This window comes from Thermanaerothrix sp., assembly GCF_056331585.1.
Genome location: NZ_JBWGPQ010000001.1, coordinates 1 through 56,629, shown reverse-complemented (window position 1 = coordinate 56,629; position 56,629 = coordinate 1). Strand labels below are relative to the sequence as shown.

Here is a 56,629-nt window from a genome sequence, read left to right as displayed (position 1 = left end):
TGGTGTGCCACAACGTTCGCAAACACGATCCTCGCCCACGACTTGCTCTCGGGCTAAAGTTGTATTGCAAGACGGACACCAATCTACCATCCCGCCTTTGCGGTAGGCCAAACCATGTTTGTAGAATTGCACAAAGAACCATTGTGTCCAACGGTAATATTCAGGATCCGAACTTATGGCTTCACGCCGCCAGTCAAACATCGCCCCCATACTCTTGAGTTGCTTGCGCATTCGTTCAATGTTGCGGTAAGTCCATTCTTTAGGGTGAATGTTATGTTTGATCGCGGCGTTTTCTGCGGGCAAGCCAAAGGCATCAAACCCCATCGGGAAAAGCACGTTGTAGCCTTGCATACGCATAAAACGCGCCCGCGCATCGGAGGGCGTCATCGCATACCAGTGACCAATGTGTAAATCCCCTGAGGGATACGGCAACATGGTCAATGCGTAATATTTTGGGCGGCTGCAATCAATATCAGCATGATATAAACCATCGGCCTCCCATTTTTCTTGCCATTTGCGTTCAATATCAGTTGGGTTATACGTTGGAACCGAGATATTCATCCTCGATCTCTCCTGAATTAACAATCTTGGTTCAAAACAAAACAACCTTCGCCATGACAGGGACGAAGGTTGTTCTCCGCGGTACCACCCCGATTGCCCGAGCCGATCTACAGCACTCGGACCACTCTTTGATGCGCTAACGGGCATCACCCGTCCCTGGCTACTATTGTTCACCCGGGCGACCTGCCTCGAGAATCGAGGCGGCAGGCGAGTTCGATCTTGTTGGCCCTCCGCAAAGGCCATGCCGGGTTTCCACCCTCCCCGGCTCTCTGGCGGATGATCTACTACTCCTGCCCCGGTCTTACAAAGTGAGCCGGGAGATGGCTCCTGGCTCACATTTCGTGTGGACCCAGGGGGATTCGAACCCCCGACCTTCTCAATGCCATTGAGACGCGCTCCCAACTGCGCTATGGGCCCATATGGTTTTTTAAGGTTCGGCTTGCGCCTGGTGGACCTGAGGGGATTCGAACCCCTGACCTCTTCAGTGCGATTGAAGCGCGCTCCCAACTGCGCTACAGGCCCTCATCAAGGGTAATCAAATTCTAATCGGAAGGCTTTATGCTGTCAAGGAACGCATTCTTCGTGCAAACTTCTCACCTCCCAATCTAAGATTAGTCCATCTAGAAATTGGCACAGTTCTTGCATTTGTATACGGCAATCCCCTTAGACTCTGCGAGTACCATGAGACGATCTGAAACGCACCAATTCCAATCCTCAACCCCCTCACTCTCCCCCAGTCGTTTGGGGTTTCATTATTTTCCTGACACGCTGCATTATACTGCCCGCGATCTTCAAACTTGGTTGCCACTACTCATGCGTCTCAAGGTGGGCTGGCTGGTGTTGGAGTCCTCACCCGCACGAGCCATTCCGGAAGAATTTATCCGTGGCCTGATTCATCAGGGTATTACTCCGCTGATCCAATTCCCATTCTCACCATCTGCCCCACCCGCCTTCAAAGAAGTTGCTCCGATCATGGAAGCCTATATCAAATGGGGTTGCCGCTATATTCAAATTTTTGATCGCCCTAATCTCAAATCCACCTGGGGGATGTCTTACTGGACCCACCCCGACTTGACCGAAGCATTTGTAGATGCCTTTTTGCCCTGGGCACAGTGGATTGTGAAATGTGGAGGCAACCCGATCCTTGCTCCCCTTTATCCTGGAGGCGATTACTGGGATACAGCCTTCCTCCAAAATGTCCTTGTCACTTTAGAACGACGACATCAATATGACGTTGCAGATAATTTACACCTCTCTGCCTATGCCTGGACCCACAATCATCCCCTTGAGTGGGGACAAGGAGGACCATTAGCCTGGCCCGAAGCCCGTCCCTATGATCAAGACGCTCAAACACAAGATCATCGAGGATTCCGTATTTTTGAATGGTATGAAGCCATTGCACAAGCCGTCTTAGAACGTTCACTGCCCATCCACATTTATCAAGTGGGGCTACCCAGTGATCCTTTAGACTTGATCCACCGCCCCAACTCATGCCATCCCACCGAACTTGCTGTCACACAAGAGGTGTTTCTCTCTCTTTCCTCAATCTCGTCGCCTGCATCCAATGACTACCCTCCCTATTTAGCTTCCTGCAACTTCTGGTTGCTAGCCGCATCAGCTGACAGTCCATTCGAAGCCCAGGCTTGGTTTCAAGAGGGAAAACCGCTCACCCCAACACTAACTCTATGGCTAGAACCCGCTTTGGTGCACTCAAGTTTAAAGGGCTCATTAGAAACTTCAGACGTGCTGGAGCGCATAGGGCGCCCTATCCGGCATTACATCCTTTTGCCTCCCACTTGGCGTATTCACCCAGAAACTATTTCTTTTCTACTCACTCAGACTCCAGCCGGAGATCAACCCACTTTTGGTACGTCGTTGTCTGAAGCCATGTTTGCCCAGTGCGTTACCGTGGTAGATCCCGAACAACACCCCCCTGAAATTTTCGTCCAATTAAAAACCAATGGCTGTGAGGTTCAAAGTGTCCAATTGGCCCCTAGTTCCCAATTTTCAGAATAGAGAGGTGCACCATGAACTTGCGTTTGTTTGAAACACCCTCCACCAAAACGACCGAAATAAACGCTCCCAAACCCGTCTTAAAAGTCATTGGGTTGGGCGGAGCAGGATGTAATGCGGTTAATCGCATGATTGAGTTAGGGATTAGCGGCGTCGAGTTTATTGCCGCGAATACTGATGCCCAAATTCTGCAACAATCACTGGCGCCGGTCAAAATTCAACTTGGGCCCCGTCTTACGCGTGGCTTGGGAGCGGGAGGAAATCCCAGCGTTGGCGAAGCCGCGGCAGAGGAAAGTTACCGCGAATTAAATGATGCCCTTAGTGGCGCCGATATGGTATTTCTCACCGCTGGCATGGGCGGCGGAACAGGTACCGGGGCTATTCCCATCGCTGCTCGGGTTGCCCGTTCGTTAGGGGCTGTCACCGTTGCCGTGGTTACATTACCTTTCATGTGGGAAGTAGGCCGCCGCCAAACGAACGCTTCAGAAGGCTTAGCGCACCTTCGCCCCTATACCGACACCCTGATCACCATACCCAACGACCGCTTGCTGGCCATTGCCCCCGAGAACCTTCCCCTAGAACTGGCCTTCCGATTAGCGGATGACGTCTTGCGCCAAGGTATCCAAGGCATCTCGGAATTAATCACCGAACCGGGCTTGATCAACATTGACTTTGCTCATATCCGCCAAGTCATGCAATCCGGAGGTGGTTCAGTACTTTCAATTGGTCTTGGTCAAGGCGAAGGGAAAGCCCAAAAAGCCATTGAACAGGCATTGCATCATCCCTTGTTGGATTCGATCAACCTTGAAAACGCCTCTGCGGTTATTGTCAATTTCACAGCCGGCCCTGATTTGACCTTCATGGAAGTCGTAGAGGCTCTTAATGACCTTCAAGCCCGCACCAATAACCGCATTGAAATCATCCCCGGAGTCGTTACCAATCCCGCCATGGAGGATCGGGTTCAGATCATTATGGTAATTACCGGCCTTGGAGCAACACCTGTCGAAATGCCCAAAAAAGAGAGAATCCCAACCCCGAAAACTGCACAAGCAATAACTACCTCTACGACGGCAATTCCTGTTTCTGTACCCCAAGTAGATGAAGATATTTCACCCGTAAATAACCTTGACATCCCGGCTTTCCTGCGTCGGCGTGCACGCTAAGGGTTGCTTATGGACGCACAAACTCTACATAAGGTCTGTCGTCAGATTTACAATCGTTTTCCTCAAGTAGAGGGGCAAAAACCCAAAATCAAGCCCCAAACCGAGGAGATCTTCCTTCTAATCTTTGAAAGCCGCGCTACCTCTGCTGACAGCAAATCTCACCACCAAATTGTACGGGCTACGGTTACCAAGAACGGAAAAATCCTTAAAACCAGTCTTTCACGCTAGTTAAGGAGGGCATCCATGTTTCACTCTTTTCTCCAACGCATTGAAATTGCATGGTGGGATTTTTTCATCGCAAGCCTTACTCACATCACGCCTCTTCAACAAATACTGCGCTATCTATATCGCTTGTGGAAACGCTACTCATTGGACATATATCTGAAGTTTCTGCTCCTTGCGGCTGTTGGAGGTTTCTTGACTGGTATGATCATGGCACAATTCACCGTACGATGATGAGAGTCCTATGAAACGCTGGATGGTCTTGGCTGGAATCATTGGCCTTGGATTAGGATTGCTACTAACACAGCCTGGATCTGCCGCGCCAGGCACACCGGGTTCGCCTGATCTTGCTATTGGAGTACACTTCTACCCCGATGGACCGCTATCAGACATTGCTCTTCAAAACCTCACGGATTTGAAACCTCATTGGGTTGGCGTTTCTCTATCCTGGCAAGACCTTCAGCCCTCCCCTGATACACGTCTGAACTTTAACTATCTTAACCCCCTTATGCAACTAGCCATGCGCGAAAACATATCCGTGATGGTCAGCCTGACCCAGGCGCCATCTTGGGCGTTATCGCCCTCTGGGCCTAACCCGGCGTTGACAGCTCAATTTATCCTTTCGCTTGCCCAGCGTTACCCCGGTGCTCTTCGCGCAGTGGAACTTTTCCCGGCTGCCAATACTCCAGAGGGTTGGGGAAGTGCCCCCAATCCAGCCCATTACGCCTCTCTATATCGTGAGGTCAAACACCGCGTTCAAGAACAAGTTCCGTCTCTTTACCTGGTGGCTGGTGGTTTACAACCTCCCACACCGAATCAAATTTCCACGGGGGCATTGGATGATGTTTACTTTCTAGAAGGGCTTTACCAACAGGGCATGGCTCAGGACATGCCCATCTTAAGCCTACACCTCAGCCCATTGAGCGGCGACCCTTTAAAGCCCCCTTCCTCAAAGGCTCCGTGGGGTTTACGTCATTATGAGTCCATACGCCCAATGATGCTTTCTTATCACCACGAGAACGGTGTCATTTGGATCACGCGTTTGAGCGTTCCCGATGGTAAAATAAATCCCGATGACAAGGTTTATCTAGCAACTGAGCAAGAGATCAAGTGGTTGCGTCAGGCACTAGCGCAAATTCGTTCTCAATTGTATATTGGCAATGTCTTTATTTATGACCTTAACCCATCCCAAACTTCCCAAACTGGCTTTGAGACAAGAAGTCTAATTCTTGGAAAAAGTGAACGGCACCCACTTTACCCTCTTATCAAATGGGTGCTCCAACAAAACGGCCCTGTCGGAGCACAACTCGGCCGTCCTAAGGACCAAGCCCTAATAAAAAATCGCGACCGACCTTGAAAAATGGGCAAACGAATTGGCATCCTGATTTTTCTCGTTTTTTTCATCTGTGCACTTTTAGGATACCTGACTAATCGCTACATTACTAATGCTTCTAATGCGTCCCAATTGACTGCTACTCCGTTACCGACACTTCCTAACCAACGCAATCTTCTGATCCTTGTCATCAACGATTTTGCCCTTTCTAGCCCAGAGGTAAAAGACCTCTGGGCTCTCATCATTTACTACCCGCAACGCAAACTGATCTTTCAGCCCTTATCACCCGTACCACTAACTGAGCATAAATTTCCCAAGTTCACCCAAATTTGGGATGTAGAGAACAAGCTATCCCCCCTTTTTATCGATCAAGCCACACGGGTTTACCAGATCCCCTGGCAGGACTATTTGGTCTTAGACAGTACCGCGTTGAGGCAATTAAGCCAATGGGCTTTGAACTCTGAGCAAGGAACAGACACTGGCCAAGAACTCGCCGCCAAAGATGTGTTCACCCAGATATGTCAGCGCATCCAAGGCTCGGGAGAGGCTTTATCGAACCTCATCGAGCAACAAATTCACCTTCCCAATCGTTTCCATTCTAGTCTCTCACTTGAAACAGCGTTAGAAATTCGCCATAGACTTGATTTAGAACACAATAACCCCCTAGAATGCGTGGTCTTCCAGCCTTGATAAACCACTTCTAAGCACGGTTTTAATGATCCTCTTATATAACCGTGCTATATTAGGCGCTGGTTTAACCAAACCCGCGTGACCTTTTCGTGGAAAGGAAAACGAAACCCTTACTTAACCTCATACTCTAATCTTTCATGGAGGCGAGATCCGATGAAACGCCATATCGTGAATCTCATCCTTGCTCTCGGGTTAGCCCTCTTGATTACACTTTCTGCCGTTTTTCCTGCCTTAGCTCAAGATCTTTCTCCCAACAGCAACTCATCTAACCTAACCCTTTATACGTCCTATCCAAGTATTGTAGTTGGACCAGGAGAAACCGTCTCGGTTGATGTTCATGTCCGTGTTGCCTCCCAGCCCGAGGTCGTGCGTCTTGAGGTATCCGAAGTGCCCGAAGGCTGGACAGCAACACTCCGTGGGGGTGGTAAAACCGTGCAAGCCGTCTATGTTCAAGCCGATAGTGAAGTAAACCTAGATTTACGTTTAGACCAGCCGAAAACCATCACAGCGGGTACTTATCGGGTTGTGGTCACGGCTCGTACAGCCAATGCCAGCGCCCAACTCCCTATCGAAATCACGATCAAGGAGAAGCAACCCTCACGTCTAACATTTGACGTTGACCTTCCCGTATTGCGCGGTTCACCTAGCACCACCTTCCGTTATAGTGTCACTCTCAAAAATGAGGGAGATGACGAAATCACCGTGAACCTAAGCGCTAACGCCCCACGTGGCTTTCAGGTCAATTTCCGCTATGGTGGACAGGATGTCACCTCATTACCTTTGGGCGCAAAAGAAAGCAAATCCATTACCGTTGAGGCTCAACCCCTGGTAGATATTACTGCCGGGAGTTACCCGATTACGATCATAGCCCAGGGTAATGATGTTCAGGCTTCGCTTGATCTCACCGCCGAGGTGACCGGGCAACCTTCTTTGAGCATCACCACCCCCGATGGTCGTCTTTCGGGTCAGGTCTACACCGGACGCGAAACATCCATTAAATTGGTAGTTCAGAACACGGGAAGTGCCCCTGCCCAAGGTGTAAAACTATCTGCCAGTGCCCCCAGCGGCTGGACAGTCACCTTTGATCCCGAAGTAGTAGAGGAAATCGCTGCTAATGGACAAGCCGAGGTCACCATCAAGATAAAACCCGCCGATAACGCAATTGCGGGTGATTATATGCTCACCCTGCGGGCCACCCCTTCACAGGGAGCTTCCAAGTCGGTAGACTTTCGAATTACCGTGCTGACTTCTACCTTGTGGGGCATTACCGGTGTTATCCTAATTGCGGTTGCTGTTGGTGTTGTGATGCTAGCCGTTACCCGCTTTGGTCGTCGGTGATCTCACAGGAGGCTCAGATATGAGCGAGGTCATCGTAACCAGGGACTTAACCAAGAAATATGGCGACTTCGTTGCTGTTGACCATTTGAATCTAACCGTTCGGAAAGGCGAGGTGTTTGGTCTTCTCGGCCCCAACGGTGCTGGGAAGACCACCACCATTCTAATGATCTTGGGGCTGACTGAACCAACCTCGGGAAGCATCCGAGTGTTAGGTTATGACCCAACTCGCCAGCCGCTAACCGTCAAGGCGCATGTAGGGTATCTCCCCGATCAAGTTGGGTTCTACGATGAACTTACAGCGTATGAGAACCTGATTTATATTGCCAAACTCAACGGTTTATCCCGCGAGGAAGCCAACCGAAGGATAGAAGAAGCGCTAAGGAAAGTTAACCTCAGCGAGATGCGAGATAAGCCCGTCGCCACATTCTCTCGCGGGATGCGCCAGCGATTAGGGGTAGCCGAAATTTTGATCAAACAGCCTCAGATCATCATTATGGACGAGCCAACCCAAGGGCTAGATCCTGAAGGGGCACGAGAATTTCTGGACATCATCCGCAATTTACGTTCAGAAGGCATTACCATTCTGCTTTCTTCACACCTTCTACATCAAGTTCAGGCTGTTTGTGATCGGGTTGGCCTTTTTCACCGAGGCAAAATGATGCTGGTCGGCACCGTGGATGAACTGGGACGCAAAGTGCTTGGAAAAGCCTTCCGCATCTACTTAGAAACACCCGACATAACGCCTGCTATCCTTGAAGCCCTAAAACAGATCCCTGGTTCCGTTAATGTGCGCCCTCTTAATGCAACCATGCTTGAGATTGAAGCGACCTCAGACATCCGTCATGAAGCAGCCAAAGCGCTCATCGCTGCTGGTGGTCAATTACGGGGTTTAAGCATGGAAGCCCAGAGCCTCGATGAGATCTACGCTCAGTACTTCCAGGAGGTGGAACATGTCCGTGCTTGAACGAGTTGAAGCGCAGTCCATGCGTGAGGGTTCTCCCTGGACGGGTCTTTGGGCCGTGGTCGCCAAGGAAATGGCAGACCACTTGACCAGTGCCCGAATGCGCATTCTAGAACTCTTGATTCTGCTCACAGCAGGTGGCACCGTTTACGTGGCTATGCAGCAGATTCGCGCTTCAATTGGCAGCGATCGCTTTATTTACTTGAAACTGTTTACCCTCTCTCAGGACCCACTTCCCTCGCTGATCGGCTTTTTGGGTTTCCTGGTTCCCCTGATTGCTATCGCCTTAGGTTTTGATGCGGTTAATGGTGAATTTAACCGCAAGACCCTATCTCGAATTCTCTCTCAACCGATTTATCGTGATGCCTTACTATTCGGTAAATTCCTAGCAGGACTTTTCACTCTTAGTTTGGTCTTTTCAGCCATTTGGCTGCTTATTTTTGGCATGGGGCTCATTGGGCTGGGAGTGGCTCCCAATGGTGAAGAGGTTGGGCGTTTGCTGTGGTTCTTAGTGGCTACCATTTTCTATGGTGGCATCTGGTTAGTTCTCGCCCAAATGTTCTCGGTCGTATTTCGCCAACCGGCAACCGCTGCTCTTGCGGCCATTGCCACTTGGTTATTCTTCACCGTCTTCTGGAACATCCTGGCCAGTCTGATCGCCCAATCCCTACGCCCTGTACAGTATGGATTGCTTCAAGAAGCCTTGGCTCAAGCTGAGCTAGAACTTGCCCTTACGCGTATCTCTCCTAACACCCTATATGCAGAGATTGCCATTGCACTGTTGAATCCAACCGTACGCTCTTTGGGTTTCGTACTGCCATTCCAACTTGAAGGCGCAATTCTTGGATCACCCCTGCCTCTACACCAAAGTGTGCTGCTCATCTGGCCGCACTTAACCGGCCTGATCGCAGCGACTCTTCTCTTGTTTGCCCTCGCTTATGTTCTATTCCAGCGCCAAGAAATTCGGGCCTAGTCCGGGTCTAGTCTTTGAATAAACCAGGAGGGGCAGACTTTTCCCCTCCTGGTAATAACGGGTGGTTCGCGACAAAAACTTGCCTACTGCCCTCCCCTTGCAGTAGAATAATCACAAAGGGATTATGTTTGGCCCCTGTAGCTCAAAGGACAGAGCAGCGGACTTCTAATCCGTTGGTTGTGCGTTCGAGTCGCACCAGGGGCATTGACCGAAACCAATCTTTTTAGAGGTGCTTATGAACAATCAACTTTGGCCAGAAAGAAAAGGGGTTTTCCAAATCGCCGGTCAGGATGTAACCCTTATTGGTAACGAAGTCCGAATCGGTGACCAAGCCCCTGAATTCATTGCCCAAACCCAGGATTGGCAATCCATTCCGATTTTAGCCTCAACCAAAGGTAAAGTGCGTATTCTGGCAGCCGTACCTTCGCTCAACACTACAGTTTGCGACCGAGAGACTCGTCGTTTCAATGAAGAAGCCTCGGCTTTGAGTGAAGACATTGTTATTATTGTTATTAGCATGGATCTCCCTTATGCCCAAAAACAATGGTGTGGTGCTGCTGGCGTAGATAGGGTTCTGGTGGTATCCGACCATATGGATGCTGACTTCGGCAAGAAATACGGCTGTTTAATCAAAGAACGGCGCATCCTGCGGCGCTCTGTTTTTGTCGTGGATCGAAAAGACAAAATCACCTATGCGGCTTACATGCCCGAACAAGGTCAGGAACCGGATTATCTCGCCGTCATCCAAGCCGCCAAAGATGCGCTAATGGCACAATAGGAGTATGATGCAAGAAAGGATGTGCCCATGATCCCAATCGTATTTCGCCCAGGTTTGCATAAATCCTCTACCGAAAGCGAGACCCTCTTGCTCATTACACGGGGAGTATCCTACCACTTCACCGTTCACTCCCGCGCTTGGCGTCCCCCTACCGACATTTACGAAACAGAAGATAAAATCATCGTGTTGGTCGAAATAGCCGGGATGCATGAAAAAGATTTTATCGTCTCCCTGGATCGCAACCGGCTGAGTATTTCGGGGGTACGTTCTCAACCCTTAGATGAACGTCGAGCTGTTCATCAAATGGAAATTCCTTTTGGCGAATTTGCCCTCGAACTCGACATTTCTGTCCCTATTGACCTTGATAAGGTAACAGCTGCCTATGAAAATGGCTTCCTACGGGTCGAGTTACCTAAGCGTCAACCCAAATCCATCGAGATTTCAACGGAGGGGTAAATCATTATGGGAGCCTATCGCTGGCCTGTTCTCAAGCCGTGGGAATTTCCACTTGATACCAATACCGAAGAAGAACTCCAGGAGGTTCTTTTACCACCTGAAGAAGTCAATCCTATCAATGAAGCCCCCCAAAATCCGGCTGAACCCCAATCCCAAAGCAGTAGCGAAGGATTGATCAAACTCCCTGAAATTCTGCCTATTCTTCCTTTACGCGGCCTTGTCGTTTATCCTCAAACCATGGTGCCGCTGACCATAGGCCAGCCGCGTAGCATTCGTTTGGTGGATGATGTGGTTGCAGGTGAACGACTTTTTGGTCTGGTGGCATCCAAAGTGTTTGAAATTGAAACCCCTGGTCCGGAACATCTCTTTCGTGTTGGTACTGCCGCAGTTATTCATCGCATGTTCCGGGCGCCTGATGGCACTATCCGCCTCTTGGTGCAAGGGCTTGTCCGTTTTCGCATTATTGAGTTCACTGCAACCGAACCCTACCTGATGGCCAGGGTTGAGGTCCTTCCTGAGATCCTGGAAACAGGGCTTCAAGTGGAGGCGTTGGAACGCAACGTCCGCGAGCAATTCATTCACATGGCTGAATTGATTCCATCTATGCCGCGGGAATTAGTTGCCACCATTGCGGCTATACCTGATCCCTTACAACTGGTCTACAACATCGCCAACATCCAGCGCATGGACATCAACGATGCTCAGGAGATCCTAGAACTCAATCGCATTAGCGAAAAACTTCAAAAGCTGGTAACCATCCTGGCCCGTGAAATTGAGGTTCTCGAATTAAGCCAAAAAATTCAGAAAGAAGCCCGCTCCGAAATAGACAAAGTCCAGCGAGAGTACTTTTTACGCGAGCAGCTCAAAGCCATTCAACGCGAATTAGGCGAGGGAGACGAGCAAGCCGCAGAGATCGAGGAATTCCGCAAACGCATTGAAGCCGCCAAAATGCCCGAAGAGGCTGAAAAACAAGCCCGTCGCGAATTGGATCGTTTGGCCAAACTCCCTACAGCCGCTGCCGAATACGGCGTCATTCGCACCTATTTGGATTGGTTAGTCTCGCTCCCTTGGTCCATTACCACACCGGATAACCTGGATATTCAAAACGCCCGGCGTGTTTTAGATGAAGATCACTACGGCCTTGAGGATATCAAAGAACGTATCCTAGAATTTCTGGCCGTGCGCAAATTGCGGCAGGAACGCAAAGAACTTTTACAAACCCAAACTACGAGCGACCGTATTCGACGCGAGCGGGAAGGTGTCATTCTTTGCTTCGTTGGACCGCCTGGGGTAGGGAAAACGTCTCTTGGACAATCTATCGCGCGCGCACTAGGGCGAAAATTTGTGCGCATATCCTTGGGTGGGATGCGCGATGAGGCTGAAATCCGCGGCCATCGTCGCACTTACATTGGAGCAATGCCTGGACGGATTATTCAAGCCTTACGCCGCGTGGAATCGCGCAACCCCGTTTTCATGCTGGATGAAATAGATAAACTTGGGGTTGATTTCCGCGGTGATCCGGCTTCGGCACTACTTGAAGTTCTTGACCCTGAGCAAAACGCAGAGTTCCGTGACAATTACATTGAGGTCGCCTTTGACCTTTCCCAGGTCATGTTCATCACGACAGCCAATACCCTTGAGACCATTCCAGCCCCCCTGCTAGATCGCATGGAGGTGATCCAGTTATCAGGATACACCGAGAACGAAAAACTAAATATCGCCCGGTATTACTTAATCCCGCGCCAGATTCGTGAAAATGGCCTAAAGACTGAGGAAGTTGCATTCACCGATGAAGCCATTTTAAATATAATCCGCCATTACACCCGTGAAGCCGGGGTTCGCAATTTAGAGCGGGAAATCGGGGGCGTCTGCCGCAAGGTTGCCGTACAAATTACTGAAGGCAAAGCCACCCAGGTCCACGTGGATGTCGAAAAGGTGCGCGAGTACTTGGGACGCCCCAAGTACCTGGCTACACAGGAAATTATCCGCCGCACAGAGATTCCCGGCGTTGCCATTGGCTTGGCCTGGACTCCAGTCGGTGGCGAGATTCTATTTGTGGAAGCCACCCGTATGCCGGGCAATAAGGGCTTTATTACGACTGGATCGGTTGGTAAAGTGATGCAAGAATCCGCTCAGGCAGCGCTTTCTTACGTACGTGCCCACGCGGTTGAGTTAGGCATTGACCCCGAGATTTTCGAGAAGTCTGACATCCACCTGCATGTCCCTGCTGGAGCACAACCCAAAGATGGACCATCGGCGGGTGTCACCATCGCTACCGCACTGGTCTCTCTGCTCACCGGTCGGTTAGTCCATCATGATGTAGGAATGACGGGCGAAATCACCTTGCGCGGCCAGGTACTGCCAGTGGGTGGGATTAAAGAGAAAGTTCTCGCTGCCCATCGCGCCGGGCTTAAAACGGTGATTCTACCCAAGGATAACGAAGGCGATCTGGAAGACCTGAGCGACGAGATACGCCAAACCATTAACTTTGTCCTCGTCGAAACTGTGGATGAGGTGCTTCAGAATGCCCTTGAACAACCCGTCTCCGAACCAGCATCATCACCTGCCCCTTAAGAGAGTGTATGATCAAAATTTTCCTCATCGAAGACCATGCGCATACTCAACAGTTGTTGAGAACACTGTTAGAACTAGAGGGGTATCAGGTTGTCACACCTTCAATACCCGACCCACAAAAGATTTTGGAACTCATACATGACCAACATCCCGCCATCGTCATCCTCGACGCTCATCTGCGTGAATTCAGCGGTATAGAAATCCTTGCGTCCTTGCGTAAATCTTCTCTCGAGTTCCAACCCAAGGTAATACTGACCTCAGGTGAAGACCTAGGCGTGGAGTCTTACAGAGCAGGTGCAGATGCTTTTCTGCTAAAACCCTTTGCTCCTGAAAAATTGCTCAACCTCATCAAAAATCTGACTATTTCACAAAGTTCGTAGCCCATGCCTTCTTTACGTGTGGCAATTCTAACCGTATCCGACCGGTCCTTCCGTGGCGAACGACCAGACAGTTCAGGTCCCCTGCTTGAGAAATTTCTCACTGAACAGGGGTGGAAAGTTGTGGCAACGGCAATTGTTCCCGATGAAGAAGAGATGATTCGCCAACAACTTCTCCAATGGTGTGAGGAGGACATCACAGATCTGATTTTGACAACAGGTGGAACTGGTATAAGCCCTCGAGATATCACCCCCGAAGCCACCCAAAGTATTATCGAGCGCCCACTTCCAGGAATACCTGAAGCCATGCGTGCCGCTAGCCTTAAGATCACTCCACACGCCATGCTTTCGCGCGCCACTGCCGGGCTTCGAAAACGCACCCTGATCATTAACCTTCCCGGGAGCCCTAAAGGGGCTATTGAAAGTCTCCAAATCATCCTCCCGGCTCTTCCCCATGCTGTTGCTCTGTTGCGCGAAAGTCCCGAAGCCGAAAAGGGACATCTCTCTCAAACTCGAATACCGGAGGATGGAGGTTAATAAGTATGGCCGAACACACAACTGAAAATCGCGCTGGTCACCTGCGCACCACGGTTCATCTGGAATATGGGGAAGTGGTAGCGCTTTGCCGCTGCTTTAAATCCAAACAATTCCCCTTTTGCGACGGAACCCATAAAACCTTAGAGGGCGAAGTGGGCCCGGTCGTTGTACATGCGCCCAAAGAACCTCAGGCTGATGAAAGAAACAATTAGGATGCTCTCTTGATCCCCAAATTACCCGATAACGCTTGAGTTTCCAGTGCAGTGCGAAGATCTTCATCGCGGCGAAGGGTAAACATAGGCACCCCTAATGCTTGAATTTGCTCCCGTGTAACGGTAACATCACCTCTTCCACCAAATGAACTTCGATCTACCAAAACCAAAATCGGATTAAGGTCACGTCGAAGTAATTCCTCAACTGCCAATACCACCTCTTGATCGTTGACTGCGGTTACCAAAATTACTGTTGTGCCACGTACTAAATAGCCTGCCTGACTTTGAACTAGCCCCATGAGAGGAAGACGACCATTGGGTTGGACAAAGGCCAAGATTTCTAAAAATTTATCCAGTTGCCGCTCACCGCGTTCTGCCGGTAAAATGCTTAAGTGGGGACCAACACAAGCGAATCCCAACGCCCGGCCGTGGCGTAAATAATAATGACCGATAGACGCCGCCGCCGAAACAGCATACTCAAAGGTGCTTGGCGGTAAGATCGGGGCTGATCTCTGCATCCAGACCCAAACGGGCTGTCCGCGTGCGGTCACCGTATCTTCTTGTGAGACATGAGCGCTCATGTATGCGTCTAAAAATAGCCAAACATCGGCATAAGGATCCTGCTCAAATTCCTTAACCATGAACCGGTCATGCTTGGCCGTGCTCCGCCAGTGAATGCGATTAAGTGGATCGCCTGGTAAGTATTCCCGCACCCCTGCCGCATATGGGGTTACTTCCGTACTGCGTCGGTGCAGCACTCGTCCACCAGGCAACCTTCCAAGAGGTGCTGGGAACGAACGTAAATCTACCACATAAGGGAGAACCAACAACATCTTTGTAGCCGGTATTTCACGGCGCACGGCAAAAAGGCCAAAAGGATCCCCCGAGACTAAAATTGTCGGCCCTAACGGGAAAGCCCCACGCCGATGCAACATCGTGCGAGTCACGAAGAACCGCTCTTTGCCTCGACCAATTTCTGAAAGAACGCGTGAGAAGTGTTTCTCAGGTAAAGGGGAAAGATCTCGAACCTCCAACCAAATAACGTCGAGATACCCTGTATTCCGAATCTCAAAACGTTCTTCAAACATCTGCCCAACTTGATAACGCAACCCGCGTGCTTGTCGTTCAACCTGAACATGGCGTAGGATTTGCGACGTCCATAGCCATGAGAAGACTAGGAGCAATCCGATACCATAGGCTAAACGAAGGTAAACACGCGTAGTCGCCCCTCCCCCTAAAAAAAGAGCAACGACAACGAAGGCTAATGCTCCAATAAAAAATAACGAAGTTCGGCGGATAATCATTCGCTTTGTAGTTTCTGTACCACACTTCCCCCCGGCACCGGAAGGGTCATCAAGATTTCGCGCAAAATTTGCTCTGCCGTCAGATCTTTCAATCGTGCTGCCGGCTGGATAATCATTCTATGGGCCAAGACATGCTCAGCTAGCACCTTGATGTCATCTGGGAGAACATAATCGCGTCCTTTGATCGCCGCACGTGCCTGTCCGGCGCGATATAACCCCAAACTCCCACGTGGACTGGCACCAAGATAAACATCGCTATGATCACGTGTTGCACGCACTAATTCTACAATGTACCGTTCCACTGCGGGAGAAACATAGACGGTCTTAACAGCTTCTTGAGCTTCCAGCACCTCTTCTGAGGTAGCAACTGGTTGTAAGTCTGACAACGGGTGTCGCAGTTGTTGCAATTCTAATATGCGGATTTCATCGGCAAGTTCTGGATATCCAATACGTATCCTCATCAAGAAACGATCCAACTGCGCCTCGGGTAGCGGAAAAGTGCCTTCATATTCAATCGGGTTTTGCGTCCCCAACACAATAAATGGTTGAGGTAGGGGGTGCGTAATGCCATCTACGGTGATTTGGCGCTCTTCCATTGCTTCTAGCAAAGCCGATTGTGTCTTAGGGGTCGCCCGATTGATTTCGTCGGCCAATACTACCTGCGCCATGATTGGTCCAGGTCGAAACTCAAACTCTCGTGTTACCTGATTGAAAATTGAGACCCCAGTAACATCACTGGGCAGCATATCTGGGGTGAATTGAATGCGGCTGAATGCACATCCAAGCGATTTGGCCAGACTGCGTGCCAAAATTGTCTTTCCTACCCCCGGAACATCATCAATCAGCAGATGTCCTTGACAAAGCAGTCCTATGACGACTAGTTCCAGCGTTTGACGTTTTCCAACAATAACCTTTTCAAGGTTTGCCAATAATTTATCAGCGAATTGCTGGACTTTGACTGCAACCATGTCCATAATTTAGGTCTCCCTTCTCTCTCACCGCTTAATCCATTCTACCCAAGCAATTCCTAGCCAGGCTAACCATGCCAGAAAGCTGACTGTCACACCAATAGACGTAGAGACTGGCTTATAAACAAACTGAACCATATGTTTTCCTGCTGTAAGAAACACGGCTCGTAAACATCCATCTGCCTGCAGCAATGGTTGCAAATGCCCATCCACTATAACCTTCCAACCAGGATACCATAAATCAGTCATCCGCAACCAGCCCGAGCCGGTGGTTTCCACCTCTAAAATAACCCTGTTGAAATTCTCGCTCACCGACAAAATACTGACGGTTGACAAAGGCATTTCTACTCTCTCTGTTTCACCCTGAGTCCCTATAAGAATCAAACACCGCGATTCAGAGTTTATCACATCCCCTAATCTCATCAACGCCGAAAACAATGAGGGTTGAACTTCAAGGCACGTAAACCATTGCCAACGCTCTTTCGGATTAAGAGGATGAAATTTTATTCCCAGAGAAGATGGCTCATCATGGTATTCGACCACCGCCACATTGAGATTTTCTAGCCAAGCCGCTTTTAGGGATTCGGGTTGGGATTCAACAAAAGTGATTAGCCTGTTATAACAACCGGGCTGAAGAGGATCAAAGTTATTTAGGGAAGACACTGACGCTAGCAGATTGAGATTGGGCAACAATGAAGCCCGTAATGCCCCAACGTACTCTCCACTCTTCTGATAACGGTCAAATCGAAAAAAGCGTTTGAATTTAAGTTCATATTCATCTGGAGGTGGCAAATAAAGACGCCCTTGTTGAATCACTGGTGGTAATTCATAGGGAAGATCCACCGGGCGAAAAATTTCCATGCTTGCAACAGGGATCAATCCTCTAGAGGACACAAGAATATCTACCACCACCCATATCAAAAATAACCAACCCCAACTCAATCGAAGCCTCGTGGATGATGACTCCGCTGGAGTGAGAAGCAATATCACCACAGCCCCTAAGGTAATCCAACCGAACTGAAACGTAGCATTGGCAAAGGACGATTTTAGATCCGAGAGCAGATGAGATGCCCACCACGCCGAGAGCATAACTGCCAGCGAACCAGCAACGCTTAATCGCAGTCCATACACAACCCACCCTTCAGGCTTCCGCCAAGTCTCAATCCCTAAGCCGCTCAAAACGGCAAGGCCGAAAACCGTCCATATCAACCAGCGTGAAGGCGCTTGGAACATATCAAATGTGGGTACATACCGATATAACCAGCTGTAAAGGGGAATGTTTTTACCTAAGGCTAAAAGAATGCCTACAACAACAATTCCCCATAGAAAGACAATTAGCCTTTCAAATGTCGAAACTTCTCCCTTTCTCCAAACCCGAAAGGCCTTTCTTAAAGTGACCAAAGCCATGAACAAAGGAAGGATGCCAATATACACCGCGTCCTCCCAATAATTCGCGTAACCCCAGTAACCATCTAAACCTGGGTTTCCAAATAGGTTTGGAGTTAAAAAGCCAGTTAATCGCCATGGCCATAAGGAATAGGTCATAGCCTGCTCATAATCCACCCGAGTTGCCCGCTGAGAGTTTAACAAATATTCGGCAGTCGGCAATAACTGAGCTAGCGATAAACCCACCGCCCACAAAAGTGCTACAAATCCCCCGACAAACGGACTAATTTTCTTATCTCTCCCCCACAGCCACCAAACGAATCCCCACACCAAAGCCAACTGCCAAGTGTACCAAGTCAATTGAGCATGACCAGCCAGCAACTGTATGGCTAATACCAAGGCCAGTGATAGAACTTTTGCCCTGATTGGTTTTTCCTCGGAAGAGGCCGTGAAAATCTCATCAACACTATTCACCACCCATGGCAGCCATGCCCCGGTCCAAATCATGCTAAAGAAATTAATCCGCGCGATGAAATACTGGCTGAGACTAAAGGCAATCCCAGCCACGACTTGACCTAATACACCGCACCCCAGTCGTTTCATTAAGCGTGTCATCCCCCATCCTGCCCACGTTAGATGTAATGCAGTGAGAAGTGTAAATCCCCAGGCCAATAACGGAGCACCCCCCAACCAATAAAAAAGCCCTAAAACCCAGGAAGGCGGATAAAACCAGGCTAATTGATAATTCGCCAGAAGCGGTGCCCCCATGCCATTCAATGGGTTCCAGAGCGGAAAAAGTTCGCCTCTAAAGACCTGTTCATATGCCAGGGCACGCCAGGGGATAAACTGCAGTACTGGCAGTCCCCAATACAGCACCTTTCCCTGGAGCAACGCCCCTCCAACTAGAAGAAACGGGAGTAACAAGAAAATGATCAAATAAGAAGGTTTGGGAAATCTCATCGTGTTTTATGGGCTATGCGAAATTTTTAATGATGAACCTTTATCACTCACTTATTTATCTAAGGTTTTCTACTCTTACCCCACGCATCACGCATAGAGATACGCTTCACGATTGGAGTCATTAGGACCACACCCCAGGCAAAAACCGCAAACGCTATTCCTAAAATCAGGAGACGAGGTTTATACCTAAGAGAAATCACATGCTCTCCCACGGGAACCTCAATTGCTCGAAAAAGCCCCTGAAGGGATTGCATCGTTCTCGGCTGGCCATCCAGCGAGGCCTCCCAACCAGGATATGCCACCTCGGCTAAAATCAACCATCCTGGCCCTTGTGCCCTGATCTTCCATTCATTGGGTGATCGTCGAATGATCTCAGCCTCCCCCTCAATCCGAGGCGGCCAGAAAAGATCAGACTGAATCCATGCGCGCGGGAAAGCACGCCGGTTCAAATAAATGAATTGACCATCAATTTGGGTGATCAATTCCAATCCAGTTACCTGTAAAGGAAAAGCCGAAACCACATACTTAACATTCCACCACCCCAACCAATCCGCACGGGGAAAGTAAAAACGATTGTCTACCTCAGGGTCACCGCTTAAAAACGGGGGCAAAGTAACCGAGTAACCCTTCTCGGGAACACCGGTAGCCATGCTCATGTACCTTACATAGGGTTTCAACTGTAAGGGATGAACGCCATCTGCCAATTCCAGTTGGTTTCGTACGGCAATATATTGCGGCAATGAAAAAGAGGGTGAATAGATACGGAAAATCCCATTGTCCTGACGGAAAAAGGTGACCAAATTGGATGTTTTCTCCCTAATTTCATCTTCGGGGTGAAAAGCGATCCAAGTCCTGTTTACGATTTCCAAATCTACAAGTAACAGTAAAGCTAATATTGTCCATCCTATGTCTCTCTTTAGCCGCTGACGTTCCCACAGGGCAACAGTCAGTACCGCCGCGGCTAACAGGACTATTCCAAAGAGCATTAAGAGAGGGATCTCCCCAAAGAGAAGACGCCACCCCAGAGTCAAAAATACAATAAATCCCAGTAAACCGCTCAACCAAAGGATAATATCAGGACGTAGCACGCGGGGTGATGCCATGAGCCAATTTACCCCAGCCGCAGTAGAAAGCGAAGCCACAAAACCCACTACAAACCAGAGGCGTGCAGGAACCCGGAGTAAACTTATCCCGGGTAAACGCATTAATATTTCCACCCCTGGAAAATAAGACCCTAGCGCCGCAAGCATGGCCACCCCCCCAAAAATGAGCCAACCTCTGAGTGAGTGTCTTAGAGTGGGCACACCAATTACTAACACCAACATGCTAATTGGGACCATCCCCAAATACGTTACCCATTCATGCGCCCGCCCAAAACCGGGAAACAGCAACCCAATCAAATGATAAGGGGGTAATGAATACGTCAATGCCTCAGAAGGGTGTAATTCACTTCGTGTGGTTAAGGGCAACCATTCTAGCAAGGGTAAAAGCAAAGGTGCCGCAACCATGAATCCCCATATGAGTTGGATAATATAAGTTCCAATCTGGCGGATGTTCTTTCTTTGTAAATGTTCTCGCCCCCCTAAGACTGCATACCCCAACCACAATCCGGCTAACACAACCCCCCACCGCAAGTCGGCCAGCCATCCCAAACCTAAAACCAATCCCGGGAAAAAGAATGCTGGCCATACCTGTTTTGCATAATGCTGACGTAACTTTTCGGCCACCAAAACCCATGGCGTCCACGAAAAAGCGTAGATTAAGGTGTAATGGCCTGCTCCCCAGTGAGCAAAAATTTTGGGAAGCAACATCAAGGTCCATCCCCCTAACATCGAGGCATACCGGTTATACCCTTCCAGCCTTAACCAGCGATACATGCCCAGTCCTAGAAAGAGAAGGTGGAGAACGAGAGTGATGTTAAAACTCCATGGAGAGGGGAACAACAGAGTCAACCAAGCGGGAGGGTACCAAAGACTGCTAAGGGGATCCGCTACCAAGGGATATCCGCCCAAAAACGCGTTCAACCACAGAGGGATTTCACCCCACTTGCGCAACGAATGCGCAATCTCCCACGCGCCCGGATAATGCGCAATTAGAGCATCGGTATAGGTTGACTCGGGAGGAAAAGGCCATTTCCCCAGTTGGGGTAACCAAGGAAGAAGCGGGATCAACAATATTCCACGGATTAGCAGTCCACGTCTAATTTTTGCTCTCATGGTTTAGTCGGCACCCCATACACGTAAATTTCACCAAACTGAGCCACAATAGGCACCGAGGAGAGCGCGTTTAGCTTAGCCACATCACGCTCCCGCGTTCCCCAAAATATGTAATCTACCCCACGTTCCTGTAGGTGCCGAATGAAATCCGAGTCTGAACCCGCGGTCTTGAGTGTAGCAACAACCCAACTCTGCTCTACTTTGGCATCCACCGTCTCAAAAGGATGGCCATATATGACCCGTCTTCCGGTAAAAGCTGGAATAATTAACCCTGTTTCAGGCGCAGCATAGATAAGCGCCTCTTGGGGCGTGTGAGTCTCAATCCACTCTAGAGCACAATATTCATCCTTATCCAGCGTTAATAAAGGATGTCCATTAGCAACTGCCATGAGCCCTGAAAAAATAATGATCACCGTCGTAGGTAAAGATAGTGCAAATACCACCCTCCCCAGTAATCTTCCAACCCTCTTGTTCCATTGCTCAAGCCACACACTCCCACGACCCGCAAGAATCACAATTGGAATGTAAAACCCGACCAAAAGGCGTCGTTGCAGTGCCCATGGGCTGTATGCCATGAGCCATCCGACAGCAAACCACACCACCAGGAAAGGAAAGTTTACTTGGGATTCAAGTTTTGGCTTAACGGCCCCTAATATTGCTAACACAAGAGCCGGAGAAAAGGCAATGAGGTAATCCCATAAAGGGGGAGAGGGGGTAAGGTTTTGAGCATTCCACTCTCGCAGCCATGGATCCTGCAACACCGTTACATATTGATAAAAGAGAAGCATTCCGCCACCCAAACTAAAACCAAGTAGGGAATTTACCCTAATAGGGTGACGGCACAGCCACAACCACACATTATACCCAGCGCTCACAACACCGCCGACAACAACCCCAAAAGGCAAAATAACGCCCAAACTCGCCCCCAATAATAAGGACACAATAAACCCCCATTTACCTGAGGATTGGAGAAAGACTGAAAAATAAAACAAAAGCAATCCTAGACCCATAGGGAAATGGGGATTCGCAAACATAGAGAGAAACGGAAAAGCCTCAGCCAGCCAAAAATCCGGCGTGAAACCTCCCCACAAGGTCGCTAACCACCCCAACCCTGTTCCTAATAAAATCCAGTAATATACCCAAGTTATTCTGGTTGTGTCTTGTAAAACTAAGTTAAGAAATCGCCACAATGCCAGCATGAAAACACATGCTGAGAACAAACGGGCACCGTGAAACGCACCAATTAGAGGAATATTCAGCAATCTGGCTAAATGCCCTAATGCAAGGTAGAAGACAAAAAGATATCCTGAAGGGGGCGCTTCCGCAGTAAACGGCAGACGAAACAACCATTCTCCTTGAAATCCTTGGTACATCTTCGCTAAATAGGAGTAACCATCAATAGGATTAAACAAAAAGCCTGTAAAAATACGTTCTTCGGATGAAATGAGGACTGCTAAAATATAAGGCAGTCCGGTCAAACCCCAAACAAGCAAACTGCCTATCCATGGGAAACGACGTACGCCCATGTTATGAAGTATACTAAAATGAACTTGGCGAAGCAAACGCTTCATCATGATCACCCTAAAGGTTCGGAAAGCATCCTATGAGCCAAGCGTTTCACCTTCTCCAACTGCAGAAAATTGACTCGCAACTTGATCAGATCGAAACCCGGGCTCAGGAAATAAATGCCCTATTATCCAACCATTCTGAAGTTGAGGCAGCTCAACACCTTCTTCAGGAGGCTGATACAGTCTTCAAACAAAAGCAACAGGTGCTCAGAAAAATTGAACAAGACGCACAGGCCAAACGGATAAAACTGGAACAAAGCGAAGAAAATCTTTATTCAGGAAGGGTCAAACTTCCCAAAGAATTACGTGATCTAGAAAATGAGGTGCAAGCCCTAAAACGTGCTCTGAGCGCCCTCGAAGATCGCCAACTGGAGGCTATGATCGAACTCGAACAAGCCGAAGCCGAGTATCGCCAGGCTGAACTCCAGTTACAGCGTGCTCTTGCCACGGAAACCGAACAACATGCCAGTCTGCGCGGTGAATTGGAAAACCTTCTCCGTAATCGCGAACGGCTGCTGCGTGAACGTGAGGTGATTCTCAACCAAATTGAACCCACTAACCAAGCCATCTATCAGCAATTGCGCGAACGCAAGCGTGGAATCGCTGTCGCCACTGTAGAAGACGATACCTGTTCTGCCTGCGGTTCTACCCTGACCCCCGCTGAACGACAAGCAGCACGATTTCCCCATCAACTGGTGTTTTGCAGTTCATGCGGACGCATCCTTTACGCTGGATAGACTATGCGTAACTTTTTAGGATTACAACTCGACCGTCTCTCGTTTTGGATCGGATTCTTAACTGGAACGCTGTTCTGGTTCGTCCTCTCACGGTTAGGAAAAGAATGGCCTAATCTGCGCGAAGGATTAAAGCAGTGGTTTAAACATTTCAAACAACGCCAACTTGTTGGCACCGAATTTGCGATTCGTCAAGATGCCTTACGCCGCGCCCAATGCAACCACCTCGCCGCCAACTTATTCGCATTGGATGAGGTCATTATCCCGCCGCGATTACTGGCCCCACCCCAACCGCCCACGGGTGAATCTGACACCAGATTACCCCGCATCCACGAGCAACTGTTTCCCCCCTTACCTCAATGGCCTGAATTCATTTCGCGCTTCGGGGCTACCACATTATCTCTTATTCAGGCACTCAGTCAATGGCAGCGAATTGCCATCGTGGGAAAACCCGGGAGCGGCAAGACTGTTGCATTGGCTCATCTTGCCTCAATTTTGGCGCGCCGTGAAGGTCTCCCGAGTTTTGCCACCAACCTTACCCCAATTTTTCTACACTATCTTGATATAGAGCCTTTTATATCCTCTACCATAGACCCCTTAGACCCCATCTATCGGGCTTTGACTCGCTTCTTACCTCTGACCTCACAACCCCGTCTGCTCAGTTTTTTGAAAAGCGCCTTCATGGACGGAGATGCAGTGCTCCTTCTAGATGGTCTGGACGAACTTCCTCCAGAGATGCTTAATACTGCGACCTCTTACCTCCAATCTCTGCTTACCAATTACCCATATACCCGACTTGTGCTGAGTGCTTCTGATTTATATCTGGATGGTCTAATTGAGCCCGGGATAGAGCCTCTGCCCATAGCCACCTGGACACATGATCAAGTGGAAGCGTTTGTAAACCGTTGGAGCCGGTTGTGGAATCAGCATATCGGTATCCCCACCTCACAGAAAACAAATATTGTCCCTCTAGATGATCTTCTGGTTCGAGGTTGGGTAGACACGACCCCCACCTATTCTCCATTAGAGTGGACGCTTTTTATCTGGGCGCTTCTAGCCGGCGACCTATCGAGCACAGTTCCAGATGCGATTGACGCCTACATCAACCGCCTTTGCGGTCCTAGCCTTCCAGTCACCTCATTAAGCACGCTTGCGCGCACATTTATCGAGAGCCGTAAACCCGCTCTCACTCCGCGCGAAATTGAACAGGCGGTTTCCGAACTGCAAATTGCAAGCGTGGCGTCTTCATCCAACGATCAAGAGCAAATCGTCAAGAGCCCGACTTCCACATCCCCGAATAGATCCGCCCGACCCGGCAATCGAATCCTGCTGGCGCTTTTGGATGCAGGGCTTCTCCGCGAACACAGCAATGAACGGCTCGCCTTTTCTCATCCTCATATCATGGCGTTCTTGGCCGCGCGTCACCTTGTTGTGCTACCAGAAACACCCGGGCTACCTCTTTGGAGCGCTGAAGATACGCTGGTTTACCATTTCGCTGCTCTTCACCCCGAGATGCCTTGGTTCGAGAAATGGATAAACGGGGATTCAGTCCATACCTTGTACCGTGCTTTTTACTGGGCACGCTTAACCCCACGCAATGCCCCTATTCGCTCATTCCTGATGAAGCGCATCCTCCCTACTTTGCAAAGCGAACCAGAAAATCCTGAAGCGGGCTTTGAGGGATTGGCTGCCTGTGTTACTACAAATGATCCATCCTTGACCCTATTATTCCGCCAATGGCTTAAAGCCAACACATCCGCTCATCGTCTTTATGCTGCTTTAGGGTGTGGTTTTTTGCGGGATTCTGGGGCATTGAAGGATCTCATAGTCTTATTGAATGATTCTGAAGAAATGGTTCGGGTGGGGGCTTGTTTTGCGCTGGCTCAATACCGGGACCCTTTGGCTGAAGAAGCCGTGTTACGTGCCCTTACCTTCGGAGACGAAGCCCTCCGTCTCGCCGCGGCTGAAGCATTAGCTAACATCATCCCTAGCGGTGAAGAACACCTCAAAGAAGCCTTATCTGTTGAAGATCTTCTCACGCGGCGGGCAGCCGTTATTGGTATCGCAAATTTGCAAGCCCCCTGGGTCGCGGAAGAATTAGAACGTATTGCTGTAGAAGACAGCCAGTGGGTCGTACGAAATGCTGCCACCCAGGCTTTAGAAAGCCTTCACCAAGCCCATTTATATCTACATCGGTCTACAATCCCACCCCATGACACGCCATGGCTGATTGCATTTGCTGCTAAATTAGGACAAGGCATTACGCCCGGAGAACCTGTAGATTCGCTACTTCTGCAAGCCCTAATTCAGGGCAATGATAATGAAAAACTATCTGCGATGGCTATGATTCGCGCTCAACCCCGTTCAATTTATGTTCAACCCTTGAAAACTCTTTTACACCACGACAATCCCGAAGTGCGCCATATGGCATACTACACTTTGTGGGCACTTTCCCTTTCCGAACCTATAGCAGAAATCACAAACTAGGTTTTTGCAGTGCCCTCCTTAGCGCTTGATCTACCTTTTCAGGTTCTTGACCAAAGACGGCAACGAGTTTTTGCTCACTTTCAAAGCCAGCGACAATTTCCAACTCAGCCTGCTTTACCCCCAAAATACTGCTCAAGAACGCCAACAGAGCGTCATTCAATTGATCGGACCGAGTGGCTGAAGCGTGTAACGCGACAACCACGACCCCATCATCGGTGATGTGTTCAACGTAATCCCGACCTGCACCACCTTTCACCCATAAAGTAAGCGCAGCACCACGTTTAGGCTGAGAAAAGCGAGGTTTTTCCTTCTGTCCCATCGGGCGTCACCTGAGCATATTACTTAGCACCCCAATGAGTATCCACTCAACCACTTGGATAAGAATAACGAGAATTATTGGACTAAAATCAATCATCTGGACTGGTGGAACAATACGACGGATTGGTGTCAACAAGGGTTCTACAATGCGATCAAGTGCAGATCGGATTGGATGGAAAGGGGAAAGAAAATAAGAAAGCACAACATCCACAATAACCACAATCACCAGAAGTGTGGAAAGGGCTTGGATCAATTGTATTAGCAACCCAATCATCGTTTAATCCTCTCGCAATATTGTTTTTATTCAGGCCGTGGGCCTAGTATTGCCTGGCCAATTCGCACCATTGTTGCCCCTTCTTCAATTGCCAACGGAAAATCTGCACTGGTTCCCATTGATATCTCATCCCAGGACACACTTGGAAACGCCCGAGCCAGAAAATCGCGCAGTCGTCGTGAATGGACAAAATACCGCCGTGTCTGCTCGGCATTTTCCGCTAACGGGGGCATGGTCATGATGCCTCGGACCTCAAGGTGAGGACATGTAACCAAAATCTGTTCAATCTCTGGTAATAACTCTGACCAAGAATCAGGATTTTCAGCTCGCCACCCTGATTTGCTCTCTTCTCCCCCAACATTAAATTCAAGCAAGACCGGTAATCGTCGCCCCTGTTCAGTCAACACTCGCTCTAATTTCTGAGCCAGGCGAAGGCTATCCAGCGCCTGAAACCAATCAAAATATTGAGCAACAAGTTTGGCTTTCCGGCTCTGTAAATGACCGATCATATGCCATTTAAGAGAATAACCCTGAAGAGCCTCTATTTTTGGAAGGGCTTCTTCTGGATAATTCTCACCCAAATCCTTTGCCCCGGCTTCCACCACTGCACAGATAACTTCAACCGGTTGACCTTTGGTAACAACGATCAAGCGGATTTGTGCGGGATTACGGCCACTTCGACTTGCGGCTTGGTGAATTTGCTCTAAAACCCTGAAATAGTTCTCACGAATAACACTGGCCTCCAAGGTCATCTTCAATGCCTCCATCAGGAATTTAACGCTATCAATGCGCCAAAGCGACCAGTTCGGCCCGCTTCACCGCGATGGGAGTACCAATGATGGGTATCACAAGCCGTGCATAAACCTGCTATTTCCACCTGAGTGACTCCTGCTTTTCTCAGCCACAGTGTATTTGCCTGCCACAAGTCGAAATACGTTCGCCCATTTCGTTGAATTAGCAAGGCTTCTGAGTCTTCTTGAAAGGTTCGCTTAACACCTTCAATAACCTCGGGCCCAACCACATAGTGATCTGGTCCGATAGAGGGACCAATAGCAGCCAGGATATTTGACGGAATGCTACCGTATTTCATCCGCATAACCTCAATTGCTTTGTATGTAACCGCCGCAAGTGTGCCTTTCCATCCCGCGTGCACTAATCCTACAACGTTATTTTCGGGGTCATACAAGAGGATCGGGACGCAATCGGCAAACCGCATAAATAAAGTCACGTTGGGATTCTGAGTCAAAATAGCATCCGCTCGAGAATGAGGCGCATCCAAGGGACGCGGTTGATCCGTGCAAACAATAATATCGCTATGTACTTGCCATACATCAAAAATTGTCTCGACCTTACGATTGACAACTTCAAAGATGCGCCGCCGGTTTTCGATGACATTTTCACGGGTATCCCCAAGATTCCCCCCCAAGTTAAGACTGGCCCACGGTACCGGGCTAACACCCCCCAGGCGGGTAAAAACTCCATGAACAACCGCGGGCGGAAAAATATCAAATTGATAGTAGACCAGACCATTTTGACGAACAAAGCCCATCGTCTCATTCACCTAACGTAGAAATAGGCTCTTATGTAGAAATGGACTCGTGCTGCCTTGTTTGAGCCACAAGCCTCTTCTTGCCTTGCAGAATGGCATGCGTTTCTCGCATGTTCTCTTCAATAATAGGATAAAGATACCACATCGTCATCCAGCCAAATAGAAACCCGGTGATCGTGCGCAACAACGGGGTGCTCTCACGCACGAGCGACCATTGGGAGAGAAAGGGAATCAAACCCGGTAATTGTGAAACCCCGTCCAGTGCAATAGGCACTAAACCGAACAGGACCCAAAGATACCAGGGAAGGCGCCTCCATCGTCTTCCAGTGAGCCCAAATACCAGACCAAAGAGCAGCATCGAACCGTAAATCGCCACATCACGCTGACAAAGTGCCACTTTGAAGCCCAATGGAGCCACCCCGTACCCTAAAGATTCACCTCCCGTAAGAGCCCGTGCCCGCCTCAAGTCCAGACCGCTGGTCCCCGTAATCGCTTCATATGAAACCACATCGTCCAAATGAGCTGCTTCACGCGGATAATAGGGTTGCAAACCGAAAAAGAACCAAGAACGAAACGCCAGTTGATGGCACAAGGGACTGTAAACCGTATAAATAGCATTGGCTAACCGGTTCCAGCCCAACCTAAGAGACAGAGGAGCAAGAAACGGGATACCAACATAAAGAAGCAAAAAGAAATTGAAAACAGCGAGGTAATGGCGACTCAACCAGAGCGAGAGGGCATCGGCAGCACTCCATCGGGTTGACCTGTTTACCTGGTTTTGTTTTTCCCCCGCTCCCAGTTGTTGCAATTGAGATTGGCGATCACGAGCTGCACCAAGCGCAATTTCAAGAGATTGGCGATCAACAGGAGGGCGCAATCGGTAAGGGCCAATTTCTACAATTGGATAAATTTCACCCATCAGGGAGCGTAAACCCTCGCTATTATCCACATTAATAACCGTAATTTGCAGGTCAAAAGTCTCCCTAAGATCTTCTAAAACCCTCTGTACCTCATCACACATGGGACATGACGACGTGCGATACACAGTAACAATAATCATGGTTCTACCCCTAACATCCGCAAGTAGGAGCTTAGTGCATCCGAGGTTAGTTCCCCCAGATGATAAGCCACCAGTTTTCCTTCTGAACTCACAAAGAAGGTAGTTGGAAAACCCGCGATTTGATAGCGTTCGGCAACCTCACCCTTCGAATCCAAGAGAACAGGAAAGGTCACCCCTATGGTGTGGATAAAAGATAAGACTTGTGAAGATGACTCGGCGTAATTGATCCCTACAACGAAAATTCTATCCCCTAAATCTTCATATACCTGCTGAAGCAAAGGCATTTCCTCACGGCAAGGATCACACCAAGAAGCCCAAAAGTTCAAAATTAGCGGATGTCCTCTAAAATCTATAAGGCTCGTAGCCTTACCATCCAGGGAGGATAAATTAAAATCCGGAACGGAGTAACCCACCTCGATTCTGTCAGATGCGAACAGATAGGCCAGACGCCCAAAAATCCCCCCACCCACCAACGCTCCCAAGGCCAACCCTATTACCAACCCCAACCATAACCGTGAAGACACAAGGCGGTTCACAATTCACAACCCTAAATCGACAAAAAAGCCAAATTGCGCCAGTTGGTTAAAAATTCCCAAGAAAAGCAAAACCCCAACACCAATCATAATCACCCCCATCGCGATCTCAACATAATGTATCACCTTTCGGTAACGGCGGAGGATGGTAACCACCCACCCAATCCCCAACGCAGCCACTAGAAATGGAATAGCCAATCCCAATGAATACATCGCCAACAGGAATAACCCATTTGCGACCGATCCCTGATTAATTGCCAGGGTCAATATCATCCCTAAAACAGGGCCAATGCAAGGTGACCAACCAGCAGAAAACGAGATCCCCAGAAAAGCGGAAGAAAATAGACTCCTTCGCTGATCAAGAGGTGTTCGCGGTCGAAGGTCATACTCGAGCCATTGGAGACGTAGCAACCCCGTCATATGTAGTCCCAACAATATAACGATGATACCACCTAAACGAGCAATCCATACTCGTAAGTCGTATAACAAACTTCCTACTGCGGAAAGGGCCAGACCCAGGGTAAGAAACACCAAACTAAACCCAAAAACAAAGGCTACACCGTGTAAAAACGTTTCCAGGCGATTGGGCACCCCCTCTTGTTGAATCCTCGCAACCGAGCGCCCGCTGAGATAGCCCACATATGCTGGGATAAGACCAAACACACAGGGAGATAGGAAAGAAGCCAATCCAGCCAAAAACGCTAATCCTGCACTCACCTCTGTCATCGAACACCTCAAAAACGTTTGATTTTTAAGCCTCAATAACCTCGACAATCGTCCCCCCAGGCATACTGACGGTAACATCGCCAGGGTCATATGGGACAATCGGTTTTGTCCAGCGAAAGACAAATTTAGCATCCTCCGGAGCGCAGTTCACACATCCGTGAGAGCGTGGGGTGCCAAAATCATTGTGCCAGAATGTGGAATGAATGGCTACACCTTCACCGGTAAACAGCGTTGTCCACGCCACACCCGGTAGATCATACCCGGTGCCAGTTTGCCCCCCACTCATATGAATCGAGATAGCTTTACGCCAAATTGGATGCGGCCCCAACGGCGTACCCCATTTCTCAACCAGATTTCCTGCCGCATCCCACTTAGCGCCAGAAGAAATTTGACACGCATATACCTCAGTTTTTCCCTCATAACAATAAAGCATTTGACGCGTTGGCGTTACATCCACCACAACGCGTTTGTCCTCAACTTCCGGACTAATCGGGGTTAGTTCCTCAACCGTCAAGGGGCGGAACGCTTCCGCTGCGGCCCAGAAAACATCACCAGGGCCATAGCGTTCATTAATGCGATAGAGGACTTGACCATGGGAATTCGTCGTCATGCCATCTACCCATAGGATTTGGCTGTAATACAAACGCGGAATAAGCCCATGCTCAACCACATACTTTAACCATGGTGAAGCGGGCTCGCGATTCTCGAGGAAAATCTGAACATGAGGAACAGTAACCTCAACCCACATCCCCTTGCCCAGACTGGTTTGAGGCAATTCATTTACCGGTGTATTCGGTAAATTTCGCACCGGCTGAACGCTAGGCGCATAGATATACCCATCTGGCGTTTCAACCCAACGGCGACTTTGACGTCCTGCCGGGACCTCGCCCACCACTTCGCGCAACCATACAACGACCGCATCTTCATAGAGCGCGCCCACAGAAGGGCTGTTTGCCGAAGGTCGGGCGCGAATATCTACCTTCCCAACGCAAATCCGCCCTAAGCGTTCTGCATCCGGCCAATCTGAAGCCAACTGCTGCCACTCTATCCAAGGCCGCAAAGCCAGCGATCCCAACGTCAGCACCCCTAACTTCAAGAAATCTCGTCGTGAGACTGGCTGATACCAGAAATTCATGCCCATAAAGATACCCCGGCTCAGAGGTTTTGTCAAATTTCCAGGATTAAAACACGGTTAGAACTGCGCAAAAATGCCTTCTTCAACCAGTAGTCGCACCTTTTCAATTTCTGGTCCCCACCAGGCATCCCCGGCCTGATAGGGCACGTATTTGCGCAGGAGACTATACGCCTCTTGAGTTCCTTGACCCAACCGAGCATCAGGGTATTGACGCAGGCGAAGGTCAAGCGCCCTGGCCGCAGTATAGAGTTCGATTGCAATCACCTGAACGGTATTGAGAACGATTTGCCGCGCATGCCGAGCAGCCGTGGTCGAATTTGCATTATGATCCTCCTGTTCGCCCGAGGTTGGAAGTGAGTGCACACTATCCGGATGGGCCAGGGTCTGATTCTCTAGCACCAACGAGGCAGCTGTATATTGAGGCATCATCAACCCGGAATTCAACCCCGCTGCGTCTGGAAAGTCCACCAGCATGGGCGGAAGACCGCCATTGAGTTTTCCATCGGTCAATCGGAAGATACGACGCTCAGAAATCGCCGCAACTTCAGCCATAGCGATACCCAAAAAATCCATCGCCATACCTACCGGTTCCCCATGAAAGTTACCTCCTGAGAGCACGGCTCCACCCTCAAAAAGAAGCGGGTTATCTGTAGCGGCGTTTATCTCGCGCTCGATAATTTGAGTCACAAAATCATAAGTATCCCATGCCATCCCCTGCACTTGGGGAGCACAGCGCAGTGAATAGGCATCCTGAACCCGTTGCGCACGACCTAGCAGCGTGGACCCTGCGGTCAGATGACGTATGTGCTCGGCTACCTTCTCCTGCCCCGGATGTCCACGTGCAACATGAATCCGGACATCAAAAGCATCAATACAACCCATAATCGCTTCCAGGCTCATGGCCAAAGCCACCTCAGCCGTACGTAAAAGGTTTTTGGTATCGTAAAGGACTAGAGCCGCAATTGCCGCCGAAAAAGTGGCTCCATTATTAATAGCCAATCCTTCCTTCGCTCCCAAAACCAAGCGCTTCAGTCCCGCCGCTTCCATTGCGTCTTTTCCCCGCAGCATTTCACCTTTGAAACGAGCCCACCCTGAATCTTCCGCACGATCTTCGGGATCGGTAGTAAACACCAATGCCAAGTGAGAGAGTAGAGCAAGATCACCTGAAGATCCCAAAGAGCCTTGTTCGGGCACAACAGGAACGACATCACGATTAAGCATTTCTATTAGAGTGTCAACCACTTCCATGCGAACCCCTGAGTGGCCACGGGCTAAGGTATTGGCTCGGATCAGCATCGCCGCACGCACAATATCATCCGAAAACGGAGTTCCAGTTGCAACGGCGTGACTGAGAATTAAGTTTCGGCTCAAACGATCCCTGGCTTCAGGTTTAATGCGCTGTTCGGCAAAGATTCCAAAACCTGTGTTAATGCCATAAACCGGTTTGTCCTCCCGTAAGATCTGCTCCAGCCAACTGCGAGACCGCAAAATGGCCTCCCTCCCCGCCGTTGAAAGTGAAACCGGCTCTTTTCGACGCGCAACGGCTACCACATCCGAGATTGTCAAATGATGACCATCAATTTCAATCATGCTAACCTCAACTCAAAAGAAGGTATCCCACCAAAATTGCTGCTGCCGGCACAGTGAGATTATCAATATCTAGAAAGGGTAAAGATTCAATCGTCGTCGCCACGAAGGCAACGCCCAACAAAGGACCAAACAGATCCGATGCGGAAGAATCAATCGCCCCCACTAGGATGAAAACACCCCAAATAAATGCCGCCATTCCCAAACCGCCAACTAACATCGCCAATGAACCAGCCACCGTCTTCGACCTCGACCAGGGTAACGAGGAACTGGGCAAACGCTTGCCGACAAGATCGGCTAACCCATCTCCACCACAAAGAAGCATAAGGGCAACTATGCCTATAGGTGTATCATACCAATACAAGATTGTTACTAGAACAAATACGATTCCATAAAAGAGCGGACCACGTAAAATTTCGCGCGCCAACCCGTGCCGGGTCATGGCGACTACTGCCGCCTCATCCCTTAGCAACCCTAGTCCTACCAATAGAAACTGAACCGTAATTCCCAAAGGGATCAGTGCAGCCCAAAAGCGCGATGAATAAGACTCCGGAAACAAAAGCCAGCACAAAACAAAAATTGGACCGGTACCGATATGAATGATTTTGCGACTCACCGGGCCGCTCACCCAGCCCCGTGCTACCATAAAGTTATTCAATCTCAACCAAGCCAGTGCCAATAAAAGTGTGATCAGGAATGCCAAAAAACTGCTATGGAGCATAATCCTCAATGGGGGAATAATTTAATTAAAGTCGGTAGCGACGACTCTCTTCTCGAGCCAGTTCGCGCTCTTCATCACGCTTAGCTATATCATGGCGTTTATCGTAAAGTTTCTTGCCTTTGGCAATAGCGATTTCCACCTTAGCCAGTCCGTCTTTAAGATACATTTGAACCGGGATGATGGTTACACCCTTTTGGCGTACGGCGTTCCAGAGTTCCAGGATTTCACGCCGGTGGAGAAGCAACCGCCGCGGTCGTTTGGGATCGTGATTAAACCGACTGGCTTTGTCGTAAGGGGCAATGTGAGCATTGACCAACCAGGCTTCGCGCCCATCTACCTGAACATACGAATCAGTCAGGTTGACTTGCCCGGCTCGCACAGACTTGATCTCGCTACCCTGTAAGGCAATTCCCGCCTCGTAACGTTCCAACAGGAAGTACTCAAACTTTGCTTTGCGGTTGGTCGCCACAATCTTAATACTCATATCTGCATTTTAACACATCTAGCCCCAGCGAATGATCACCCAACCCATCAAAAAACGCACCCCAGCCAAGATCAAGAGCGCCAGAGGTAATCCCAACCATTGACCGACCAACGGACCTACCAGAGATCCGAGCAACACGCCAGCATTAGCAACCACATTAAACCAGGCCAGCGAAGGTCCTCGTGCTTCTTCCGGCACACGATCGAGCAGATAGTTAAACAAAGCTCCACCCGCCAATGACCAGGCGGCCCCCCCAATGAGGTTAGCCAATAGATAAATTGCCGGTGAATGCGCAATACTCAGTAACGTTGGAAACCCACTTAAGAGCATTAAACCAAGCCCAGTAGTACCACGGTTGCCCAAGACCCGGGTAATTCGCACGAGTTGGGTCGAGCCCACAAACACACTTAAGAAGAAAAGCGCATTCCCCAGACTAATATATTGGTCGGAAATTCCAAGCACCTTGACAGTATAGATTGGAAAGAGCGGAACAGGCAAATACTGGGCCAGGTGAAATCCCAACATAATCAACAAGATGTGACGAAATGGGGTGTGAAGAATCTCAAAATGGAAAACCCGCTTGTAATCGGCAATGATCCCCCCAAAAGTGGCCAATAACGGATGGGGGTTCTCTCTCGCCATTCCGTGGCTTTCCTTCGTTACCACGCGCACAAAATACAAATGCACGGTACTCATTGCCGCCCCAATGACCCCGATCAGAAAAACCCAGACGTACCCCGTTGGAAAGGGGGAAATATTCAGAATGCAACCACAAATCAGCGAGGAAACGATGGTAGCGACGGCAAATGCCGCATTTCGCATCCCCGCCACCCATGCTCGCCAATCTACTGGAACGGTTTCTGCAAATAAGGCATTAAAACTAACCGAAAGTGCAGCACCAGGTATATAAAAGAGAAAGATTAGTCCGATTAATACAGAAGGTTGGATTGAGGTTGATCCCCAGAGTGGCAGGAAGACAAGAATCAAATATAACAAGCGGTGTACAACCGCCGTTCGAACCACCATTGGGTGCACGAAACGTTGTTCAAGTAACGCACCCGCTGGTAAGGCGAAAAGTAAACTCATTAGAGCTGGTGCCGCGTTGATCCATCCAATTTGTTCCGCCGAAGCCCCAACCCGAGTGGCATAAATGGTGAGAAAAGAAAGGGAACTCCCGTTTAGAACGCCAAACCAGGCAACATCGGCGATCAGATGAATAAAATTTCCCCGATATTCTGCGGGGAGCACTCCCAAATTCAACCAGCAAAACATGGACAGACGACCCCTCATGACCTCACCCACTTCCATAGAAAATCAACCTTCAATTCTACTCGTTCTTTGAGGACTTTACCCTCTCCCAAGCACCTTACATTTCTCTTAACCGTTGGGATTATAATGGCCTTAGCATACAAAGTTGGTCATAAAACAAAGGGAGGTAATTGCGATGAGCGAAATTGCGCTGGCCTTAGGGGGCGGAGGGGTTAAGGGAATTGCCCATTTGGGAGTCATCCATCGTTTAGAGCGAGAAGGGATCAAAATCAAGGCCATTGCCGGCACCAGCGCTGGGGGAGTCGTGGGTGCCTTGTACGCCGCTGGTTATTCTGTCAGCCAGCTGACCGAAGCTCTTGACGACCTAAACCGCATTAATTACTTTGCACGTCGTCCAAAAGACGGCCCATCATTATTGGGTTTAGGTCAGGTTGCTCCATTTTTGGAGCGTTTTCTGGCCGGTTTAACCTTCGAGCGTTTGCTGATCCCCTTCGCCTGCACGGCTGTTGATCTGCATACAAAGCAAGAATACGTGCTAAACCGAGGCTCGGTTCTAGACGCCGTATTAGCCACAATTGCCATTCCCGGTATCTTCCCTCCTCAGAAAATCGGACCTGCCGAATTAGTAGATGGCGGTGTGCTTGACCCGGTACCAGTAGCTGTAGCCCGTTGGCTAGCCCCCAAACTTCCAATCATCGCCGTATGTCTTTCACCGGTACCGGAAAAATGGCAGGAATTACCCGATTTCAATCCCATCCCCACCCCTCCGCTCCCTCCCCCTCTTCTGAGCCAAATATCTAACTTGCGTCTCAGTCAAGCCTTTCGCATTTACATTCAAGCCATAGATATTACTTCACGCATGTTAGCAGAACTTCGCATGCAAGTTGAAAAGCCCGATGTGATCTTACGTCCTGAAGTCAACCAATTTGGGATTCTGGATAAAGTGGAGCCAGGCATTTTATTTAAAGCAGGTGAAGAAGCCGTAGAAAATTCTCTTGATGCCATTCATCATGCACTTTCCTGGCCACATGGCTTACTGCGTCGCTTCCAAAGCCCACCTCCACCTGAGATCATTCATCCCCTGGAAGAATAGTACTCAAATGCGTGATCTACGCCACTATGCCCGGCAAACAACATTTCGCTTGATCCTTGGCGGACTATTCATCTTCATTATCGGCTTGGGTCTAATCACCTGGCGTTATGGACTTCCTGAGCCGGTTTTGGCTTGTTGTGTCTTTTAGTTGTATTGATGCCGATAGGAATGATTCTACTAACTCTTGCCATATGGGATTGGATTGTAAACATGATCGCTCCTGAACGTGCTCGTATCTATCAGTTTGAAGATCGAATCCTCAAAGTCCTTCTACCTCAATCCGATGCTCACCTAACCCCGCCCTTGTTGGTTCTCCACGGATGGACAGGGGATGAGCATTCCATGGACGTGTTCATCCGTCGCCTACCTGCCACCCGCTGTATATTAGCACCCCGCGCTCCATTCCCGGCAGAACCCGGGGGATACGCCTGGGTTCCACCCACCCCTGAAAGACCCGCCCCCTGGGAAGTGTTCGCACAATCCGCCTTGAAATTAAGAGATGATCTGGAAAACTGGTGGGAGTATTTTTCTTTCCCCAAAGCACCGATAGACATTATGGGCTTTAGTCAAGGGGCAGCCATGGCTCTTACGTTCACCATTTTGTTCCCTAAGCAGATCAATCGGCTGATCCTACTTTCCGGCTTCCTACCTCGAGGTGGGACAAACGCCCTCCGCCCGGGCTTGCTCTCCGGAAAGCCCATTTTTCTTGCCCACGGTTATGATGATGACATCGTCCCTTTCGAGCGAGCCCAAGAATGCTTGAAATGGCTCGAAATCGCCGGAGCCGATATCCAGGCTTGCTTAGACCATGTTGGACACCGAGTCAGCGCCAAGTGCTTGCAAGTCATGCGCGAGTTTCTAGATGCTAATACCCCTTCTTGAATAACCTGAGAGTTCCTAACGCCCCTGTAAAAAGGCGAAAATTCCCAGCAGAATTCCCACCGAGAGCAAAATCACAATGACCAAACCTGCCGGAATCCCTATCGCGCTACCCGAAGCACCGGCATCTGTAAAGGTTGGCACCACCAGTGAGGGGGCTGGGGTAAACGTTGGCAGGCGGGTGGGTTGGGGGGTAAACACAAACTGGGCTGCCAGGGTAGGATCAATGGTCGGCGTTGTTTGTGGGGTTACCGTGGGAGGCGGTTCAACTACCGGCAATTCAAAACCTGGTGTAACATCCACGCGAGGGGCATAGACCCACCCCACGCCTCCCGGAACCCCTGGATATTCGATCATAATCCATTCTCCGCCTGGCGAGCGTCCTTTGGCAGGTACCTTTTGCCCCAATAATAGAACCCCGATCCGCGGGTAAACGCCTCCCGGACCTGAACGCACATTGACAAAATCCTCACCTAAACCGGGTTTGACCGTAACCATGGGGCCGCTCGGCGTACTAGTTACAGTCGGAATATCCACAGTGGGAATTTGTGCCTGAACACTCAAACCGGAAAAAGCGGGTTGAAAAAACGCTACTCCTGCGATAATCAGGATTATCGGTGCCCGAAAATATTTGACTCGCATGTAATTCCTCTTTTAACCTTACTCCAAATTGATCTGTGTCCGATTATAATCAATTCAATCATGAAACAGCGGGTTTACTACGGAGAAATTACCCCTCAAGACATCGCCGAAGCCTTGAGAATACGCTTTGATCGAGGCGGTTATCGTGTTTACCAGATTGGCGATGGACCCAAAATCGCATTGCAAATCACCACCCGCGAAGACTCGCGATCGGGAGGCCAAACGGCTATCGGTGTTACCCTTGAAAGGATCACCAAGGGCGTGATCGTTCAGGTGGGTAAACAAGCCATATGGGATGTGGCGGCCAGTTTGGGGGTTACGGTACTCAGCCTGCTGCGCAATCCATGGCAATTGCTAGAACGCATTGATGATTTGGCCCAAGACATTGAATCTTTACAATTAACGCAAGAAATTTGGGAAACGATTGAAGCCACCGCCCATCTTCATCGTGCCAGTGAGCAGATCAGCCAAGCCCTTAGTCGCCCTGTCTGCGAATACTGCCGAACGCCTAATCCACCCGAAAACACCCATTGCATAGCCTGTGGTGCTCCCCTACCAGCGACCTTCTCACCCCCATGATTTAATTGTGGGGCTGGCTACTCTCTCCCCCAAGCCGCCGAATGCCACCAATGCGATGCACATCTGAGTAACGCAATCAGGATTTAGACCAAATTGCGCCACGCCCGACCATCTTGACGGATAAAATCATCCGCTCCTGGAGGCCCCCATGTTCCCGACTCATAAACCGGGAGATTGCGCACAGGGTATTCCTGCCATGCCTTTAAAATCTCGGAAGTAAACGCCCATTGGGCCAGCACTTCGTCGGAACGGGTGAATAATGTGGCATCACCCAGAAGAGCATCTAAAAGCAATCGCTCGTAGGCTTCGGGGGGTTGCACTCCAAACGTTTCTTGATAACTGAACTCCAATTTAACCGGCGTGATTTGGTTGACTGGCCCAGGTGACTTTGCACCGAACTCCAGTGCAATGCCCTCATTGGGTTGAAGGCGCAGCACCAGTGCATTCGGGGCTTCGCCAGCAACATTATGCCAGTTAAACAGCGAAAGCGGCATTTGGCGGAATTGGATCACAATTTCCGTGCACCGCACCGGAAGGCGTTTGCCTGAACGCAGATAAAACGGTACACCCGCCCATCGCCAATTATCAACAAAAAGACGTACCGCTAAATACGTTTCCGTGATCGAATTCGCAGGCACCCCTGGCTCATCTTTGTAGCCCGGCACACGCTGACCTTCAATAAACCCAGAGACATACTGAGCCCGGAATGTATTCGCCAACGCCTCTTTTCCACGCAAGGGGCGCAAGGCTTTCAGCACCTTGACCTTTTCATCCCGCACTGCGTCGGCATTGAATGCCCATGGGGCTTCCATGGCCGTTAGGGTCAGTAACTGCAATAAATGATTTTGAAACATATCACGGATTACACCAGCACGATCATAGTAACCAGCACGTGTACCAATACCATCTGTTTCGGCAACGGTGATTTGGACATGATCTACGTACTTGTGATTCCACAAAGGCTCAAAAATGGCGTTGGCAAAGCGCAACACCAGGATATTTTGGACGGTTTCTTTTCCCAAATAATGGTCAATCCGATAAACTTGTTTTTCGGAGAAAACGTTATGTACTTCTGCCTCCAACGCCTGTGCCGATTCAAGATCATTGCCGTAAGGCTTTTCAATGACGATGCGCGTCCAACCATTACCTCGTTTGTTCAAGCGGGCTTCACCGATGAGTCGGACAATCGTTACATATTCTTCGGGGGGAGTGGCCAAATAATATAAAACATGATCTATTCGCAGTGATTTGAGAAGCGATGCCAAACGGTGATATCCTTCGAGATCTTCGAATGTCGAGCGGATATAATAAGCATTTGCCAATAAACGTTCTAACGCTGGCTGGCTAATCGGCTGGGTACGCGCAAAGGACACAACTGCCTCGCGCAGTGTTTCACGCAAAAATTCGTCCGACCAATCCCGGCGGGCAAAACCAAGGATGTATAGCGGCTGAGGTAAACGGCCGCTTAAAGACAGTTCATAAAGCGCCGGAATTAACTTCCGTCGGGTTAGGTCGCCAGTCACCCCAAAAACGACAAAGGCAATGGCTCCGCTAGTAGGCTCTTCATTGCGCGCAGGTGTCATGATTACCTCCAAAACCTAGCATGTCTCATCCTCAGAAAATAATCGGGCTGTTATAATCAGATCAACTATATAAATCCAAATTATAGTGCAAAGATTGACAATGTCGAGCCACATTCACCACTCTATTACCGATATCCCCGGAATTCTAGTAGGTCACGCCCATGACAAAGAAGCACTGACCGGCTGCACCGTCATTCTCTGTCCCAAAGGGGCGACTGCAGGGGTTGACCAACGTGGCGGCGCGCCAGGCACACGCGAAACAGATTTACTTCACCCAGTGCATTTGGTCGAAAAAGTGCATGCCATAGTGTTGGCGGGAGGTTCAGCATTTGGCTTAGACGCCGCCAGTGGCGTGATGCGTTACTTGGAAGAACGCCAAATCGGTTTCGATGTCGGTGTAACCCATGTCCCTATTGTCCCCGCCGCCATTCTTTTTGACTTAGATGTGGGCAACCCCAAAATCCGCCCGGATGCAGCCATGGGATACCAAGCTTGCCTGAATGCTACAACACCAAATACAGCCCAAGGGAACGTTGGGGCTGGTATGGGCGCCACTGTTGGAAAAATTTTGGGTATTCGGCAAGCCATGAAATCCGGCTTGGGCACAGCCAGCGTCGAGATAGGACGCGGCGTTATCGTCGGAGCTATTGTTGCCGTTAACGCTTTGGGCGATGTGATCAATCCCGCAAACGGTCAAATCCTTGCTGGTGCCCGCCCACTTTATATCGGCCCGAAACGCATCGGTGAAACCGAAACATTTGCCAATACTCTACATGTAATGCGTAGCCTGGTTGGTCGCACTGCATTTAAGTTTGCTACGCGTCAAAACACTGTCATTGGGGTCGTTGCCACGAATGCACGTTTGAATAAAGAGCAGGTTACCCGGGTGTCCCAAATGGCTCAGGATGGACTTGCCCAAACCATTCGGCCCGCCCATACCATGTTTGATGGGGATACGATTTTTGCCCTTGCCACCGGGGAGCGTAATGCCGATGTTAATATTGTGGGTGCCTTCGCTGCCCAAGTTGTGGCCGAAGCCATCTTAAACGCGGTACGATATGCCGAGCCCGCCGCAGGATTACCTTCCGCAGCATCACTCCAAGCATAAGAGAGCGTCCTATGGAAATCTATCAGCCACACCCTGAACTTCACCCGCTAATTGCTCAGCGTCGTTCCTCACGACTGATGGACTCAAAGCGTCCAATCGAACCCTGGAAGGTTCAATTACTGCTGGAAGCTGCACGGTCTGCTCCCTCTAGCAACAATTTGCAACCCTGGCGCTACCTCATCTTTGATGAGCGCAATCCAGAAGCACTCAATAAAGCACGCGAATGCCTAACCCCCGGAAATCAGAAATGGGCTAATCATGCCCCATTATTAATCCTCGCGGTTGCTGAGGAAATCCGACCTGATGGGCGCCCCAACCCGAAAGCCCTTCATGACTTAGGCATGGCTAACGAAAATCTTATCCTCCAGGCTATTGCCTTAGGTTTGAACATTCGACCTATGGGAGGTTTTGACGCCGAAAAAGCGCGTAATTACTTCAACATTCCCCCAGGTTATACCCCGGTGGTAATGTTGGCTGTGGGATATCCGGCTAAAGATACGGATGGGTTCCCTGCGGATATCCTGGAAAAGGAACGTTCTCCCCGCCTGCGTCTACCGCTTTCCTCTATCGCATTCCTCACTTCATGGGACACCCCGTATCCGACCTCAGAATTTACCGCCACAACGCATCCCATTCCTCCAAATTCTCCATCCAACTGAAGGGCTAACCATATGGCAATCTACACCACGCTCATTTCTCCGCAGGATGTTCTATCTAGCTTACACCACCAAGATTGGGTTATTGTAGATTGTCGCTTTGACCTGATGCAATCAGATTGGGGATTTCTTTCTTATCAGGAAGGCCATATTCCCGGGGCGGTTTATGCCGATTTGGATCGTGACCTTTCAGGACCTCGCACCCCCCTGACCGGACGCCATCCGCTGCCGGATCCGGATGCATTTTGTCGACGGCTCAGCCAATGGGGAATTGACCCTACCAAACAAGTCGTGGTCTATGATACGGTTGGCGGGGCTTTTGCCGCTCGGTTGTGGTGGTTATTGCGATTCTTCCATCACGAGGCAGTAGCTGTACTGGATGGCGGTTTCGATCATTGGGTACGTCAAGGGTTCCCAGTTGAAAAAGGCGTACACACCAACTCACCCTCCATTTTCCGTGCTCAACCGAAGCTATCCTTTATTGTCACTACTGCCGAGATTGAACAACACCTCCAACAACCTCGCTTTTTACTCATTGATGCGCGAGCCCCCGAACGTTATCGCGGCGAAACTGAACCCATTGATCCAGTTGCCGGTCACATCCCAGGTGCTGTTAACCGCTTTCACCAAAACAACCTGAACCCAGATGGCACCTTCAAATCTCCTGTGACACTGCGAGAAGAATTCACTGCACTGCTTGGCAGCACATCCCCTGAGCAGGTAGTCGTTTACTGCGGTTCTGGAGTAACCTCATGCCACCACATACTGGCAATGGAAATTGCGGGGCTGCATGGAGCTCGCCTGTACGTCGGTTCGTGGAGCGAATGGATTCGCGACCCTAACCATCCTATTGCCATTGGAACAGAATAAGCCCCAGCATGGACGGGGCTTATTCGCAAATACTAGAACGATGACACTGGTCACACGCCAAACCCACGATTCAACCGTTCCAGCGTCTCCTTTGGTGGACGCAAGCGATCTTGGCTCAAGCGGTTAAGCGGTTCTTCCGGTAAATCATAAGAATCAAACATAGTGGGTGCATTAGGATTCACATAAATGATCCCGGTGATCAACCAATTGTTCTGTTTCGCCTCCTCCAGAACCCGCAAGGCTTCAAACAGATTGGTGGGATCATAATCATGATCCAATTTCTTTAACATGACAATTGAACCATCATGGAGTTGAACCTCACGAACAGTTCCTTCCTCAAAATCTTCAATATAAATTTCCTCGCGCGGTGGAACAAAGGTAATATCATGCAACGGCATTTCGTGATCTTTGCCCCACGCGTATGAGTGAAGTGAATCTTCCTGGTTATGGAAGGTAACGCAAGGACTGATAATGTCAATAACGGCTATACCGCGATGGCTAAACGCTGCTTTGAGAATCTCCTTAACCTGTTTAGGGTCACCCGCAAAGGAACGTGCAACAAAGGTCGCATTAGCAACCAGCGCTTCCAGGCAAATATCTATCGGCATATAAGGGTTCGTTCCCTGGCGTTTGAGAGTTAAGCCCTTCTCGGCAGTGGCCGAAAACTGCCCTTTGGTCAACCCGTAGACACCGTTATTTTCGACAATGTAAACCATGGGGAGATTGCGACGCACTAAATGTTTGAATTGCCCCATACCAATGCTGGCGGTATCACCATCGCCGCTTACTCCAATTCCCTTCAATGTGGTATCGGCAAAAAGTGCGCCTAACGCTAAAGAAGGCATTCGTCCATGCAAACCATTAAAACCGAAGGACCGGTTTAAGAAATAAGTAGGGCTTTTACTCGAGCAACCAATACCACTAAACTTCACCACCTTTTCCGGTACAACGTCCAGTTCAAACATGGTGCTGATAATTTGGTTAGCAATGGCATTATGCCCACATCCCTGACACAAGGTGCTGGGCAATCCACGATAATCCGAACGGCTCAGTCCAACTCGATTGACCTGAACTTTTGGTGAAGATACCTCTTGAGTGATCATTGCAAACCCTCCATCACCGCAATCCGTTCCGTTACCCACCGCGCCGTCAGAGGTAGGCCATCAACATGGGCCACCGAGCGCAACTTTGTGGCATGTTCAGGAAAATTCATCGCCAGCAATTGGCGCATTTGTCCATCGCGGTTTAGTTCAACGACATAAATGTGCGAATGGTCTCGTAAGAACTCAGTCGTTTCATCGGTAAAGGGCAAGGCCCGCAAACGCAGAAAGTCTGTAGCCAACCCTTTTTCAGCGAGCAAATCACGCGCCTCTTGAATAGCCGGTTCCGTCGAACCATAGGCGATGATCCCGATTTCGGCGCCCGGATGAGTGTGAAGCACCGGTTTCGGCACTAAATTTCGCGCGTTTTCCATCTTTCGCGCAATCCGGTTCAGAACTCGTTCCCACACCTCAGGCTCTTCGCTGTAGCGCGCAAACTCATCGTGACCAGTACCACGGGCAAAGTAAGCACTGCGAGGATGAGTATTGCCCGGTAAGGTACGATACGGGATTCCATCTCCATCTACATCCAGGTACCGTCCCCATTGCCCCTGGTGTTCGTTCAAAAACCGCTCCAGATCCTTTTCCCATAGCACCTTGCCGCGATCCATCGGCAAATTCGGGTACTCAAAAGGTTGACCAATATGCATATTCATGCCCAGGTCCAGATCCGAAAGCACCAGTACCGGCGTCTGCAAACGTTCGGCGATATCGAAAGCCCGCCATCCCATTTCAAAGCATTCATTGACATTACCGGGCAACAAAATCACGTATTGTGTATCCCCGTGACCGAGAAAATAGGCAAAGGTTAAATCACCCTGCGCGGTGCGTGTGGGGAGACCGGTGCTAGGCCCAACCCGTTGGATATCCCAAATCACCACTGGAACTTCAGCGTAGTAGGCCAACCCCAGGTATTCTGCCATCAGACTGAAGCCAGGCCCCGAGGTTGAAGCCATTGCTCGTAACCCCGCCCACCCGGCTCCGATGGCCATCCCTGCTGCCGCCAATTCGTCTTCGGCCTGAATGATGGCAAACGTATGTTTACCCGAGACCGGATCTTTGCGCAACTTGGGAGCATACTCACCTAACGCTTCGGCAAAAGACGAAGCCGGGGTGATCGGATACCAAGCAGCCAATTGAAAACCACCGTAAATTGCCCCTAAAGCCCCGGCGGTATTCCCGTCAATCAGGATCCGATCCTCCGGTGCAGGCATAGGTTCCACACGATAGGGATCGCGTTTTTCCAGGTTATCTGCGGCCCAATCTGCCGCCGCCTTGATGATCGCCCAATTCGAATCAATAGCTTTCTGTTTACCCTTGAAGTGGACCGCCAGTGCTCGTTGAATGGCCTGCAAATCAATGTTCAGCATTTGGGCCACTACACCCACGTATACCATGTTGGCGACATAATCGCGCATATTCGCCGGTACATCCGCCTGGCGCACAATTTGTTTGACCGGCATCGGGTAAACCACGATGTCCTCACGTGGTATGACCATTTTGATGCTATCGTCGTAAAAAAGAACCCCGCCGGGTACGAGGTAATTCAGGTCTTGCAAAAAGGTGGCGGGGTTCATGGCGACAATCACATCGTCCGTCTCTATCCGTCCTAGATACCCCTTACGGCTGAGACGGATGGAATACCAGGTTGGCAAGCCCTGAATGTTGGAAGGGAAGATATTCTTTCCCGAAACTGGAATGCCCATCGTGAACAGAGCACGTAGCAAAATCCCGTTCGCCGTTGCGCTTCCCGAGCCATTAATCGTGGCTACTGTGATGCAAAAATCATTGATGATGGTAGATCGGGCTTCGTGCTCTTTTAAGGGGGAAGAAATTTGAGGGGAAGTCATAGGTTACCTCGTCCGAAGAAACCTCACTCAAAGCGTTGGAATGGCATGGGTTTGCTCCGCTGATGGATCAAACCCATATGCTCAATTAATGCCTCATAGCCTGCCTGATAGTTACGCTGGCACACACTCTCCACCATCTTACGGTGGTAATTCCAAACCCGTTCCAGATACGCCAAATCGGCATACAGATCCAAGCCTGAAGCCTCGTAGAGTTCCCAGTAGGCCTCCAAGATACCCTCAACAAATGGATTGTTCAGCCGGCGATAAATGGTAAGGTGTAACTCGCGATGTTCCGGATGTGGAATCTGGATGGGATTGGCTTGGAGTTTTTGGAATGCTCGCTCGATCAAACGAGAGAGATTCTCACAATCCTCCTCATTAAGACGGCTGGTGGCTTCAAACCAATAAGCGGCTTCGATATGGTTGCGCAAATCGGAGAAAGCACTAAAATACTCGGGGTTAAGGGCAAGAGCATAAGCCAGGCTCTGAACAACGGTCGGTCGAAACGAGTAGGGCAAACGACGAATGCCGGTGCGTGGCTTCACCTCTACCAAACCTAAAGCCCGTGCCACTTCTAGTTGTTCCCTCAAGACCGAGATACTAACGCCGAGACGAGCGCTTAATTCGGTCAAGGAGGGTAAGTGCTCACTTTCTTGACAGGCTTCAGTAGCCAGGTAACGCAGAAACTCCGAGAGGTGATGGTTCGTTACACGTTCTAAGAGCACCGCACACCTCAATCATTCTGATTAATCTGATTATTTATCATAATTAGTATAGCACGTTCAAAATACCGGCGTCAAGCTGTTCAACGGGTGATTCCTTGACAACTCGCCCCAAATCTTTATACTTACCCCCAATGCAGACCCAAAAGGAGACCCAACCATGAAGTACGATTATCAGGAAACATCCCGTGATCTATTGACTCGGATTGATATCCACACCCGCTACGGCAGTCGTGACATTGACCAGTGGATGCTTGAAGTGTTGCCGCTGAAAAAGGGCGACCGCATCCTAGATGTAGGCTGTGGCGCCGGTAAACAGTGTTTTGTCTTTTACAGACATTTGGAAGGTAACGCCGAAATTATCGGTGGTGATGTTAATGAGGAACTTCTCGCTCAAGCCCGCCAGGAGAATCAGAAACGCGGGACAAATATTCAGTTCTCATACTTAGACTTCAACCGTCCTTTTCCTTACCCGGATAATAACTTTGACGTGCTATCATGCTGTTTCGCCATTTATTACGCCGAGGACATTCCTTTCACTGTTGCCGAAATGCACCGCGTCCTAAAACCTGGCGGTCATCTCTTCACCACAGGGCCTATGCCCAACAACAAACAACTTTTCTATGACATTATTCGAGAGGCCACCCAGAAGCCTATTCCACCTATGCCCGGTAGTTCCCGCTATGCCTCAGAGATTTACTCCACCATCCAGCGTCAGTTCTCTAAAGTTGAACTTTTTATTTTCGAGAATCCTTTGACCTTTGAAACCGTTGAGCCTTTCCTTGAATATACACGGGCTTCACTTTCTGAGGATCGCCGCCTATGGAAAGGGCTTTTTGAGGGCAAAGATGATTTTCAGCGTGTCATGGACCAGATCGCCCAGGTTGCTTCTCGCCGCTTAGAGCAAGCGGGCAAATTGGTTATGACCAAAGTTGTGGGTGGAATTCTTGCCACAAAGTAGCGCCTATGGGACAAGACATGTATTTCTACGGTCACCGGGTGTGCTTCATTGGTGCACACCCTGATGATATTGAACTGGGCTGTGGTGCCTTAATTGCTCACATTGTGAATCAAACCGAGATCCTGTGTGTAACACTCTCGGACAATCAAAAAAATCCTGAACTCAAGAATCTGGTTAAGGAGCACTACCGAAGTATGGCTGTGCTTGGGGTGCCTGAAGATCGTGTCATTCTAGGCCAATTTGAAACCCGACGGTTTCCTCACGCGCGGCAGGAGATTTTGGAATACCTGATCCAAATTAACCGAACATTTCAACCCGATCTGGTATTTGTGCACACCAAAGCCGACATCCATCAAGACCACGCCACCGTAACCGAGGAAGCCTTACGAGCCTTTCGAGGCACAACTGTGCTGGGTTTCGATGTCATTCGCTCCAGTTACGGTTTCTTTCCCAGTTTCTTGGTCGAGGTTACCGAGGAAGATGTCGAAAAGAAAATCGCGGCTTTGGCAGAGTATAAGACTTACCAGAATCGCTACTACTTTGATCCCAAAATCACGCGGGCTACCCTCATTCGCAACGGTGCTATCTGTGAACGCCCATATGCGGAAGGATTTGACATCCTGCGCATCGTGGGTGCATTTCGCTGTAGCGACTCATAATGGCTTGCATGGGAAATTTCCCGCTGATAAAAAGCGATTGCCCAATAGGGCAATCGCTTTTTATCACAAAGTCCATTTCAGTGTTTTTTCAGGCTCGTCTAATCCCGATGAAAACGTCATTGCCCTCGATGCGAACGGGATAAACTGGAATATCCACCACTGCGGGCAAAGTAAGCGCTTTACCCGTCCGCAAGTCAAACCGGGCACCGTGGCGGGGGCAGATAATTTGATAACCATCCGTCTCACCATCGCCAAGTGGGCCTTCATCATGCGTACATACATCGCCAACAGCGAAAAGTGTACCGGCTAAATTAATAATGACAATCGGTTCATTGTTGATCTCAAGAAACAAGCGCTCTCCCACCGGAATCTCATCCCGTGTGGCCACTTTTAGAAAAACATATTCTTCATTACTCATTGCTTTCTACAGCTCCTCATCACCAATTTTTATCCCAGATTGACCTAACCCATATACACCAGCTTTCAACACCTTAAGTGGTAATAGAGCGCACTTAATCCGAACCGGACCCAATTCTTCAAACCCCAAGAGATCTAATATATCCTGGCGTCCTAAACCCTTAATGTCGTCGAGGTTCTTACCAATGATCGCTTCCATAAGTAAATCTGCCGCAGCCTGCGAAATCGCACAACCGTGACCACTAAAAGCCGCTTCGGTAATTGTGCCATCCTCCGCTACACGCAAATCAATGCGGATGTGATCGCCACAGAGAGGGTTTTCGTCCTCATAAGAAATATCATGCGGATCTAATTGGCCCCGATAATGAGGCATTTTATACCGTTCGATAATCAGTTCACGATAAAGGTCATCCATGAAAATTCTAGATGCCTGCCTTTCAGCCGAAAATAGTTTGCACTTTTCGCAGCGCCGTAACCAAACGATCCACTTCGTCAAAGGTGTTATAAAGGTAAAACGAAGCCCGAGTTGTTGCCGCAACCCCTAATTTTTCATGTAGCGGCATCGCACAGTGATGCCCAGCCCTCACGGCTATCCCCTCCCGATCAAGAATTTGGGCTACATCATGGGGATGCACGCCTTCAACAGAAAAAGACACCACACCCCCTCTGTGTTCAGCAGGTGGGCCAAAAACCTTCAATCCCGGAATAGTCACAAGACGCTCTAGTGCATAAGCAATCAACTCATGCTCATATGCGGCAATGGCTTCCATGCCTACATTTTCCAGGTAATCAATTGCAGCTGCAAAGCCAACCGCCTCTGCAATGGCAGGTGTCCCAGCCTCAAATTTATAGGGAATTTCGTTTGGAACAAATGACCTCAACTGAACTTTCTTGATCATGTCCCCGCCCCCCAGAAACGGAGGCATATGTTCAAGCAAATCTTCTCGGGCATACAGAACTCCAATACCGGTAGGACCCAACATCTTGTGCGCTGAGAAGGCTAAAAAATCAACCCCTAACGCCTGCACATCTACACGCAAGTGGGGTACAGATTGAGCTCCATCTAAAAGCACCATTGCTCCTACCTGGTGCGCTAGTTCTATCATTTGGGCAACCGGATTTATGGTACCCAACACGTTTGACATATGCGTAAAGGCCACTAACCGAGGACGCTGTTCCAATAACTGCTGGTAGGCGATTAAGTCGAGGTAACCGTCTTCCGTTACCGGCACGAACTCTAAACGGAGGTCCTTTTCAGCCCCCAGGATTTGCCAAGGGACAAGATTGGAGTGATGCTCCATTTCGGTAAGTACAATGAGATCACCAGAGCGTAATTGGCTTCGTCCCCACGAATAGGCAACCAGGTTGATTGCTTCGGTGGTATTGCGGGTAAAAACAATTTCTCGCGTCTTACGGGCATTAATAAAACGGGCTACGCGCTGGCGGGCCGCTTCATACAGCGCGGTAGCCTCCTCGCCCAAGGTATGCACTCCACGATGAATATTGGCATTCGACCAACGATAATATTTATCCATGGCTTCAATCACGGCAAGCGGCTTTTGAGCCGTCGCCGTGGAGTCGAGATACACCAATTTAACCCCCGGACGAACTTCCCGTTGGAGTATCGGGAAATCCGCCCGAATTTTTTCAACACTAATAACCTTTAAATGGTTAGCACGCATGTATATATCACGCTCCATAACCACCTAGCCGGATTCATCCCTAAGGCTAATTCGAGCCCACCGGTTCGACCCGAGACGAGGAACGTTTCTGGGGTACACGAATATGCGGCGAATTGACCGGGAACCATAAAATATGATCAGGCACCATCCAGCCGTCGGTCAGGTAGACGTTGGTGCGGAACTGCACCGCAACCATCTTCGAGTCCACCTGCACCACGATTCCCTTCACCCAGCCGCGTACCCGCTGACCGTTTTTCTCGTGATCGCAATAGACTTCCACCACATCGCCTACATCGAAGCCCTTTTCCGGCTCAGGTGGACGCATATAGGGTACACCTGCCATATCCACCTCCCAAATGCATGATCTTGGAACAAACATCATATAATTTTAGCACATCTATAGTTAGAATCGAATGTGCCCTATCGAGTAACCCTATAACAAATGGTGTATATCCCCCGGATTGTTCTGAAAATCATTGCCAGAGCAACCCAGGGGAAAGGTCGTAGATGTTCAACCTTTAAAGTTTAACATCTTTCGTTGAATCGCCTCTTGGAAGCGCGCCCGTACACCCTCAAACGGAATGCGCTGCATGATCGGGTCAAAGAATCCCTCAACGATTAACCGCTTAGCCTCCACATCAGGGATACCACGGGTACGCAGATAAAAAATCTGTTCAGGATCAATTTTGCCCACTGTGGCCCCGTGCGTACAGCGCACATCATCTGCCAATATCTCCAGGCCGGGAATGGAGTCCGCCCGCGCCTGACGACTGAGCACTAGATTTCGGTTGGCCTGGTAACCATCAGTTTTGAAGGCCCCTGGTGCAACGTAGATCATCCCTTGCCAAACGACCCGACTTCGATCAAGCAACGCCCCTTTGAACAACAAATCGCTGGTTGTATGGGGTGCCAGATGGTTCTGCTGGGAGTCATAATCGAGGTGCTGATCGCCATCGGTGAAGTAAAATCCCGACATACGACCACTGCTTCCTTCACCCACCAGATCCAACTCGGCAAAATTCTTGGTCAAATGCCCTCCCATAGCACCGAAGACCCAGTCCACATTGCCTTGGCGGCCAACGCGGACCCGCTCGTGGGTAAAGTTCCAGACATGCTCACCCCAAGATTGCAGTTCAACGAATCGCAGAGAGGCACCTTCACCCACATACACTTCAACCAACCCAGCGTGAAGCGTTTGCCCACCGGTTTCGGTCGGCGAGGCATATTCGTGAACATACGTTACCGAAGCGCCTTCTTCTAACCATACGACCACATGGGAAATATGGGCTAAACCTATTCCCGGTCCCCACAGCAAACTGTGAAGTGGTTGTTCAACGACAACCCCCTTTGGTACATATAGGAACACTCCGGTCTGCGCCAGTGCAGATGCCAACGCTGCAAACTTACCTTCTTCCGGGGAAACGATTTTCCCCAAACGGGTTTCTAATAGTTCTGCGTAATTCTGTTCTGCAGTGCGCAAATCGGTGAAAACCATACCTTGAGCGCATAGGTTTTCATCCAGAGTGGTTCGCGCTCCACCAGGCAATAGAATTACCTGACCAGCATGAGCCTCCCCTGCCAGAGGGCTTAGCAAACTCTCATCTAGTGGAGCAAGATCAAGATAGGCATCCGATTCAGGCAGACGAAAGAGATCGGCCTGAAGCCCGCTAATATCGGTACGTCGCCAAGCCTCATCCTTGGGATCGGGCATGGGCAAATTTTCAAAGAGATTCCAAGCCCGCTCACGAAAAGCTTGGATACCCGAACTCAGGCCGTCCACTCGCACCATGGACCGTTGAAAGGAAAAGGTCTTTACCGGCGCTTGTGATTCGCGCCGCCGACCTCGAATGACAATCTCAGGGGTTTCCTTCGTCATAGCCTCCACATCCTTTTCTATCCAATATCTTCGATGTACAATGATTAACCAATCGAGCCTTCCATCTGCAATTGGATAAGCCGATTCATTTCCACCGCGTATTCCATGGGCAGTTCTTTGACCAACGGCTCGATAAACCCAGAAACCACCATAGTTGTTGCCTCTTCTTCGCTCAGACCGCGGCTCATCAGGTAGAAAAGTTGTTCCTCGCCCACCTTTGAGACCGAAGCCTCATGACCGATGGTCACGTCCTCTTCGTCAATCTCAATATACGGATAGGTATCTGATCGCGACTTCGGGTCTAACAACAAAGCATCACAGACAACGTTGGAACGGGCATTGTAAGCGCCTTTGTGCACCCTTAAGAGGCCGCGATAGGACGCTCGTCCGCCGCCCTTACTGATGGACTTTGAGGTGATCTTGCTACTGGTGTGCGGCGCGAAATGGATCACCTTACCGCCCGCATCTTGCCACTGACCAGGCCCGGCAAATGCCATAGAAAGGATTTCACCATGGGCTCCCGGACCCATCAAATAGCACGATGGGTATTTCATGGTGATTTTAGAGCCCAAGTTGCAGTCTACCCACTCCATGGTCCCCTCTTCTTCCACAATAGCCCGTTGAGTGACCAGGTTATACACATTGGTAGACCAATTTTGGATGGTGGTATACCGCACTCGAGCCCCTTTCTTGACCACAATTTCGATCACACCGCTGTGGAACGAATCGGTTGAGTAGATAGGCGCCGTGCATCCCTCAACATAGTGCACCTGCGCACCTTCGTCTGCAATGATCAGAGTACGTTCGAATTGGCCAATGTTGGCCACATTCAAGCGAAAGTAGGCTTGCAAGGGCAGATCAACCTTGACACCCTTGGGCACATAGACGAACGACCCCCCCGACCACACCGCGCTATTAAGCGCCGCAAATTTGTTATCCTCAATCGGGATCACTTTACCGAAATATTCACGGAACAGATCGGGGTAATGACGCAAGCCATCCTCAATGCTGACAAAGATCACCCCTTGCTTGGCCAGATGTTCCTGGATGCTGTGATAGACCATCTCGGACTCATATTGAGCGCCCAAGCCAGCCAGAAACCGCCGTTCCGCCTCAGGAATACCTAATCGCTCAAAGGTTTCTTTGATCGGGTCAGGGATGTCATCCCAAGAACGCCCCTCTTTATCCGTGGGCTTGACATAATAGTAAATATCATCCAGGTTAAGCCCCGAAAGGTCAGCCCCCCACATAGGCATAGGGCGCTTGCGGAAATGCTCCAGAGCCCGTAAACGGAACTCAAGCATCCATTGGGGCTCACCCTTTATCCAGGAAATCTGCTTTACAACCTCCTCATCAAGCCCTTTGCGAACCTTGAACACCGACACATCTGGAGCGGCGAAACCATAACGGTACTCACCCAATTGCTCCAGGAATTCTTCTTGCTGAGGTTTTGCTACCATTTTGCCCTCCGCTCAAACTCACCACTCATCATCGGGGTTACGCCAGAACCGAATCACCTTCCAGTTTCTCGCGCACCCAACTGTAACCCTTTTCCTCGAGGTGCAAGGCCAAATCAGGGCCACCGGTTTCAACAATCCGGCCATCCATCATCACATGAACCACATCCGGTTTGATGTAATTCAAGATGCGTTGGTAATGAGTGATGACCAACACTCCCAGATTGGGCCCCCTCAAGGCATTGACACCATGGGCAACGATGCGCAGTGCGTCAATATCAAGCCCCGAGTCCGTCTCGTCCAGAATAGCAATCTCAGGTTGCAAGACCGCCATCTGTAAAATTTCAGCGCGCTTCTTTTCGCCGCCGGAGAAACCATCATTCAAATACCGTCCCCCAAAGGACGGATCCATATTGAGCAAAGCCATCTTCTCTTTCAGCAATTTGCGGAATTCGGTGATTGGGATACCTTTATCTTCCGGGTTGCGGGCGCGGCGTTGGGCATTGAGCGCAGTGCGCAGGAAATTAGCCACAGTTACACCCGGAATGGACACCGGATATTGAAAAGCCAAGAAGATACCCAAATGAGCTCGTTCATCGGGTTCCAGTTCTAAAATATTCTGACCTTTAAACCATACTTCGCCCTCAACAACCTCGTAGCCCGGGTGCCCCATCAGGGTGTAAGCCAGAGTAGATTTCCCGGTACCATTGGGTCCCATAATCGCATGCACCTCACCCTTGGGTAAGGTCAGGTTAACTCCCTTTAGAATCTCCTTACCCTCCACGCGCACTTTTAGGTTGCGAATCACTAATGCGTCGGTCATGAATTTCGTTACCTCCTAGGAAATAAACCTCTTTGGATCAAGTTGAGCGCATTATAGCATGTTTTTGTGATCTGGTCAATATTTATGATAATATTCTAATATATTGACAATTTGATGGACCTTTGTTATACTTTCATCAGAAATCATGGGCTTTCATACTCATGGCTTCTAATGGGAAAATAACGGGAATAATTATTGATGAACACAAAAAGCACCCGCGAACGTATCTTACAAACGTTACTTGCTAACCCTCGCTGTACCATTAACGAACTGGCTCAGGCGGTTGGGATCAGCCCAATATCGGTTCGTCACCATTTGAACGCATTACTTGCCGAGGGTTTGGTAGCTAGCGAGGAGGAACGTCATGGTGTCGGGCGTCCGCGGTTAGTTTACTACCTGACCGAGGCGGGTTTGGAACGCTTTCCCACCCGTTACGTTCGTTTGACAACACGGCTCTTAAACCAACTAAAAGGCACCCTTTCCCCACAGGTTATGAGCGAAATATTTGCCCAAATCGGTGAGGAAATCGCCACAGGGTACCAAAACGTGGTAGAAAAGATGAGCACTGAAGAACGATTAGAATTTTTGCGTAAAATCCTCGCCGAGGAAGGTTTTTTAGTCGAGTGGGAAAAAGATGGTGATACGTATCGTATCCGAGAGGTTAATTGCCCCTACTACTACTTAAGTCAGCAATATCCTGAAGTTTGCTCGGTAGACCAATCCCTAATCTCAACTTTATTGACCCACCCTGCTGACAAAGTCACGTGTATCGTTCAAAAAGACCAACGTTGTGTCTACATCATCAAATCGGAGAAAGAACATGGAAAATCCCTCTCAACCCGGAACGAATCGTCCCGTGTGGGACGCTGAAGCCACCCACCCTGAAGCCTGCAATAAATTACGTGATGCACTGCGCGAGATTATTGACCCCGAAATCGGTCTAAATGTTATTCAATTGGGGTTGATTCGTAATGTTCGGATCGAACCCGACCAAGTGATGATTCGCATGATCTTAACGACGCCCTTCTGCCCCTATGGTCCTGCTTTGATCGAAATGACCCGCCAAAAAGCCGAAGAAGCATTAGGGCTTCCCACCTTTATTGAACTCGGCATGGAAATGTGGGACTTCTCCATGATGGAAGAAGGGATTGACTTAGGGTGGGGTCTTTATTGATCCTGGCCACGCTGTTGCTTAAGATATGCCATCCCCTTGGCAAAAAGGGATGGCAACTTCATGGCTAATGTGCTGTTCCCCCTAAAATCAAGTCGCCCCATCATATAAGCACTTAAGGGATTCAGCCGACCGTGCAGCATTTCCAACAGGTCACGGGCTTCTGCTGTAAAAACAAGGTCCGCACCTGCAACCTGTCCTTCGTTCACGTCACATTGGCCTTCCTGAATGCGAATAACCCAGTCGCCTGGCTCGTCACCGGTAACATGCAACTGAACAACCGCACGAACATCCTGGGCGTTTTCCGGGGAAAAAGCTCGAGGGAGATTCAGCATAATATCGCGGATTGTGATCTCATCCATAGGCCCTCCTTTTGTTTCACGTTCTCACCAATATTCGGATTATAGCCCCATCTTTACGGCACTCCGGTACGTAACCCATCTGCCTGAGTGCACTTTCAATAGTTTCACCATAAACAAAATGGCTATTCATTCCCATCAGGCGCTCAAAAAGAGCAATGAGTTTAACCAAGGGGTGACGATAATTCGGCTCTTCAATCATCAGCACGCCGTCAAAGGCCAATATACGCAACAGCTCCTCCAGGGCTCTTCTTTGGTCTGCGAGATGATGAAAAGTATCTACCATCAAAATTCGGTCAAAGGTATGGGCTTGAAAGGGTAGAAATTCAGCCTGCGCCCGCACTGGTAAAAGAGCGGGTTTAAGCCTCGCTTGACGTAACATTCCCATAGATAAATCTAAAACTACAACCCTTCGAGCGACGACCACCAATGAGGAAGTAACCCGCCCTGTTCCCCCTCCCACATCCAACAACCAACCCGATGTAGGCAATTGCAAAAGACGCTCAATCTCTTCCCGAGGGGGTGGCTTGAAGATTTTTTCATACCATGGCGCTAGCCACTCAAAATGGATATTTTCCCTCATGCCTCTTTATTGTACTCGCAAATGAATATTTTCTAACCTGAAGTTCAGACATGAGTTGGGACAGGGGAGCGAACAATGGCCATGAAGGCTGC

At 49.6% G+C, this 56,629-nt stretch carries 59 protein-coding genes and 3 tRNA genes (1 of these 62 cut by a window edge); 28 read left to right on the top strand and 34 right to left on the bottom strand.

The genetic code is table 11. The features are described from left to right. The 3 genes from leuS to AC01YT_RS00300 all read right to left on the bottom strand — a co-directional run. A protein-coding gene (gene leuS, locus AC01YT_RS00310) for a leucine--tRNA ligase (RefSeq protein WP_476672077.1) crosses the window boundary here: on the bottom strand, window positions 1–561 show its 5' end (the start). It extends 1,911 nt beyond the left edge of the window; only the first 561 of its 2,472 coding nucleotides appear in the window; its start codon is at window positions 559–561; its stop codon lies beyond the left edge, outside the window. A gap of 344 nt (window positions 562–905) precedes the next feature. Next, window positions 906–978 (bottom strand) — tRNA-Ala (locus AC01YT_RS00305). A 29-nt stretch (window positions 979–1,007) separates the two neighbouring features. Continuing rightward, window positions 1,008–1,083: transfer RNA gene (locus AC01YT_RS00300), tRNA-Ala, on the bottom strand. 159 nt (window positions 1,084–1,242) lie between these two features. Here AC01YT_RS00300 and AC01YT_RS00295 point away from each other — a divergent pair. The 15 genes from AC01YT_RS00295 to AC01YT_RS00225 all read left to right on the top strand — a co-directional run bounded on the left by AC01YT_RS00295 (window position 1,243) and on the right by AC01YT_RS00225 (window position 14,188). After that, window positions 1,243–2,577 (top strand): hypothetical protein, encoded by a 1,335-nt coding sequence (locus AC01YT_RS00295; RefSeq protein ID WP_476672076.1) that lies wholly within the window; start codon window positions 1,243–1,245, stop codon window positions 2,575–2,577. Window positions 2,578–2,588: 11 nt separating this feature from the next. Continuing rightward, on the top strand, window positions 2,589–3,737 hold the full coding sequence (gene ftsZ, locus AC01YT_RS00290) for a cell division protein FtsZ (RefSeq protein WP_476672075.1): 1,149 nt from the start codon (window positions 2,589–2,591) through the stop codon (window positions 3,735–3,737). A gap of 243 nt (window positions 3,738–3,980) precedes the next feature. Then, complete coding sequence (locus AC01YT_RS00285; protein ID WP_476672073.1) at window positions 3,981–4,193, top strand: hypothetical protein; 213 nt, start codon at window positions 3,981–3,983, stop codon at window positions 4,191–4,193. A gap of 10 nt (window positions 4,194–4,203) precedes the next feature. Beyond that, entirely contained in the window at window positions 4,204–5,316 is a 1,113-nt protein-coding gene (locus AC01YT_RS00280; protein ID WP_476672071.1) for a hypothetical protein, read from the top strand. 3 nt (window positions 5,317–5,319) lie between these two features. Further along, window positions 5,320–5,982 carry a hypothetical protein gene (locus AC01YT_RS00275; RefSeq protein ID WP_476672069.1) on the top strand — a complete coding sequence of 221 codons (663 nt, stop codon included), beginning with the start codon at window positions 5,320–5,322 and terminating at the stop codon, window positions 5,980–5,982. Between the two features lie 153 nt (window positions 5,983–6,135). Then, the gene (locus AC01YT_RS00270; RefSeq protein ID WP_476672067.1) at window positions 6,136–7,320 is read left to right on the top strand and encodes a COG1470 family protein; all 1,185 of its coding nucleotides are present in this window, start codon (window positions 6,136–6,138) and stop codon (window positions 7,318–7,320) included. Between the two features lie 19 nt (window positions 7,321–7,339). Next, window positions 7,340–8,284, top strand: a complete 945-nt coding sequence (locus AC01YT_RS00265) for an ABC transporter ATP-binding protein (protein WP_476672065.1) — start codon at window positions 7,340–7,342, stop codon at window positions 8,282–8,284. Continuing rightward, a complete protein-coding gene (locus AC01YT_RS00260; RefSeq protein WP_315623461.1) occupies window positions 8,271–9,254 on the top strand; it encodes an ABC transporter permease in 984 nt (327 codons plus the stop codon). The genes AC01YT_RS00265 and AC01YT_RS00260 overlap by 14 nt, the downstream gene beginning before the upstream one ends. A gap of 131 nt (window positions 9,255–9,385) precedes the next feature. Next, window positions 9,386–9,458 (top strand) — tRNA-Arg (locus AC01YT_RS00255). 31 nt (window positions 9,459–9,489) lie between these two features. Further along, window positions 9,490–10,032 carry a thiol peroxidase gene (tpx, locus tag AC01YT_RS00250; protein WP_476672063.1) on the top strand — a complete coding sequence of 181 codons (543 nt, stop codon included), beginning with the start codon at window positions 9,490–9,492 and terminating at the stop codon, window positions 10,030–10,032. A gap of 27 nt (window positions 10,033–10,059) precedes the next feature. Continuing rightward, on the top strand, window positions 10,060–10,488 hold the full coding sequence (locus AC01YT_RS00245) for an Hsp20/alpha crystallin family protein (protein ID WP_476672061.1): 429 nt from the start codon (window positions 10,060–10,062) through the stop codon (window positions 10,486–10,488). Window positions 10,489–10,494: 6 nt separating this feature from the next. Beyond that, complete coding sequence (gene lon / locus AC01YT_RS00240) at window positions 10,495–13,062, top strand: endopeptidase La (protein ID WP_476672059.1); 2,568 nt, start codon at window positions 10,495–10,497, stop codon at window positions 13,060–13,062. 8 nt (window positions 13,063–13,070) lie between these two features. Then, window positions 13,071–13,442: a response regulator gene (locus tag AC01YT_RS00235; protein ID WP_476672057.1), complete on the top strand. Its 372-nt coding sequence runs from the start codon at window positions 13,071–13,073 to the stop codon at window positions 13,440–13,442. A 3-nt stretch (window positions 13,443–13,445) separates the two neighbouring features. Continuing rightward, complete coding sequence (locus tag AC01YT_RS00230) at window positions 13,446–13,976, top strand: MogA/MoaB family molybdenum cofactor biosynthesis protein (protein ID WP_476672055.1); 531 nt, start codon at window positions 13,446–13,448, stop codon at window positions 13,974–13,976. A gap of 5 nt (window positions 13,977–13,981) precedes the next feature. Then, complete coding sequence (locus AC01YT_RS00225; RefSeq protein ID WP_476672053.1) at window positions 13,982–14,188, top strand: CDGSH iron-sulfur domain-containing protein; 207 nt, start codon at window positions 13,982–13,984, stop codon at window positions 14,186–14,188. Here AC01YT_RS00225 and AC01YT_RS00220 read toward each other — a convergent pair. The 5 genes from AC01YT_RS00220 to AC01YT_RS00200 all read right to left on the bottom strand — a co-directional run bounded on the left by AC01YT_RS00220 (window position 14,185) and on the right by AC01YT_RS00200 (window position 22,596). After that, complete coding sequence (locus AC01YT_RS00220) at window positions 14,185–15,492, bottom strand: DUF58 domain-containing protein (RefSeq protein WP_476672051.1); 1,308 nt, start codon at window positions 15,490–15,492, stop codon at window positions 14,185–14,187. The genes AC01YT_RS00225 and AC01YT_RS00220 overlap by 4 nt on opposite strands. After that, complete coding sequence (locus AC01YT_RS00215) at window positions 15,489–16,460, bottom strand: AAA family ATPase (RefSeq protein WP_476672275.1); 972 nt, start codon at window positions 16,458–16,460, stop codon at window positions 15,489–15,491. The genes AC01YT_RS00220 and AC01YT_RS00215 overlap by 4 nt, the downstream gene beginning before the upstream one ends. 27 nt (window positions 16,461–16,487) lie before the next feature. After that, complete coding sequence (locus AC01YT_RS00210) at window positions 16,488–18,737, bottom strand: hypothetical protein (RefSeq protein WP_476672050.1); 2,250 nt, start codon at window positions 18,735–18,737, stop codon at window positions 16,488–16,490. Between the two features lie 128 nt (window positions 18,738–18,865). Then, window positions 18,866–21,022 (bottom strand): hypothetical protein, encoded by a 2,157-nt coding sequence (locus AC01YT_RS00205; protein ID WP_476672048.1) that lies wholly within the window; start codon window positions 21,020–21,022, stop codon window positions 18,866–18,868. Further along, window positions 21,019–22,596 (bottom strand): hypothetical protein, encoded by a 1,578-nt coding sequence (locus tag AC01YT_RS00200; RefSeq protein WP_476672047.1) that lies wholly within the window; start codon window positions 22,594–22,596, stop codon window positions 21,019–21,021. Before AC01YT_RS00200 ends, AC01YT_RS00205 begins: the two co-directional genes overlap by 4 nt. Before the next feature lie 29 nt (window positions 22,597–22,625). On the opposite strand from AC01YT_RS00200, the gene AC01YT_RS00195 reads away from it, so the two are divergent. Beyond that, on the top strand, window positions 22,626–23,327 hold the full coding sequence (locus AC01YT_RS00195; protein ID WP_476672046.1) for a zinc ribbon domain-containing protein: 702 nt from the start codon (window positions 22,626–22,628) through the stop codon (window positions 23,325–23,327). Between the two features lie 3 nt (window positions 23,328–23,330). Continuing rightward, on the top strand, window positions 23,331–25,811 hold the full coding sequence (locus tag AC01YT_RS00190) for a HEAT repeat domain-containing protein (protein WP_476672044.1): 2,481 nt from the start codon (window positions 23,331–23,333) through the stop codon (window positions 25,809–25,811). Here AC01YT_RS00190 and AC01YT_RS00185 read toward each other — a convergent pair. Genes AC01YT_RS00185 through AC01YT_RS00130 form a run of 12 tightly spaced genes read right to left on the bottom strand, consistent with a single transcriptional unit; the run spans window position 25,801 to window position 35,470 of the window. Then, entirely contained in the window at window positions 25,801–26,130 is a 330-nt protein-coding gene (locus tag AC01YT_RS00185; RefSeq protein WP_476672042.1) for a DUF167 domain-containing protein, read from the bottom strand. The two genes, AC01YT_RS00190 and AC01YT_RS00185, sit on opposite strands and share 11 nt — an antisense overlap. 6 nt (window positions 26,131–26,136) lie before the next feature. Further along, window positions 26,137–26,403 (bottom strand): YggT family protein, encoded by a 267-nt coding sequence (locus tag AC01YT_RS00180; protein WP_476672041.1) that lies wholly within the window; start codon window positions 26,401–26,403, stop codon window positions 26,137–26,139. Window positions 26,404–26,429: 26 nt separating this feature from the next. Further along, complete coding sequence (locus AC01YT_RS00175) at window positions 26,430–27,155, bottom strand: YggS family pyridoxal phosphate-dependent enzyme (protein ID WP_476672040.1); 726 nt, start codon at window positions 27,153–27,155, stop codon at window positions 26,430–26,432. A 14-nt stretch (window positions 27,156–27,169) separates the two neighbouring features. After that, window positions 27,170–27,952 carry a peptidoglycan editing factor PgeF gene (gene pgeF, locus AC01YT_RS00170; RefSeq protein WP_476672039.1) on the bottom strand — a complete coding sequence of 261 codons (783 nt, stop codon included), beginning with the start codon at window positions 27,950–27,952 and terminating at the stop codon, window positions 27,170–27,172. A 31-nt stretch (window positions 27,953–27,983) separates the two neighbouring features. Then, complete coding sequence (locus tag AC01YT_RS00165; protein WP_476672038.1) at window positions 27,984–29,012, bottom strand: DUF2085 domain-containing protein; 1,029 nt, start codon at window positions 29,010–29,012, stop codon at window positions 27,984–27,986. After that, the gene (locus tag AC01YT_RS00160; RefSeq protein ID WP_424914085.1) at window positions 29,009–29,548 is read right to left on the bottom strand and encodes a TlpA family protein disulfide reductase; all 540 of its coding nucleotides are present in this window, start codon (window positions 29,546–29,548) and stop codon (window positions 29,009–29,011) included. The genes AC01YT_RS00165 and AC01YT_RS00160 overlap by 4 nt, the downstream gene beginning before the upstream one ends. A 3-nt stretch (window positions 29,549–29,551) precedes the next feature. Next, the gene (locus tag AC01YT_RS00155; protein ID WP_476672035.1) at window positions 29,552–30,271 is read right to left on the bottom strand and encodes a cytochrome c biogenesis CcdA family protein; all 720 of its coding nucleotides are present in this window, start codon (window positions 30,269–30,271) and stop codon (window positions 29,552–29,554) included. Window positions 30,272–30,296: 25 nt separating this feature from the next. Further along, a complete protein-coding gene (locus AC01YT_RS00150; protein ID WP_476672033.1) occupies window positions 30,297–31,412 on the bottom strand; it encodes a L,D-transpeptidase in 1,116 nt (371 codons plus the stop codon). A 51-nt stretch (window positions 31,413–31,463) separates the two neighbouring features. Next, a complete protein-coding gene (gene hutH / locus AC01YT_RS00145) occupies window positions 31,464–32,996 on the bottom strand; it encodes a histidine ammonia-lyase (RefSeq protein ID WP_476672031.1) in 1,533 nt (510 codons plus the stop codon). A gap of 7 nt (window positions 32,997–33,003) precedes the next feature. Next, window positions 33,004–33,714, bottom strand: coding sequence for a diacylglycerol/polyprenol kinase family protein (locus tag AC01YT_RS00140; RefSeq protein ID WP_476672029.1), 711 nt, complete (start codon window positions 33,712–33,714; stop codon window positions 33,004–33,006). A gap of 25 nt (window positions 33,715–33,739) precedes the next feature. Beyond that, window positions 33,740–34,198 carry an SsrA-binding protein SmpB gene (smpB, locus tag AC01YT_RS00135; RefSeq protein WP_424914417.1) on the bottom strand — a complete coding sequence of 153 codons (459 nt, stop codon included), beginning with the start codon at window positions 34,196–34,198 and terminating at the stop codon, window positions 33,740–33,742. Between the two features lie 18 nt (window positions 34,199–34,216). Continuing rightward, window positions 34,217–35,470: an MFS transporter gene (locus tag AC01YT_RS00130; protein ID WP_476672027.1), complete on the bottom strand. Its 1,254-nt coding sequence runs from the start codon at window positions 35,468–35,470 to the stop codon at window positions 34,217–34,219. A gap of 172 nt (window positions 35,471–35,642) precedes the next feature. Between AC01YT_RS00130 and AC01YT_RS00125 the strand changes: the two genes are divergently transcribed. From AC01YT_RS00125 to AC01YT_RS00115, 3 genes are all read left to right on the top strand, one after another. Further along, a complete protein-coding gene (locus AC01YT_RS00125; protein WP_476672025.1) occupies window positions 35,643–36,560 on the top strand; it encodes a patatin-like phospholipase family protein in 918 nt (305 codons plus the stop codon). A gap of 7 nt (window positions 36,561–36,567) precedes the next feature. After that, a complete protein-coding gene (locus AC01YT_RS00120) occupies window positions 36,568–36,708 on the top strand; it encodes a hypothetical protein (RefSeq protein ID WP_476672024.1) in 141 nt (46 codons plus the stop codon). 62 nt (window positions 36,709–36,770) lie between these two features. Next, a complete protein-coding gene (locus AC01YT_RS00115; protein WP_476672022.1) occupies window positions 36,771–37,442 on the top strand; it encodes an alpha/beta hydrolase in 672 nt (223 codons plus the stop codon). Window positions 37,443–37,457: 15 nt separating this feature from the next. Here AC01YT_RS00115 and AC01YT_RS00110 read toward each other — a convergent pair whose 3' ends face one another. Further along, window positions 37,458–38,081, bottom strand: coding sequence for an SH3 domain-containing protein (locus AC01YT_RS00110; protein WP_476672020.1), 624 nt, complete (start codon window positions 38,079–38,081; stop codon window positions 37,458–37,460). A gap of 60 nt (window positions 38,082–38,141) precedes the next feature. Between AC01YT_RS00110 and AC01YT_RS00105 the strand changes: the two genes are divergently transcribed. Then, window positions 38,142–38,660 carry a hypothetical protein gene (locus AC01YT_RS00105; RefSeq protein WP_476672018.1) on the top strand — a complete coding sequence of 173 codons (519 nt, stop codon included), beginning with the start codon at window positions 38,142–38,144 and terminating at the stop codon, window positions 38,658–38,660. A gap of 83 nt (window positions 38,661–38,743) precedes the next feature. Here AC01YT_RS00105 and zwf read toward each other — a convergent pair whose 3' ends face one another. Beyond that, window positions 38,744–40,243: a glucose-6-phosphate dehydrogenase gene (gene zwf / locus AC01YT_RS00100; RefSeq protein WP_476672016.1), complete on the bottom strand. Its 1,500-nt coding sequence runs from the start codon at window positions 40,241–40,243 to the stop codon at window positions 38,744–38,746. Between the two features lie 100 nt (window positions 40,244–40,343). Here zwf and AC01YT_RS00095 point away from each other — a divergent pair, with 100 nt between their 5' ends. Genes AC01YT_RS00095 through AC01YT_RS00085 form a run of 3 tightly spaced genes read left to right on the top strand, consistent with a single transcriptional unit; the run spans window position 40,344 to window position 42,877 of the window. Then, window positions 40,344–41,351, top strand: coding sequence for a P1 family peptidase (locus AC01YT_RS00095; protein ID WP_476672014.1), 1,008 nt, complete (start codon window positions 40,344–40,346; stop codon window positions 41,349–41,351). An 11-nt stretch (window positions 41,352–41,362) separates the two neighbouring features. Further along, a complete protein-coding gene (locus AC01YT_RS00090; protein ID WP_476672012.1) occupies window positions 41,363–42,010 on the top strand; it encodes a nitroreductase family protein in 648 nt (215 codons plus the stop codon). A gap of 12 nt (window positions 42,011–42,022) precedes the next feature. Next, window positions 42,023–42,877 carry a sulfurtransferase gene (locus AC01YT_RS00085; protein ID WP_476672010.1) on the top strand — a complete coding sequence of 285 codons (855 nt, stop codon included), beginning with the start codon at window positions 42,023–42,025 and terminating at the stop codon, window positions 42,875–42,877. 50 nt (window positions 42,878–42,927) lie between these two features. On the opposite strand, the gene AC01YT_RS00080 is transcribed toward AC01YT_RS00085, so the two are convergent. From AC01YT_RS00080 to AC01YT_RS00070, 3 genes are read right to left on the bottom strand one after another with little or no spacing between them, the layout of a single operon-like run. Then, the gene (locus AC01YT_RS00080) at window positions 42,928–43,980 is read right to left on the bottom strand and encodes a 2-oxoacid:ferredoxin oxidoreductase subunit beta (RefSeq protein WP_476672008.1); all 1,053 of its coding nucleotides are present in this window, start codon (window positions 43,978–43,980) and stop codon (window positions 42,928–42,930) included. Further along, entirely contained in the window at window positions 43,977–45,827 is a 1,851-nt protein-coding gene (locus tag AC01YT_RS00075) for a 2-oxoacid:acceptor oxidoreductase subunit alpha (RefSeq protein ID WP_476672007.1), read from the bottom strand. The genes AC01YT_RS00080 and AC01YT_RS00075 overlap by 4 nt, the downstream gene beginning before the upstream one ends. A gap of 23 nt (window positions 45,828–45,850) precedes the next feature. Continuing rightward, window positions 45,851–46,552, bottom strand: a complete 702-nt coding sequence (locus tag AC01YT_RS00070; protein WP_476672005.1) for a FadR/GntR family transcriptional regulator — start codon at window positions 46,550–46,552, stop codon at window positions 45,851–45,853. 157 nt (window positions 46,553–46,709) lie between these two features. Between AC01YT_RS00070 and AC01YT_RS00065 the strand changes: the two genes are divergently transcribed. Together AC01YT_RS00065 and AC01YT_RS00060 are read left to right on the top strand one after the other, a co-directional pair. Then, a complete protein-coding gene (locus AC01YT_RS00065; protein WP_476672004.1) occupies window positions 46,710–47,510 on the top strand; it encodes a class I SAM-dependent methyltransferase in 801 nt (266 codons plus the stop codon). 5 nt (window positions 47,511–47,515) lie between these two features. Continuing rightward, complete coding sequence (locus AC01YT_RS00060) at window positions 47,516–48,169, top strand: PIG-L deacetylase family protein (RefSeq protein WP_476672003.1); 654 nt, start codon at window positions 47,516–47,518, stop codon at window positions 48,167–48,169. An 88-nt stretch (window positions 48,170–48,257) separates the two neighbouring features. On the opposite strand, the gene AC01YT_RS00055 is transcribed toward AC01YT_RS00060, so the two are convergent. The 7 genes from AC01YT_RS00055 to sufC all read right to left on the bottom strand — a co-directional run bounded on the left by AC01YT_RS00055 (window position 48,258) and on the right by sufC (window position 54,424). Further along, entirely contained in the window at window positions 48,258–48,587 is a 330-nt protein-coding gene (locus AC01YT_RS00055; RefSeq protein WP_476672001.1) for a non-heme iron oxygenase ferredoxin subunit, read from the bottom strand. Between the two features lie 6 nt (window positions 48,588–48,593). Beyond that, window positions 48,594–49,001, bottom strand: coding sequence for an iron-sulfur cluster assembly scaffold protein (locus AC01YT_RS00050; RefSeq protein ID WP_476672000.1), 408 nt, complete (start codon window positions 48,999–49,001; stop codon window positions 48,594–48,596). A 22-nt stretch (window positions 49,002–49,023) separates the two neighbouring features. Further along, window positions 49,024–50,286 (bottom strand): cysteine desulfurase, encoded by a 1,263-nt coding sequence (locus tag AC01YT_RS00045; RefSeq protein WP_476671998.1) that lies wholly within the window; start codon window positions 50,284–50,286, stop codon window positions 49,024–49,026. 28 nt (window positions 50,287–50,314) lie between these two features. Then, window positions 50,315–50,611 (bottom strand): hypothetical protein, encoded by a 297-nt coding sequence (locus tag AC01YT_RS00040; protein WP_315623380.1) that lies wholly within the window; start codon window positions 50,609–50,611, stop codon window positions 50,315–50,317. A 168-nt stretch (window positions 50,612–50,779) separates the two neighbouring features. After that, complete coding sequence (sufD, locus tag AC01YT_RS00035; RefSeq protein ID WP_476671996.1) at window positions 50,780–52,144, bottom strand: Fe-S cluster assembly protein SufD; 1,365 nt, start codon at window positions 52,142–52,144, stop codon at window positions 50,780–50,782. Between the two features lie 44 nt (window positions 52,145–52,188). Continuing rightward, window positions 52,189–53,604 (bottom strand): Fe-S cluster assembly protein SufB, encoded by a 1,416-nt coding sequence (gene sufB, locus AC01YT_RS00030; RefSeq protein WP_476671995.1) that lies wholly within the window; start codon window positions 53,602–53,604, stop codon window positions 52,189–52,191. Window positions 53,605–53,641: 37 nt separating this feature from the next. Next, window positions 53,642–54,424 (bottom strand): Fe-S cluster assembly ATPase SufC, encoded by a 783-nt coding sequence (gene sufC / locus AC01YT_RS00025; RefSeq protein ID WP_476671994.1) that lies wholly within the window; start codon window positions 54,422–54,424, stop codon window positions 53,642–53,644. A 198-nt stretch (window positions 54,425–54,622) separates the two neighbouring features. Between sufC and AC01YT_RS00020 the strand changes: the two genes are divergently transcribed. Together AC01YT_RS00020 and AC01YT_RS00015 are read left to right on the top strand one after the other, a co-directional pair. Then, window positions 54,623–55,294, top strand: a complete 672-nt coding sequence (locus AC01YT_RS00020) for a helix-turn-helix transcriptional regulator (protein ID WP_476671993.1) — start codon at window positions 54,623–54,625, stop codon at window positions 55,292–55,294. Then, window positions 55,245–55,598, top strand: coding sequence for a metal-sulfur cluster assembly factor (locus tag AC01YT_RS00015; protein ID WP_315623370.1), 354 nt, complete (start codon window positions 55,245–55,247; stop codon window positions 55,596–55,598). The genes AC01YT_RS00020 and AC01YT_RS00015 overlap by 50 nt, the downstream gene beginning before the upstream one ends. Here AC01YT_RS00015 and AC01YT_RS00010 read toward each other — a convergent pair. Both AC01YT_RS00010 and AC01YT_RS00005 read right to left on the bottom strand, forming a co-directional pair. Then, entirely contained in the window at window positions 55,592–55,957 is a 366-nt protein-coding gene (locus AC01YT_RS00010) for an SCP2 sterol-binding domain-containing protein (protein WP_476671992.1), read from the bottom strand. The two genes, AC01YT_RS00015 and AC01YT_RS00010, sit on opposite strands and share 7 nt — an antisense overlap. 16 nt (window positions 55,958–55,973) lie before the next feature. After that, window positions 55,974–56,537: a class I SAM-dependent methyltransferase gene (locus AC01YT_RS00005; RefSeq protein ID WP_476671990.1), complete on the bottom strand. Its 564-nt coding sequence runs from the start codon at window positions 56,535–56,537 to the stop codon at window positions 55,974–55,976. Window positions 56,538–56,629 lie beyond the last annotated feature (92 nt).

Excerpts from the sequence above, each read along its gene's own strand:
- AC01YT_RS00295 (WP_476672076.1), top strand. The coding sequence starts at position 1,243 with ATGAGACGATCTGAAACGCACCAATTCCAATCCTCAACCCCCTCACTC.
- ftsZ (WP_476672075.1), top strand. The coding sequence starts at position 2,589 with ATGAACTTGCGTTTGTTTGAAACACCCTCCACCAAAACGACCGAAATA.
- AC01YT_RS00285 (WP_476672073.1), top strand. The coding sequence starts at position 3,981 with ATGTTTCACTCTTTTCTCCAACGCATTGAAATTGCATGGTGGGATTTT.
- AC01YT_RS00280 (WP_476672071.1), top strand. The coding sequence starts at position 4,204 with ATGAAACGCTGGATGGTCTTGGCTGGAATCATTGGCCTTGGATTAGGA.
- AC01YT_RS00275 (WP_476672069.1), top strand. The coding sequence starts at position 5,320 with ATGGGCAAACGAATTGGCATCCTGATTTTTCTCGTTTTTTTCATCTGT.
- AC01YT_RS00270 (WP_476672067.1), top strand. The coding sequence starts at position 6,136 with ATGAAACGCCATATCGTGAATCTCATCCTTGCTCTCGGGTTAGCCCTC.
- AC01YT_RS00265 (WP_476672065.1), top strand. The coding sequence starts at position 7,340 with ATGAGCGAGGTCATCGTAACCAGGGACTTAACCAAGAAATATGGCGAC.
- AC01YT_RS00260 (WP_315623461.1), top strand. The coding sequence starts at position 8,271 with ATGTCCGTGCTTGAACGAGTTGAAGCGCAGTCCATGCGTGAGGGTTCT.
- tpx (WP_476672063.1), top strand. The coding sequence starts at position 9,490 with ATGAACAATCAACTTTGGCCAGAAAGAAAAGGGGTTTTCCAAATCGCC.
- AC01YT_RS00245 (WP_476672061.1), top strand. The coding sequence starts at position 10,060 with ATGATCCCAATCGTATTTCGCCCAGGTTTGCATAAATCCTCTACCGAA.
- lon (WP_476672059.1), top strand. The coding sequence starts at position 10,495 with ATGGGAGCCTATCGCTGGCCTGTTCTCAAGCCGTGGGAATTTCCACTT.
- AC01YT_RS00235 (WP_476672057.1), top strand. The coding sequence starts at position 13,071 with ATGATCAAAATTTTCCTCATCGAAGACCATGCGCATACTCAACAGTTG.
- AC01YT_RS00230 (WP_476672055.1), top strand. The coding sequence starts at position 13,446 with ATGCCTTCTTTACGTGTGGCAATTCTAACCGTATCCGACCGGTCCTTC.
- AC01YT_RS00225 (WP_476672053.1), top strand. The coding sequence starts at position 13,982 with ATGGCCGAACACACAACTGAAAATCGCGCTGGTCACCTGCGCACCACG.
- AC01YT_RS00220 (WP_476672051.1), bottom strand. The coding sequence starts at position 15,492 with ATGATTATCCGCCGAACTTCGTTATTTTTTATTGGAGCATTAGCCTTC.
- AC01YT_RS00215 (WP_476672275.1), bottom strand. The coding sequence starts at position 16,460 with ATGGTTGCAGTCAAAGTCCAGCAATTCGCTGATAAATTATTGGCAAAC.
- AC01YT_RS00205 (WP_476672048.1), bottom strand. The coding sequence starts at position 21,022 with ATGAGAGCAAAAATTAGACGTGGACTGCTAATCCGTGGAATATTGTTG.
- AC01YT_RS00200 (WP_476672047.1), bottom strand. The coding sequence starts at position 22,596 with ATGATGAAGCGTTTGCTTCGCCAAGTTCATTTTAGTATACTTCATAAC.
- AC01YT_RS00195 (WP_476672046.1), top strand. The coding sequence starts at position 22,626 with ATGAGCCAAGCGTTTCACCTTCTCCAACTGCAGAAAATTGACTCGCAA.
- AC01YT_RS00190 (WP_476672044.1), top strand. The coding sequence starts at position 23,331 with ATGCGTAACTTTTTAGGATTACAACTCGACCGTCTCTCGTTTTGGATC.
- AC01YT_RS00185 (WP_476672042.1), bottom strand. The coding sequence starts at position 26,130 with ATGGGACAGAAGGAAAAACCTCGCTTTTCTCAGCCTAAACGTGGTGCT.
- AC01YT_RS00180 (WP_476672041.1), bottom strand. The coding sequence starts at position 26,403 with ATGATTGGGTTGCTAATACAATTGATCCAAGCCCTTTCCACACTTCTG.
- AC01YT_RS00175 (WP_476672040.1), bottom strand. The coding sequence starts at position 27,155 with ATGACCTTGGAGGCCAGTGTTATTCGTGAGAACTATTTCAGGGTTTTA.
- pgeF (WP_476672039.1), bottom strand. The coding sequence starts at position 27,952 with ATGGGCTTTGTTCGTCAAAATGGTCTGGTCTACTATCAATTTGATATT.
- AC01YT_RS00165 (WP_476672038.1), bottom strand. The coding sequence starts at position 29,012 with ATGATTATTGTTACTGTGTATCGCACGTCGTCATGTCCCATGTGTGAT.
- AC01YT_RS00155 (WP_476672035.1), bottom strand. The coding sequence starts at position 30,271 with ATGACAGAGGTGAGTGCAGGATTAGCGTTTTTGGCTGGATTGGCTTCT.
- AC01YT_RS00150 (WP_476672033.1), bottom strand. The coding sequence starts at position 31,412 with ATGGGCATGAATTTCTGGTATCAGCCAGTCTCACGACGAGATTTCTTG.
- hutH (WP_476672031.1), bottom strand. The coding sequence starts at position 32,996 with ATGATTGAAATTGATGGTCATCATTTGACAATCTCGGATGTGGTAGCC.
- AC01YT_RS00140 (WP_476672029.1), bottom strand. The coding sequence starts at position 33,714 with ATGCTCCATAGCAGTTTTTTGGCATTCCTGATCACACTTTTATTGGCA.
- smpB (WP_424914417.1), bottom strand. The coding sequence starts at position 34,198 with ATGAGTATTAAGATTGTGGCGACCAACCGCAAAGCAAAGTTTGAGTAC.
- AC01YT_RS00130 (WP_476672027.1), bottom strand. The coding sequence starts at position 35,470 with ATGTTTTGCTGGTTGAATTTGGGAGTGCTCCCCGCAGAATATCGGGGA.
- AC01YT_RS00125 (WP_476672025.1), top strand. The coding sequence starts at position 35,643 with ATGAGCGAAATTGCGCTGGCCTTAGGGGGCGGAGGGGTTAAGGGAATT.
- AC01YT_RS00120 (WP_476672024.1), top strand. The coding sequence starts at position 36,568 with ATGCGTGATCTACGCCACTATGCCCGGCAAACAACATTTCGCTTGATC.
- AC01YT_RS00115 (WP_476672022.1), top strand. The coding sequence starts at position 36,771 with ATGATCGCTCCTGAACGTGCTCGTATCTATCAGTTTGAAGATCGAATC.
- AC01YT_RS00110 (WP_476672020.1), bottom strand. The coding sequence starts at position 38,081 with ATGCGAGTCAAATATTTTCGGGCACCGATAATCCTGATTATCGCAGGA.
- AC01YT_RS00105 (WP_476672018.1), top strand. The coding sequence starts at position 38,142 with ATGAAACAGCGGGTTTACTACGGAGAAATTACCCCTCAAGACATCGCC.
- zwf (WP_476672016.1), bottom strand. The coding sequence starts at position 40,243 with ATGACACCTGCGCGCAATGAAGAGCCTACTAGCGGAGCCATTGCCTTT.
- AC01YT_RS00095 (WP_476672014.1), top strand. The coding sequence starts at position 40,344 with ATGTCGAGCCACATTCACCACTCTATTACCGATATCCCCGGAATTCTA.
- AC01YT_RS00090 (WP_476672012.1), top strand. The coding sequence starts at position 41,363 with ATGGAAATCTATCAGCCACACCCTGAACTTCACCCGCTAATTGCTCAG.
- AC01YT_RS00085 (WP_476672010.1), top strand. The coding sequence starts at position 42,023 with ATGGCAATCTACACCACGCTCATTTCTCCGCAGGATGTTCTATCTAGC.
- AC01YT_RS00080 (WP_476672008.1), bottom strand. The coding sequence starts at position 43,980 with ATGATCACTCAAGAGGTATCTTCACCAAAAGTTCAGGTCAATCGAGTT.
- AC01YT_RS00075 (WP_476672007.1), bottom strand. The coding sequence starts at position 45,827 with ATGACTTCCCCTCAAATTTCTTCCCCCTTAAAAGAGCACGAAGCCCGA.
- AC01YT_RS00065 (WP_476672004.1), top strand. The coding sequence starts at position 46,710 with ATGAAGTACGATTATCAGGAAACATCCCGTGATCTATTGACTCGGATT.
- AC01YT_RS00060 (WP_476672003.1), top strand. The coding sequence starts at position 47,516 with ATGGGACAAGACATGTATTTCTACGGTCACCGGGTGTGCTTCATTGGT.
- AC01YT_RS00055 (WP_476672001.1), bottom strand. The coding sequence starts at position 48,587 with ATGAGTAATGAAGAATATGTTTTTCTAAAAGTGGCCACACGGGATGAG.
- AC01YT_RS00050 (WP_476672000.1), bottom strand. The coding sequence starts at position 49,001 with ATGGATGACCTTTATCGTGAACTGATTATCGAACGGTATAAAATGCCT.
- AC01YT_RS00045 (WP_476671998.1), bottom strand. The coding sequence starts at position 50,286 with ATGGAGCGTGATATATACATGCGTGCTAACCATTTAAAGGTTATTAGT.
- AC01YT_RS00040 (WP_315623380.1), bottom strand. The coding sequence starts at position 50,611 with ATGGCAGGTGTACCCTATATGCGTCCACCTGAGCCGGAAAAGGGCTTC.
- sufD (WP_476671996.1), bottom strand. The coding sequence starts at position 52,144 with ATGACGAAGGAAACCCCTGAGATTGTCATTCGAGGTCGGCGGCGCGAA.
- sufB (WP_476671995.1), bottom strand. The coding sequence starts at position 53,604 with ATGGTAGCAAAACCTCAGCAAGAAGAATTCCTGGAGCAATTGGGTGAG.
- sufC (WP_476671994.1), bottom strand. The coding sequence starts at position 54,424 with ATGACCGACGCATTAGTGATTCGCAACCTAAAAGTGCGCGTGGAGGGT.
- AC01YT_RS00020 (WP_476671993.1), top strand. The coding sequence starts at position 54,623 with ATGAACACAAAAAGCACCCGCGAACGTATCTTACAAACGTTACTTGCT.
- AC01YT_RS00015 (WP_315623370.1), top strand. The coding sequence starts at position 55,245 with ATGGAAAATCCCTCTCAACCCGGAACGAATCGTCCCGTGTGGGACGCT.
- AC01YT_RS00010 (WP_476671992.1), bottom strand. The coding sequence starts at position 55,957 with ATGGATGAGATCACAATCCGCGATATTATGCTGAATCTCCCTCGAGCT.
- AC01YT_RS00005 (WP_476671990.1), bottom strand. The coding sequence starts at position 56,537 with ATGAGGGAAAATATCCATTTTGAGTGGCTAGCGCCATGGTATGAAAAA.